Genomic DNA, 55,343 nt, shown 5'->3' on the forward strand with positions numbered 1-55,343 from the left:
CGGCGCGCGCGGCACCGGCGCGGGCCGCACCGTCACCAACCCCGCCGGCCGTACGAAGATCGAGCGCCGGAGCACCGCGTCCCCCTTGGCGTCGAGCTGGTAGACGTCGAGCCAGCACCATCCGTCGTAGGTGATCCAGTCGAGCACCCGGATCACCCGGCACCTGATCGGCCTGACGAACTGCACACTGGCCGCCCGGCCCACGTCCACCAGGTCACCCGCCTTCGGCAGCGGTGCCCTCACCGCCGCCCCCAGACGTGCCGGAACCTGCGCCATTCCCTGATCCGGTGCCGGGCGGCCTCCACCACCGGGCAGAACCCGGCCTCGGCGCACTTCCCGCACCGCCGGTGCCGGTGCTGGTCCAGGCAGTCCCAGGCGAGCCGGACCAGCAGCGGCACCTCGCGGCGGGCCGTCACGACGCCGCCCCGGGCGGGGCTGCGCGCTCGCAGGTGGCACACATCGGGTGTCCTTTCCGGAAATAGCGCCGCCCCGCCCGCGCGCTATTCGCAACGAGCGGGACAGCGGGCTATTGTCGACGCCTTTTCTCCACGCCCCAGATCACCGTCCGGCGATTCACACAGTGCGACACGACCGACACCTTGCGCAACACCTCACCCTCCCCCTAATGTCGGGTCGATTTGACGCGCGAGGAACGGAGGAGAGAAATGGCGGAGGGGAAACAATTGTTGTTGCACCAGGGGTGCGGTGATGTTGCATGACGGAGGAAACAAGCGGTTCCACCGTCCCCCGGCGGCAGCTCGGCCGGCTGCTCACCCAGCTCCGTGAGGACGCCTCGGTCTCCCTGGACAGCGCGGCCGAGGGGTTGGACTGCTCCCGGCAGAAGGTGTGGCGCATCGAGAAGGGTCTGGTGCCGGTGCGGGTGGTGGACGCCCGCGCCATGTGTGCGATGTACCGGGTGCCCGAGGAAATGACGTCCATCGTCGCCGGGCTCGCCCGGGAGACCCGCGCCAAGGGCTGGTGGCATTCCTACGGCGACGTGGTCCCGTCCTGGTTCTCGCTCTACGTCGGCCTCGAATCGTCGGCGTCGACGCTGCGTCAATACGATTCGGAACTGATCCCGGGCCTGCTCCAGACCCGCGAGTACGCGGCAGAACTGTTCCGTCGCAAGAATCCCACCATGAGTCCGGCCGAACGCGAAAAGCTCGTCGAGGTACGGATGCAGCGCCAGCACGTCCTGACCCGCCGGCTGCCCAGCGCGCCCACCCTCAAGGTGGTGCTGAGCGAGGCGGTGCTGCGGCGCACCCTGCCCGACCGGCAGGCGATGGCCGGGCAGTTACGGCACCTGCTCGACATGGCCACCCTGCCCAACGTGAGCCTGCGCGTCCTGCCGTTCACCGCCGGGCCGCCGCTGGCCAGCGAGACGGGCACCTTCGTCCTGCTGGACTTCCCGCAGGCGTTCGGGCGGGCATCGACGGAGCCGACTACCGTCTATCTGGAGAACATCACCGGCGCGCTCTATCTGGACAAGCCGGCGGAGGTCGCCGCCTACGACCGCGTCTGGGCCGACCTGGAGACGCTCGCGGCCGACGAGGCGGCAACAGAGAAAATCATCCGGGCGATCATCGAGGAGCGAGCATGACTGACCTGGCCGGGGCCGTCTGGCGCAAGAGCACCCGCAGCGGCGGGAGCGGCGGCAACTGCGTCGAGGTGGCCGACAACCTGCCCGGCCTGATCGGCGTACGGGACAGCAAGGACCAGGCCGGCCCGGCGTTACGGTTCGACCCGGCCGCCTGGTCCACCTTCGTCCGCGCGGTACCCCACGGACCGCGCTGAACCCCGGCGGGGCCGCCCGCCCGGGTGGGCGGCCCCGGCGTCGGCAGCACCTACGGCGCGGGGATGCCCGGAGAACGTCGGGGCCGCCCGCTACGGTGCTGCCCATGAGTGACACGGAAACCGCGAACCGCCTGCCCACGGCCGAGGAGGAGGCCCGGTTCTGGGCTCTGGTGGAGGCCGCCTGGGAGCGGCTCGGCCCCGAGCCGGCCGCGCTGCGCCGGGCGCTGCTCACCCGCGACCGGGCCGCCTCCGACGACGACGCGTACGCGTTCGACGGCTGGCGGGACGCCTTCCTCGACCAGTTGGGCCAGCTCTGCGCCGACCTGTCCAGCCCCGAGCTGACCGCCCTCGACCGGGTCGTCGAACGCAAGCTGTACGACATCGACCGGGCCGACGTGCACGCGGTGGTCGACGGCTCCGACGACGGTTTCCTCTACGCCCGGGGTCACGTGGTGGCGCTGGGTCGGGAGTTCTACCAGGCGGTCCGGGCCGACCCGACCCGGGCGGTGCCCGACGCCCACCTCCAGGGCATCTGCTACTTCTTCGCCCACCTGCACGACAGGCGGTTCGGCGACTGGCCCCACACCGGCTCCGGCATCTCCCGCGAGTCGTTCAACAACCCGGCCGGCTGGGTCGGCCAGTGAGCGGCCCGGCCGGGCCGCGCGAGCGCGACGTGCCACTGCCGGACGGCGGCACCCTGCACGTCTACGACACCGGCGACGACGGCACCGGTCGGCTGCCGGTGGTCTGGCACCACGGCACCCCCAACATCGGCGCACCGCCGGCCCCGCTGTTCGCCGCCGCCGACCGGCTCGGCCTGCGCTGGGTGTCCTACGACCGCCCCGGCTACGGCGGTTCCACCCGACGCCCCGGGCGGGACGTGGCCTCGGCCGCCGCCGACGTCGCCCGGCTCGCCGACGCGCTGGGCCTGGACCGGTACGCCACCGTGGGTCACTCCGGCGGTGCGCCGCACGCGCTGGCCAGCGGCGCGTTGCACCCCGACCGGGTGGTCGCCGTCGTCGCCGTCGCCGGGCTCGCCCCCTACGGCGCGGCCGGGCTCGACTGGTTCGCCGGGATGACGCCGTCCGGGCAGGCCTCGCTGCGGGCCGCCACGCAGGGCCGGGCGGTCAAGGAGCGGCACGCCGCGTCCGACACCGACTACGACCCGGAGTTCACCCCCGCCGACCTGGCCACCCTGGCCGGGCCGTGGGCCTGGCTCGACGAGGTGGTGGGTCCGGCGGTGCGGGGCGGCCCGGACGGCCTGGTCGACGACGACCTCGCCTACGTCACCCCGTGGGGCTTCGACCCGGCCGGGGTGACCGTCCCGGTGCTGCTGCTGCACGGCGGGCGGGACCGGGTGGTGCCGGCCAGCCACAGCCGCTGGCTGGCCGGGGTCTGCCCGGCGGCCGATCTGCGGATCACCGACGACGACGGGCACCTGTCGGTGCTCGGCGGCGCACCGGCCGCCCTGGAGTGGCTCCGCCGCTGACCGACGCCGAGTCATGCCCGACACGTTGACCGAACGCAACGCGACACGCCGCACACCAAAGGTTAACAGTTAGGGCAGCTCATGCTATTCTCCGGCTTCGATGCACCGCCGAGCAGACCCGGACGGGTCACCGCCCGAAGGACGCACTCCCCCCGATGTCGGCCCTACCCGCTCCGACCTCGTCACCGTCGTTACTGGAGCGGCCGGCCGGTGGCGCGCTCCAGCTCATCTTCACCACCCTGCCGGCGCTGCTGCGGTTGACCTGCGGGCTGTTCGGTGCGGTGACCGCGCTCGCGGTGCGTACCCCACCGGTGCGGGTGCCGCTGCTGCTGGCCGCCGTGGCCGCGCTCACCTGCTGGTCGCTGTGGTACGCGGCGCGGGCCCTGCGGGTCGGCATCGGCCCGGGGCTCGTCGCCGGGGACGTCACGGTCACCGTCGCGGCGAGCCTGCTGGCCCCGGTGCTGGTCGCCCCGGAGGTGCTGCCCGGCGAGGGTAGCTGGCTCGCCGTGCTGGCCAGCACCACCGTGATCAACGCGCAGGCCACCGCGCCGGCCCGCTGGTCGGTGCCGGCGGGCCTGCTGGTCACCGCCGGCTACGCGGTCGGCACCTCGGTCGCCGGCAACACCGTCGAGGCCGGCGCGCACGCGGCGACCCTGCTCATGCAGACGGCCTGCGCGGCGATGATGGCGGCGGTGATGCGCCGCTGGATCGGCCGGGCCGACACCGCCTTCGCCGACTTCCAGCGCCTGCGCCGGGACGTGGTGCTGGCCCGCACGGCCCGTGAGGTGGAACGGCGGCAGAACCGGGACCTGCACGACACCGTCCTGGCCACGCTCACCATGGTCGGGCTGGGCGCCCTGCCGGCCGGCTCGGCGGCGTTACGCGACCGGGCCGCCGCCGACCTGCGTACCCTGGTCCGCCTCGCGCACGCCCGGTCCGCCCCGGCGGGCGAGCCGGCCGACACCGGCCCGGTCGACGTCGACGCCGGCCTGCGCGCGCTGCTCGCCACCCACCCGCAGTTACGGGCGACGGCCACGCTGCCGCCCTGCGCCGCCCCGGCGGGGGTGACGGCCGCCCTGGTCGACGCCACCGCCGCCGCGCTGGCCAACGTGGCCCGGCACGCGCCGGACGCCGCCGTGACCGTGCGGCTCGGCCGCGACCACGGCGGCATCGCGGTCGAGGTGGTCGACGACGGTCCCGGTTTCGACCCGGCCGCCGTCCCCCTGCACCGGTACGGGGTACGCGAGTCGATCCGGGGCAGGATGGCCGAGGTCGGCGGCCGGGCGGTGGTGACTTCCGCCCCTGGCGTGGGCACCCGGATCAGGCTGGAGTGGCCGCATGTCGACTGACTTCAGCACGACTGGCCGCAGCGCGAACCGTCTCGGCGCGAACGGTCTCGACACCACCGGTCTCGGCGCGGCCGGTCTCGGCGCGACCGCGCCGGTCCGCGTACCCCGGCCGGTGCCCGGGACGGCGGACCCGGCGGCGGCCGACGGCCCGGCGGCGGACGTGGGCCGGGCCTCGGACCGGGGGGCCCGGATCGCGGCGGTGGCCATCGCCCTGGTGTGGCATCTCGCGATCGGGCTGCCGGCGGTGCTCGGCGCCTGGTCGACGCTGGCCGCCCCCACAGTGGTCGCGGCCGGCTGGCTGGCCGCCTGCGCCATCGGCGGGTACGCCGCACACCGGCTGCTGCACGGCCTGCCGCCACCGGCGCTGCCGCTGGCGGCGGCCCTGCTGGCGGTCGACGCGGCGGTCTTCGCGGCGGCCGGCCGGGAGCAGCTCTTCGCCGCCGCGAACTGGGCGTGGACGGGGCTGGCCTGGTTCCTCGTGGTGGTGCTGTGGGGTCGCCCGATCCGCTGGATGATCGTCCTGCTGGCCGGGCACGCGGCGATCGCGCTCGCCGCGCTGGTCGGCGACGGGGCGACCGCCCCCGCCGACCTGACCCGCTACGCGATGTACGTCTACGGCACCTCGTCGCTGCCGGTGGCGGTCTTCACCGGTGCGGCGGTGATCGCCACCCTCGCCCGGGAACGCGCCGCCACCGCCACGGCGACCCTCGCCGTCCGCGCCGAACGGGACGCCGCCGAACGGGCCTGGGCGGACCGGCGGGCCCGGCTGGCGCTGGTCGGCGGTGCCGCCGAGCAGGTGTTGGCGGAACTGGCCGACGGTCGTGCCGACCCGGGCGACCCGTTCGTGCAACGGCGGTGCGTGCTCGCCGCGACCCGGCTGCGTCGGCTGATCGCCGAGTCCGACGACGTGCCGGACCCGCTGCTGCACGAGTTGCGGGCCGCCGCCGACCTGGCCGAACGCAACGGGCTGCCGATCGAGCTGATCGCCATCGGCACGCCACCGCCCCTGCCGGTGGAGGTCCGTCGACGGCTGGCCGACCCGCTGGCCGCCGCCCTGGCCGATGCCACCGGTTGGGCCCGGCTGACCGTGGTGGCCGGCCCCGACGAGGTGGCGGTCAGTCTGGTCACCCCGGACGGACAGGGCCCGGGGGCGGCCGATCCGCCGACCACCCCGGCCGACGACGACCAGGTGGAACACGTACATGAGCGGGACGGGGAGATCAGGTGGACGCAGACCCGATGGCGCAGGCCATGAGCGGGGAGCGCCCGGTCGGTGTGTCGATCGTCGACGACCATCCGGTGGTGATCGACGGTGTGCGGGCCTGGCTGTCCACCGAGCCCCGGCTGCGGGTGCTCGCCACCGGCGACGACCCGGACCTGGTGCTACGCGCCGCCCCCGAGGCCGACGTGATCCTGCTGGATCTGCGGCTGCGCGGGCGGATGGTGCTGGACAAGCTGGCCGAGCTGAGCGCCGACGGCCGGCGGGTGGTGGTGTACTCCGAGCACACCGACCCGGCGACGATGCTCGCCGCGCTCGACGCGGGGGCGACCGCGTTCCTGGCCAAGCACGAGGGGCGGGAACACTGCGTGGCCACGGTGCTGGCCGCCGCCAGCGACCGCCCGTACGTGCCGCCGGCCCTGGCCGGGGCGATGGTGGGCGATCCGCGCCCGGACCGTCCGGCCCTGTCGGACAAGGAGCGGGAAGCGCTGCTGCTGTGGTTCCAGTCGATGTCGAAGGCGTCGGTGGCCCGCCGGATGCAGATCAGCGAGCACACCGTCAAACAATACGTGGACCGGGCCCGGATCAAGTACACCCGGGCGGGTAGACCGGCCGCCACGAAGGCGGCGTTACTGGCCCGGGCGATCGAGGACGGTCTCATCCGGCCGGAGGAGATCGGCATCTACCGGTCACAGGCGTCGAACGACCGGCCGACCCCCTAACGGGTGTCATGACAGCCCGTCACGACTCGGCGAGGCTGGGACGCCAGGAGACCACTGCGCGGGGGAGGTCGTCACGATGCGCGAGAACATGTCCCCGTTCTTCATCGCACCGCACCGGTTCGATGCGCCGGAGAACGATTCCGCTCCCGTGCTCGACAGGCGTTACGAACTCGTCCCGGAACCCGGCGAACGGGTGCTCGGCCGGTATCCGACGTCGGTGGCCGGTTGCCTGATCAGCCCGACCGGCGCCCGCCGGCACTGGGTGCTGCCCGGCCCCGCCTCGATCACCGTCACCGACCGCCGGCTCGCCTACGTCTGCCTCGCCGGTGACCTGGCCCTGGTCGCCGGGAAGATCGACGCGACGGGGGTCCGGCACCGGCGCAACGTCCGGCTGCCGCGCCTGGTCAGCGGGCAGGTCCGCTGGCAGTGGCCGTCCCGGCTGGAGCTGCGCGCCACCGGCCGGCCCACGGCACAGGGCACCGCCGAGGCGGAACTGCTGGTGGTCTGTGACGCGCTGCGGACGATCCAGCAGCCGGCCCTGGCGCTGGGCGGCGCGGTGGGCCCGGTGACCGAGCTGGCCCGGCTGATCCGCCGGACGGTGGCCTGCTTCCGGGTCACCCGCCCCGAGCTGGTGGAGCTGGCCCCGCCGGAGCGGGACGTGCTCATCCGCCGGGCGACCGCCCCGCCGCTGACCGGTGAGGCGCGGGTGACCCTGCCGGGGTCGCTGCCGGTGGAGTTCCTCTCCCGCGACGACTACTACCGGGTTCCCCAGCCCGCCGGTCAGGACGCGGTCGGTAGCTGACGGTCAGGATGCGGTCGAGCGGCGGGGCCGGCGGTCCAGTTCGGCGGCCTCCCGGAGGGTGGGCGCGGTGCCGCCCAGGTGCGCCGGCTGCCACCAGGAGTCGTCCGGGCCGGCCGGCTTGTCGGGGTACTCCTGCTGGGCCCGGTCGACGAGCGCGGTCAGCCGGGTCTTCAGCTCCGCCGTCATCGTGTTGGCGTCCGGGTATGCCGCCGGGTCCATCGGCTCGCCCAGCAGGATGGTGATCGGGGTGTGCCGCCGGGTCAGCGTCTTCGGCCGGCCCTTGGTCCAGAGCCGCTGCGTCCCCCACAGCGCCACCGGCACCAGCGGCACCTCCGCCGTCTGCGCCATCCGGGCCGCCCCGCTCTTCAGCTCCTTCACCGTGAACGAGCGGCTGATCGTCGCCTCGGGGAAGACGCCCACCACCTCGCCGCGCCGCAGCGCGTCCACGGCCGTGTTGTACGAGCCGACCCCCGCCGCCCGGTTCACCGGGATGTGCTTCATGCCGCGCATCAGCGGGCCGGACACCTTGTGCGCGAAGACGTCGTGCTTGGCCATGAACCGCACCAGCCGCCGGGACGGGTGCGCCCCGTACCCGCAGAAGATGAAATCGAGGTAGCTGACGTGGTTGCTGGCCAGCACGGCCCCGCCGGTACGCGGGACGTGGTGGTCACCGTCGACGGTCAGACGCAGGTCGAGGACCCGGAACAGCGTCTTGGCGGTGGCGATCACGGGCGGGTACACGAGTTCCGGCATCCGCGTACCTTACCCCGCACCGTCAGTCGGCCAGTTGGTGCAGATCGAGGCGGCCCCGGGCGAAGGCGTCCACCCGTCCCCAGCGACCCGGGATGTCCAACACCTCGATCCGTCCCATCCCGACCGGCAGCACCGGCTCCACCGCCAGGTGCCCCTCGTGCGGCTCCAACCCGAGCATGGTGCGCAGCAGCAGCAGCGGCGCCCCCGTCGACCAGGCCTGCGGGCTGCACGCCGTCGGGTACTCCACCGGGAACTTCGTCTGCTCCCGGGGATAGCCGCCGAACGCCTCGGGCAGCCGCCCGTCGAAGTACGTCGCCGCGTCGAGGATGCCGCTGGCGATGGTGGCGGCCTCCTCGGCGAAGCCGTACCGCCGCAGCCCCCAGGCGATGAACGAGTTGTCGAACGGCCAGATCGTGCCGTTGTGGTAGCCGATCGGGTTGTACCGCACCTCTCCCTCGGCGAGGGTGCGCACGCCCCAACCGGTGAACAGCCGGGGCCCGACCATGTGCCGGGCGATCTTCTCGGCCCGGTCGTGGTCGACGATCCCGCTCCACAGCAGGTGCCCGATGTTGGAGCTGAGCACGTCGCACTGCCGGCCGTCCGGGTCCAGGGCCAACGCGTAGAACTCCCCGTCGGCCACCCACCAGTCCCGGTTGAAGCGCTCCTTCAACGCCGCGGCCTCCTGCTCCAGCCGGTCGGCGAACGCCGGGTCACCCCAGAACTCCCGGGCCATCCGGGCCGCCCGCAGCTTGGCGTCGTAGGCGTACCCCTGCACCTCGCAGGTGGCCCGGGGGAACGGCGGCAGGCTGCCGTCGGCGTACGAGATGGAGTCCCAGGAGTCCTTCCAGCACTGGTTCTCCAGGCCGGTCTCGGTGTTGCGCCGCTCGTACCAGACGTAGCCGTTGCCGGCCAGGTCGGCGTAGTCGTCGATCCACCTCAACGCGGCCCGGCACTCCCGTTCCAACTCCTTGACCAGGGCGACGTCACCGCTCCACCGCTCGTACTCGTCGAGCAGCACCACGAACAGCGGGGTGGCGTCCACCGAGCCGTAGTACGGCGAGTGCGGCTGCTCCTCGAACGCGGCAGTCTCGCCGTAGCGCATCTCGTGCAGGATGCGGCCCGGGTCCTCGTCGCGGAAGTCGTCGAACCGGCTGCCCTGTAGCGACGCCAGGATGCGCAGCGTGGTCTTGGACAGCTCGGGGGCGAACGGCAACACCTGGAGGCAGGTCAGGATGCTGTCCCGGCCGAACATCGTCATGAACCAGGGCAGGCCGGCGGCGGGCAGGGTCTGGCCGCCGAGCGACAGTGGCGCGAACCGCAGCGCCGCCAGGTCGACCAGGCTGCGCCGGTAGGTGGCGGCCACCCGGTCGTGCTCGCTGTTGACCTTCGGGGCCTTCGCGATCCACTCCTGGAGGTCGTGCTGGAGGGCGAGCCGTTCGTTGCCGTGCGCCGTCACCCCGAGCCGCAGGTCACGCCCCCCGGGGCCGAGCGCGAAGGTCTGCACGTCGATCTCGGCGTCCCACTGCTCGTTGGGTTCCAGGTGCACCGAGTACGCGAACCCGTTGCGGTCGTAGCGGGCCGGCCGGGACGACGAGATGACCGTCTCCCGCACGAAGTTGCCCCGCCGGTAGCCCAGCCGCAGCCGGTCGGACTCGGCCTCGGCGTACAGCTCGCCCTTCTTGTTGAGGATCTCGTCCTTGACCTGGAAGAGGTCGGCGAAGTCGGCCCCGGCGTCCATCCGGATCTCCAGGTCGACCGCCTTCTCGTCGTGGTTGAGGATGGTCAGCTTCTCGCGGAAGCTGCCGCCGACCGCCCGCTCCCGGATGATCGACAGCTTGGCGTCGACGTAGTGGGTGGCCATCCCGGGCACCAGGAAGAACCGCGCCTCGTAGTACTGGAGGTCGTCGTAGGACAGCGCGTTGAGCCGTTCCCCGTTGACCGTGAGCACCCAGCGGGACAGGAACCGCATGTCCAGGGAGAACAGCCCGGTCGGCTCGGTCGGCGTGGCCTCGATGTCACCGGTCTCCTCCGAGACGACGAACGTGTTGCCGTCCAGGATCCGGATCGTGTTGCTCTGTCCCATCACCGCACCTCCCGATGGTGGAGCCGGCGCGGCCCCTGCGCGTCCGGGGAACCGGGGAAGATCCGTTCGATCTGCACCACCAGCCGGGCGTCACCGGTCACCGTCATGTCGCCGCGCAGCACCGCCGCCAGGCCGTTCTCCCGCCCCGCGGCCATCTCCTCGAACAGCGCCGGCGTGGTGCCGATGACCGTGTCGGCCTCCCGGTCCTCCTGGCTGACCGTGAGCCTGCCCCGGTCCACCCGCAGCAGCCAGTGGGTGGTCTGCGCCCCCTCGTGCAGATCGAAACGCACCGTCCCGGCCGCCTTGTCCAGCAGCGGTTCGTGATCCCGCCGGTTCAGGCTCTCGAAGAACCTCGTGGTCGCGTCCACCATCGGGCCCTCTCCCCCGTCGTCGCATCGACCTGCCGGTACCCGGCATCGACCTGCCGGTACCCGCACGGGGTCCCCGCCCCGCCCGGCGTCAACCTCGCCCGGATCGGGTGAGCCCGACCGGCACGCACGACGACGCCGGCCCCCGGACGGTTCCGGGGGCCGGCGTCGGTGCGACGGACGTCAGTTGTTGGGGTCGTCGGCGCTGATGTCGGCGAGCACCGACTGGGGTTCCCGTTCCACCGCGAGGTCACCCACCGACACCAGGCCCACCAGCCGACCGTCGTCGACCACCGGCAACCGGCGTACGGCGTAGGTGCGCATCAGGTCGGCGGCGGCGACCGCGTCGTCGTACTGGCTGACCGTGATCACGTCCCGGCTGATGATCTCCTGGAGCCGGGTGCGGTCCGGGTCGCGGTCCTCGGCGACCCCCCGCACGGTGATGTCCCGGTCCGTCACGATTCCGACGACGTCGTCGCCGTTGGTCACCACCACGTCGCCGATCGCGCTGTGCCGCATCTCCTGCGCGGCGGCGGCGAGGGTGTCGTTGCCGTCCATCGTCACCAACCGGGTCGTCATGAACTCTCCGACCGTTGTCATGGTGCTCCCCTCTCGGTGTCGGCACGGCGGTCTACCCGCCGACCCCGAGCAGGTAACACCCTGCTCAGCGCAGTTCGGCGGCGACCAGTTCGGCGAGCTGCACGGCGTTCAGCGCGGCGCCCTTGCGCAGGTTGTCGTTGGCGCAGAACAGCGCGAGGCCGTGCTCGACGGTCTCGTCGGCGCGCAGCCGGCCGACGTACGTCGGGTCCTGGCCGGCCGCCTGCAACGGCGTCGGGACGTCCGACAGCGCCACCCCCGGCGCGCCGTCGAGCAGTTCCCGGGCCCGCTGCGGGGTGATCGGCCTGGCGAACCGGGCGTTGATCTGCAACGAGTGGCCGGTGAACACGGGCACCCGTACGCAGGTGCCGGAGACCTTCAGCTCGGGGATCTCCAGGATCTTGCGGCTCTCGTTGCGCAGCTTCTGCTCCTCGTCGGTCTCGAACGAGCCGTCGTCGACGATCGAACCGGCCAGCGGGAGCACGTTGAAGGCGATCGGCCGGGCGAACGAGCGCGGCGCGGGGAACTCGACGGCCGACCCGTCGTGGGTCAGCGCGGTGGCCCCCTCGACGACCTTGCGGACCTGCTCGTCCAGCTCGGCGACCCCGGCCAGGCCGGCCCCGGACACCGCCTGGTAGGTGGCGACGACCAGGCTGACCAGGCCGGCCTCGTCGTGCAGCGGGCGCAGCACCGGCATCGCGGCCATCGTGGTGCAGTTCGGGTTGGCGACGATGCCCTTCGGCCGGTCGGCCAGGGCGTGCGGGTTGACCTCGGCGACGACCAGCGGCACCTGCGGGTCGGTGCGGAACGCCGACGAGTTGTCGATCACCACCGCGCCGGTCGCGGCGACCCGGGGGGCCAGCTCCTTCGCGGTGCCCTTGCCGGCGGAGAACAGCACGATGTCCAGCCCGGAGTAGTCGGCCGTGGCCGCGTCCTCCACGGTGACCTCGCCGTCCCGCCAGGGCAGGGCACGCCCGGCCGACCGGGCCGAGGCGAACAACCGCACCTGCTCCGCCGGGAACTCGCGTTCCGCCAACACCTGCCGCATGACCCCACCGACCTGGCCGGTGGCTCCCACAATGCCGATCCTCATGCCCGCGAGGCTACCCAGCCGCAGGCCCGGACCGGGAAGTCTTTCCCACCGCCCGGGTCGCCGCCCGCCCGTCCGGTCACCGCCGGTGCCGGTCGCCGTACCGGAAACCACCCGACGGTACGCCCCGACGCCCCGGAAGATCGGCCGTGACCGGGCCGTCCGGCCGCAGCATCCGCGCCGCCGGCCCGGCCCGGCGCTGACGGGGCGGCGCGACCGGAATCACACCGCCCCGGTCGCGCCGACGCCGGTCAGCCGACGTGGTCGGTCACCTCGCCGAGCCCGGAGGCGACCAGCTCGTCCCGGATCGCCGCCGCGTCGCCCTCGATGACCAGGGTCAACGCCTCCGGGTGCAGGTGGGTGGCGGCGGCCGCGGAGACCTGCGCGACGTCGGCGGCGAGCAGCGCCTCCCGCAGCCGGGCGTGGTAGTCGTCGGGCAGGTCGTGCACGACCAGGGTGGTCAACGCCGAGGCGATCGCCCGGGGGCTCTGCAACTCGACCGAGAGCTGCCCGGCCCGCCAGGACCGGGCCACCGCCAACTCGTCCTCGGTCACCCCGCCGGCCCGGGTACGGCTGATCTCGCCGACCGCCTCGACCAGGGCCGGCGCGGTCACCGCCGTCTGCACGCCGGAGCTGACCGCGAACCGGCCGAACCGGCGGGACGAGGCGAAGTCGCCCCGGATGCCGTACGTGTAGCCGCGTACCTCGCGGATCAGGTGGTTGAGCCGGGAGGTGAACGCCCCGCCCAGCACGGTGCCGGCGAGCGTCATCGGCACGTGGTCGGGGTGGGCGCGGTGCGGCGCCGGGTGCCCCAGCCGCAGCGTGGACTGCACCGAGCCGGGCCGGTCCACCAGGATGATCCGCCGACCGGCGGGCAGCGGCACCTCGATCGGGCCGCCCTGCTCGGCGGGGCCGCCGCCGGTGCCGGCGAACGCCGCCGCGCCCAGCGCGTCGAGGTCGAGGCGGTCCAGGTCACCGGCGACGATCAGGGTGCCGGGACGCAGGAACCACTCGGAGTGGAAGACGGTGACGTCCTCCACGTCGAGGCCGGCCACCGAGCCGGGGTCGCCGTAGAGCGGGCGGCCCCACCTGTTGTCCGCGCCGAACAGGTCGGCGCGCAGCACCGCGTCGGCGCGCGGGCCGGGGTTGGCCCAGTCCATCCGCAGCGCGGTCGCCTCGTCGTCGCGGACCCGGCGCACGTCGTCGGGGTCGAGCCGGGGCGTCCGCACCGCCTCGGCGAGCAGTTCCACCGCCGCGCCGAGCCGGTCCACCGGCACCTGGACGCTGACCTGGAAGCTGTCCCAGTCCAGCCCGGTGGCCAGTTCGGTGCCGAGGCCCTCGACGGCCAGCGCGAACGCGGTGGCGTCCCGCTGCGCGGTGCCCTCCTCCAGCGCCTTGGCCAGCACCGCGCCGAGGCCCTCCTTGCCTACCGGTTCCCGGCCGGCACCCGCGTCGAGCAGCAGCAGCGCGACGGCGAGGTTCTGGCCGGGCAGGTGCGCGGCGACCACCCGGCCACCGGCGACGTCCCGCCGGACCACGCTCGGGAACCGGTACGGGCGGGCGGTGCCCGGACCCGGCCGGGTGGTGATCAGCGTCATCGGGTCTCCTCCGGCAGGTAGGTCAGGGTCACCCGGTCGGCCGGGGTGAGCACGTCGGCGGCCAGCTCGGCGATCTGCCCGGCGGTCACCGACAGCCAGCCGGGCAGCCGGTCGGCGGTCCTCGCCGGGTCGCCGAACTGGGTGGCGTACCGGCCGAGCGCGTCGGCCCGGCCGTCCACCGTGGACATCTGCCGCCACCAGGCGGTGCTGAGCAGGGCCTTGGCCCGGTCGAGTTCGGTGGCGGTGACCGGCACGGTGGCGAGTTCGTCGACCACCTCGGCGACCCCGGCGGCGAGCCGTTCGGCGCTCACCCCGGGGCGGGCGGTGGCGGTGGCGATCACCGGTGCCGGTGCGTGCGCCAGGTCCACCCCGTACGCCCCGACGAGGTCGGGTTGGGCGAGCCGTTCGCCGTCGGCGAGCCGCTGGTAGAGCCGGCTGCCCCGGCCGCTGCCGAGCACGGTGGCGGCCACCGTGGCCACGTCGTAGCCGGTGCTGCCGAACGGGTGGGTGCGGTGTGCGACGTAGACCCGGGCGGCCGGCACGTCGGCGGTGACCGTCTCGACGGCGGGTCGACCGGTGCCGGCGACCGTGTGCCCGTCCGGCGCGGCCGGGATGTCACCGCGGGCCGGGATCGCCCCGAAGTACCGCTGCGCGAGCGTGAACACCTCGGCGGCGGTGGCGTCGCCGACCACGGTCAGCACGGCGTTGTCGGGCGCGTAGTAGGTCTGGTGGAACGCCTGGAAGGTGGCCAGGTCGGCGGCGTTCAGGTCGGCCATCGACCCGATCGTCGCGTGGTGGTAGGGGTGACCCGGCGGGTAGAGCAGCGGGAGCAGCCGCAGCCAGGCGTCGCCGTACGGGACGTTCTCGTAGCGTTGCCGCCGCTCGTTCTTGACCACGTCCCGCTGGTTGTCCAGGGTCTCCTGGGTGAGCGCGGGGACCAGCCCGCCCATCCGGTCGGCCTCCAGCCACAGGGCCAGTTCGAGGTGTTCGGCCGGGACGGTCTCGAAGTAGTTCGTCCGGTCCGGGTTGGTGGTGGCGTTGAGCGAGCCACCGGAACCCTGGATCAGTTTCATGTGTTCGGTCTTGGCGACGTTGACCGAGCCCTCGAACATCAGGTGCTCGAAGAGGTGGGCGAAGCCGGTCTGTCCCGTCGGCTCGTGCCGGGAGCCCACGTCGTACCAGAGGTTGACCGCGACCGCCGGGGCGGTGCGGTCCTCGCTCACCACCACGCGCAGGCCGTTGTCCAGTCGGGTCGTCTCGATGGGCCAGGGGTAACCGCTGTCGGGCATGACCCGACGCTATCCGATCTCCACGCCCCGGTGGCGACGTGTCAGCACCCGGCCACGCCGGGGGGTCGACCGCCCGGACGGGGAGGCCCGCCCCCCTGACCGGCCCGACGGTGCCGACGGTGCGGTGTCCGCCGGCGTCGACACCGCCGGGATGGGCGACATCGGGTCGGTCAGGGGGGCGGGCCAGCCGCCGGACGGGTCAGTCGGGGGGTTCGATCGGGGGGACGGTCTCTTCGGAGGTGCGGTGCTCCAGCACCGTGTCGGGGGCGGCCCCCTGGTCGGCCTCGCGGAGGTCCGACTCGGCGAGGATCGCCTCGGCCTGGGCCTGCGGGTCGTCGCTGCCGACCGCTGCCTCCTCGGGCAGCAGGTGGGCCCGCGACTCCACCCGGTCCTGATCGCTCTGCAACTGGGTCATGCGCACCCTGTTACCCAGTCGCCACGCCCGCCACGCCGGTGCACCCGCCACCCAGGTGCACGGCCCCCGCCCGCGCGCCGGCCCCGCCGGGGTCAGCGGAACGGTCCGCGCACCTCGTAGGTGATGCCACCTGCGGAGATCCCGGCCGTGCCGCGCTGGGAGGAGAAGTAGAGCCGGCTGCCGTCCGGGGAGAACGCCGGACCGGTGATCTCCGACGAGGACTGCCCGGTGATCCGCAGGAACGGCGTCACCACCCCGCTCGGGGTGATCATGTTGATCTCCATGTTGCCGCCGTCCTCGGCGACGTAGAGGTCACCGGAGCGGGTGCCGGTGATGTTGTCCACCCCGGTCAGCGGGGCGGTGCCGCCGGTCACCAGCGAGTCGTCGTACGCCAGGTCGATGCGCTGGCCGACCGCGTCGTACGCCCAGACCCGGTTGTCGCCCTTGGTGGTGAACCAGCAGGTGCCGTCGGCGTACCAGCAGCCCTCGCCGCCGGTGAACCGCTTCGCCCCGGCGACCTGGTCGCGGGTCGCCGTCGGCGAGCCGTCCGGGTCGGGCACCCGGGCCCAGCTCACCGCGCCGCTGGTGGCGGTGCCGGCGACCAGCACCTCCAGGGTGCCGGCGGAGAGGTCGCCCCAGACGGTGGGGCGGAACCGGTAGAAGCAGCCGTCGGTCTCGTCCTCGGTCAGGTAGACCACCTGGCGGACCGGGTCGGCGGCCGCCGCCTCGTGCTTGAACCGGCCCAGCGCCGGGCGCTGCACCGCGGCGGTGCCGCCCTGCGGGTAGGTCTCGTAGACGAAGCCCCGGCTGATCTCCTCGCAGGACAGCCAGGTGCCCCACGGCGTCGCGCCACCGGCGCAGTTCTGGTTGGTCCCGGACAGGATGCGGTACGCCGAGGTGACCGTGCCGTCGGCGGCGAACCGTACCGCCGACGCGCCGCCGCTCGGGGTGACCTCCGAGTTCGAGACGTAGATCCACCCGGTGCCGGCGGCGAAGCAGGCCCCGCCGTCGGGCGCGGGGTGCCAGGTGTACGAGGTGCCCGGCACCGTCTGCCGGGAGCGGGCGATCACCCGGCTGGTGAAGCCGGCGGGGAGTTGGATGCCGTTGCCGTCGGCGCCGCCGGGCGGCCCGTAGGGACCGGTGCCCGGTTGGGCCGGTGCGGCCGACGCGACGCCGGACCAGAGGCTGCCGGCGAAGGCGGCGGCCCCACCGGTGACGGCGGCGCGCAGGACGGTACGACGGTCCATCGGATACCTCCGGGGGATGCGAGCGGTGCCGCCGAAGTTACCGACGGTGGCAGTGACGGAGGTGAACGTCAGGCGAGGGTTGGCCGACGGGCGGATGAGTCCTTGCCTCCGCCTCGGGTACGCTTGTCGGCGTGACGCGTACGTATCCATGGTTTAGGCAGCCGGCTGCGGAGCCGGTGACCTCACCATGAGCTGACGTCACCGCGTTTCGAGCCGGCCGGGCAGGAGCCTTCGAGCTTCCTGCCCTTCTGTTTACGAGCAGCCGGCTCGACCCGGGCACCGGCCCCGGGCACGGTCGGCGGAAGGACTCCCACCGTGACGACCCCGGACAACGGGCCCACCCCGGACAACGGCGCGGTCATCGACCAACGGATCGACCGTGTCGTGCCGCTGACCACCCCCGCCCTGCTCCTGCACGAGCTGCCCCTGGACCCGCCGCTGGCCTCGGCCGTGCTGGCCGGCCGGCGCGACGTCGGCCGGGTGCTCGACCGCGCCGACGACCGCCTGCTGGTCGTGGTCGGCCCGTGCTCGGTGCACGACCCGGCGGCGGCGCTGGAGTACGCCCACCTGCTGCGTGAGGCCGCCGACCGGCACGCCGAGGACCTGCTGGTGGTGATGCGGGTCTACTTCGAGAAGCCGCGTTCCACGGTCGGCTGGAAGGGCCTGATCAACGACCCGGCGCTCGACGGTTCCGGCGACGTGAACACCGGCCTGCGCACCGCGCGGGCGCTGCTGCGCGACGTGGTCCGGTTGGGGCTCCCGGTGGGCTGCGAGTTCCTCGACCCGATCACCCCGCAGTACATCGCCGACACGGTGGCCTGGGGCGCGATCGGCGCCCGGACGGTGGAGAGCCAGGTGCACCGGCAGCTCGCCTCCGGCCTGTCCATGCCGATCGGCATGAAGAACCGCCCCGACGGCAGCATCGGCACCGCGGTGGACGCGATCCGGGCCGCCGAGGTGCCGCACGTCTTCCCCGGCATCGACGTCTCGGGCACCCCGGCGATCATGCACACCCGGGGCAACGCCGACGGGCACCTGGTGCTGCGCGGCGGCGGGGGCCGACCCAACTACGACGCGGCCTCGGTGGCCGGGGCGTTGGACCTGCTGCGGGCGGCCGGGCTGCCGGAGCGGCTGGTGGTCGACGCCAGCCACGCCAACAGCGGCAAGGACCACCGCAACCAGCCGAAGGTGGCCGCCGACGTGGCCGCCCAGCTCGCCGCCGGGCAGCGCGGCATCGTCGGCATCATGCTGGAGAGTTTCCTCCTGGAGGGCCGCCAGGACCTGGACCCGACCCGGGAGCTGACCTACGGCCGGTCGGTCACCGACGCCTGCATCGGCTGGGACACCACGGCCGAGGTGCTGGAGCAGCTCGCCGTCGCGGTGCGGGCCCGCCGGGCCGCCCTGCCCACCCCGGCCTGACGGGTTTGACCGTTTCGGCCCCGGGTAGCAGGGCGGGGTGACCGACGACGCCGCCACGCCCGACGACCTGCCCGGGACCGCCCAGCCGGACATCCGGCAGCTCGACGAGCTGCTGGACGAGATCTACCACGGCCAGGAACGGCTCAGCCAGGCCGACATCTACCGCTCGGCGGTCAGCGCGGACCTGCCGGCGGAGCTGCTCACCCGGGTCGCCGCCCTCCCCGAGGGGGAGTACGCGGTGGACGAGGTGGCCGACCTGCTGGGCGGGTCGGCGGGCTGACCGGCGACGCCGGCGAGAGGAGATCGAGATGTCCGACCAGACCGAGCACCACGAGCGGATGCCCGCCCTCGGCCAACCCCCCGAGGGGCGGGACACCCTGCCCGAACCGGACTTCGCCAACGAGCACGACCGGACCGCGGTCGACCGCGACGTGATCACCGGCGCGGACGCCGACGAGCGGGAGCCGGAGGCGTCGCGCGGCTGGGCGGGCGAGGACCACGGCACCACCCCCACCTGAGTGGGCGGCGACTGGTGACGGAAAGGGGCCGGCGGACACGATCCGCCGGCCCCTTCCGCGCGGTCACCGCTCGTCGTGCCGCCCACCCTCGGCGGCCTGCTGCGCCACCGCGTACCCCATCTGGAGGAAGTCGGACGCGGCGACGGCGGTCAGCGCGGTCGCCACCAGCCGGGTCAGCCGGGGGGCCAGCACCAGGCCGCCGGTGAGCCCGGTGGCCACCCAGACGGCCAGGCAGAACGGGCAGCTCAGCAGCTCACCGATCGCGTGCCGGGTGGAGCTGCCCTGGTCCCGGACCTGTTCCATCACCTCACCGCTGCCGATCGGGCGGTCGTAGCGGGTGAACGGGGCCCGCAGCGGGCTGGTCACCGCGTCCTTGGACAGCAGCCGGCTCAGCTTGTGGGTGGCGACGGCGAGCAGCACCACGTCACCCGGGGAGGGCCGTTCGGGCACCGGCCGGCCGGTGGCCTTCACCAGCGCCGCGATGGAGGCGGTCACCCCGGCGTACGTGCCCATCGCCGCCAGGTAGCCGCCCAGCGGTCGGTGCTCGTGCGGCGCGTACGCCTGGCGCAGCCGCGCCACCTTCTGCTTCAGACCACCGTCGGTCACCGGGTCTCCTCGTTCGTCGTCCGCACCGTCGCGTGCGGCGCGACGGTGTCGTCGGGATGGGCGGGTGGGGTCACCCCGCGGTCAGGTTCTCGGCGACCTCACGTTCGAGGTTGACAAGCGATTCGTCGGCCAGTCCGGCGTCCGCGCCGGCGGGCAGGTCCAGCCGGACCCGGGCCCCACCGGCGTCGGCCGGGGCGACCCGCAGCTCGGCCGTCCCGTCCGGGCCGTCCCAGCGGGCGTGCAGTTCGTCGTCGGAGCGGCTGCTCGGGGTCGGGCCGTCGGTCCGCAGCGCCCCGGGCAGCCAGGCGTCGATCCGTTCGGGGTCGGTGGCGGTGCTGAACACCACCTCCGGGGGCGCGGACATGCCGCGCTCGGCGCGGGTGCCCATCAGGCGTCCCGGAGCCGGTGCGGGTCCACCTCGCGGCCGGGGTGCCGGGCCAGGTACTCGGTCTCCAGCTCGGCGGTGCGGCGCAGGTGGTTGGCGAGCGCCGAGTCGGCGGCGTGCCGCAGCGTGTCGAGCCGGGTGCGGTGCAGGCTCTGCAACTCGCGGATCAGGTCGTCGTCGGCGAGGTCTGCCGGGTCCACCCCGAGCAGCTCGCCGTCGGTCTCGCTGACCACGGTGGCGGCCCGGTGGACGTGGTCACCGTCCCACTCCGGCATCCGCTGTTCGGTGCTGGAGTCGCCGGAGCGGTGTACTGATTCGGTCATGTCGCCCCCTCGGGTTCGACTGGGCTGGCTGACTAGACGGTTGCCCAGCCGGGCTGGCACCAAACCAGCGGCGCGGCGTCCGCGACCGCCCGGCGGCGCGGCGACTACGACGTCGCGTCGGAGACCGCCGGTCCTCCCGGTACCCTCGACGGCATGAAGCGGCTCTGGACACCGGCGTGGATCGCCCGCCACGTGGCCCTGGTCGTCCTGGTCACGGGATTCCTGGCGCTGGGTTGGTGGCAGATCAGCCGGGCCGCTTCCGGCAACACCCTGAGCTGGGCGTACGCGGTGGAGTGGCCGATCTTCGCCGGTTTCGTGGTCTTCGTCTGGTGGCGGGAGGTCCGGCACGCGCTGCGCTCCCCCGGCCCGCCGTCCCCGCCGGCCGGGGCGGCACCGGCCGAGCCGGCCGCACCCGCGCCGGGCACCCCGGCGGTACGGCGTCCGGTGCGGGTCGCCCGGGTGCCGGCGACACCTGTCGACGGCGCGGACGACGCCGACCTGGCCGCGTACAACCGCTACCTGACCTGGTTGAACGCCAATCCGGGCGCGAGGCCCGGCGACTATCCCGGCTGAGGCCGGTCGGAAGGACGGACGACGGTGGGCGGAGCCCTTACCCGGTACCGCGTGATCGCCTGGATCGTGGGCGTGGCGCTGGCCGTGCTGGTGCTGATCGGCATGCCACTGAAGTACGTGTTCGACGAGCCGATCGTGGTGGCCGTCGTCGGCACCGCGCACGGCTGGCTCTACCTGCTCTATCTGGCGGCCACCTTCGACCTGGGCCGGCGGGTGGACTGGCCGCTCAAGCGGATGCTGCTGGTGATGCTCGCCGGCACGGTGCCGTTCGTGTCGTTCGTCGCGGAGCGGAAGGTGACCCGCGAACTGGGGGCGACCGCGCCGACCCGGACGCCGGATCCGGTCGGCCGCTGACGGTCGGCGCGCGGACGGGCCTCAGCGCACCGGTCGGAAGTAACCGGCGGAGGTCGACGGGTCGTCGGCGTCGGGATAGCGGTGCTGCTCCCGGGCCTGGTGCAGGGCGTCGACCACCTGCTCGAACTGCTCCCGGTCGTCGCTGCTGAACAGCAGCAGCTCGGTGCCGTGGCAGTGGCCGTACAGCTCGTGGGGCGGTGGCCGCCAGCGGTCGCCGAGCAGCACCAGCAGCACGGGCAGCAGGCACACCACGCCCAGCGCCAGGTACGCCCCGGCGGTGAGCCGTTCCAACCCTCCGGTGAAGCCGAGCAGGACGCCGACGGTGCCCGCCCCGACGGCGGCGCAGGTGACCACCCGGGCGGCGAGCCGGTCGTGCGGCCCGCGGCCGGTACGCAGGTGGGTGAGGTCGGCGACGGCGTAGCTGCTGCGGCCGGCGGTGAACCGTTCGGTGGTCACCACGATGCCGGGCCGGGCGTAGAGCAGGGTGGTCGGTCGGGACCAGTGTGGCGGTCGGGTGCTGGCGCGGTCTGCCTGCACGGCGTCCTCCCGGGGCCGACGGGAGCCGGTCGCCCACCACCACGCCACCTGCGTACGGCGGGATTCCCGGCCGGGGCTCCATTCTGGTGCCGACCCGCCCGGGCCGCTCTCCGATTTCCGACACATCCGGCGAGCGCGACGTCACCGCGTCGTCGGCATCTGACCACCATTCCGGTTTTATCCGACTATTACTGCGCGATCCCCACCGGTATCCGCCTGGAACGACGAATCAGACCTTCCTCGCCTACCGCGCAGAACCCGGCCGTCGGCCGTCCGCCCCGCATCACCGGCTCCACCTGCCACAACGACCCGCCGGAGCGCTCGGCCAACATTCGCCGCTACTTTGTCTGCGCGTCACTCCCGCCACAGGTTAGGTTGATCGGGCCGGCTCGGTACACGGCCGTCCATCCGGACGGGCCCGGGCCGGTGTCGCCGGGGGCTCAGCATCCTCCGGTGACCGGTGGGAGAGGAGTCTTCCGCTCTTGTCGTCCTTACGGATGCTGCTGCGCACCCTGGCGGTCGCCGGCCTGTCGGCCGCGTTGATCGCCCCGTCGGCACCGGTCCGGGCCGAGCCCTCGGTCGCCGACCTCACCGCCCGGATCGAGCGGTCCTCGGCCGAGCTGGAACGGATCGTCGAGTCGTACAACAAGCTCAACGAGGAGATCAAGACGAACCAGGCCACCGCGGCCGGCCTGCACGCCAGGATCGGCCCGCTGGAGGCCCAGGCCGCCCAGAGCCGGGCGGCGGTGGGCGAGATCGCGGCCACCGCGTACAAGACCGGCGGGCTGCGGACGGCCGAGGCGATCCTCGACCCGGCCGGTGGCTCGCTGGTCGACCGGCTGGGCACCCTCGACCAGCTCACCCGGCAGCGGCAACAGCAGATCGACGGGTACACCGCCGACCAGCGGGCGCTGCTCGACCAGAAGACCAAGCTCGACGCCACCCTCGCCAGGCAGGCCGCCCAGTCGAAGGCGCTCACCAAGACCAAGAAGCGGATCGAGCAGGACCTGGCGGAGCTCTACGAGATGCGGCGGGCGGCGTACGGTCGGGCGACCGAGGCACCGGTGAAGAAGCCGAAGAGCGCCGCACCACCCGACACCCCCGACACGCCGGCCGTCCCCGGCGGTGCCGGGGCGGCCGTCCGGTACGCCTACGGGGCGATCGGCAAGCCGTACGTCTGGGGGGCCGAGGGCCCCGGCGGGTACGACTGCTCCGGCCTGACGCTCGCCGCCTGGCGGTCCGCCGGCAAGCGGCTGCCGCACAACGCGGCGATGCAGTGGAACGCCACCTCCCGGGTCAGCCGTAGCGAGCTGCGCCCCGGTGACCTGGTCTTCTATTCGGGGCTGGGGCACGTCGCGCTCTACGTCGGCAGCGGTCAGGTGATCGACGCGCCGAGTGCCGGGCGCAACGTGCTCAAGCGGAAGATGAACATGATGAGCATCGCCGGCTACGGCCGGGTCCGCTGACCGGCACGACAACGGCGAACGGCCGGCGTCCCCCTATCGGACGCCGGCCGTTCGCCGTCATTACTACCAGCTCAGACTGCTTGCAGGACCACCAGCTCAGGCCGCCTGGAGGCCCTCCGCGCGGGCCAGCTCACGCAGCCGGCCGAGCGCCTGGATCTCCAGCTGGCGGATCCGCTCCCGGGACAGCGAGAACCGGGACGCGACCTCGGTCAGCGAGTGCTCCCGCCCGTCCTCCAGGCCGTACCGGGCCCGCATGATGCCGGCGGACCGGTCGTCGAGGTGGTTGAGCAGGCCCTCGATGCGCTGCCGCTCCAACCCGGTGAGGACGATGTCCTCCGGGGACGGGGCGTCGCTGTCGGCCACCAGGTCACCGAGGTTGGTGTCGCCGTCGTCGCCGACCGGGGTGTCCAGCGACACCGTGTCCTGCGACCAGCGGACCAGCTCGTTGACCCGCTCGACGGTGACGCCGAGGGCCGCCGCGATCTGCTCCGGCTCCGGGTCGCCACCCAGCTCACGGGTGAGCTGCCGGGCCACGTTGCGCATCCGGTTGACGTCCTCGACCAGGTGCACGGGCAGCCGGACGGTGCGTTCCTGCTGCGCGATGGCCCGGCTGATCGCCTGCCGGATCCACCAGGTGGCGTAGGTGGAGAACTTGTAGCCCCGCTCGTAGTCGAACTTCTCGACCGCGCGCACCAGACCGGTGTTGCCCTCCTGGATCAGGTCCAGCATGGGCATCCCGGAGCGCACGTACCGGCGGGCGATCGACACGACCAGCCGCAGGTTGGCCCGGATGAAGAGATCCTTCGCCCGTTCCCCCTCGACGACCAGCCGCTCCAGGTCGTCCCGGTCGACACCGGCGGGGACGCGGTCCTCGCCGAGCAGGTGCTCGGCGTAGAGGCCGGCCTCGATCGCCTTGGAGAGATCGACCTCCTTGGCGGCGTCCAGCAGTGGCGTCCGGGAGATCTCGTGAAGGTAGACGCCGACCAGGTCACGCTCCTCGGCGACCTCGTCGGTTCGCATGCCGATGTTCTTGTCCACGGTGTCCACGGTCCCCTCGCTCGCGCCGGTTGCCCGGTTCCTTGCCATCCCCACGTCCATCAGCCCTCCCCCGTGCAACGCCCCTGCTGCCCGCCGGTGCTGACACCTGCACAACAGTCGAGACGGGTCGGGGATTCCATGTCGTGAGTCGAAAGTGTCACGAATGCCTGAGTACCAGCTGAAAGCCCGGTCCACGTTTGCTGTCAGCGGCCCCGTGGGGCCATCTGCCGGCTGCCCGATCGCCGCTGGTCGGCACGGGTGTCGACGGCTGCCCGTCGGGCCCCCGCCTCATTGCGGTGCCCCGGTAAACCGCGACCCTCGTCACCGTCCGGCTGCGATCGGAGTCACTGCCAGATACGGGCCGGTGGACCGGTCGGTTCACCAGGCGGTCCTGGATTACCCCACGCCCGGAACAACAATCCGTGGCGTGGCCGACGTCCCCCCAGCACGGTGTTCTGTGTCACCCCCGCAGGGTGACACCCCGGCGCACCCTCCCGCGGGTCGCCCCGGCGGGAGGGGACGGCTCAGGAGGCGAGCAGGGCGATGGCGCCCCGGACGTGGTGCGCGGTCCGGGCCAGCGCGGCGCGGGCCGCGTCGACCTCGACCCCGGACAGCAGCGAGACGAGGGCCGTCTTCAGGTCGCCGTCGGCCTCGTGCAGGGCCCGCCGGGAGACCTCCTCGGAGCAGCCGGTCGCCTCGATCAGGATGGAGATCATACGGCCGCGCAGCTTGGCGTTGGTGGCCACCATGTCGATCATGAGGTTGGAGTAGACCCGGCCCAGTCGCACCATCACCGCCGTGGAGAAGGTGTTCAACACCAGCTTCTGCGCGGTGCCCGCCTTCATCCGGGTCGAGCCGGTCACCACCTCGGGGCCGGTGTCGACCCCGATGACCACGTCGACCTCGGCCGCCGCCCGGACCTCCGGATTGGCGCAGAGCAGCACGGTCGAGGCCCCCCGCTGCCGGGCCGCGGCGAGTGCGCCCAGGACGTACGGGGTGCGTCCGCTGGCCGCCAGCCCGACCACCAGGTCCCCGGCGGTGACGCAGCCGGCGGCCTCGCCGGCCCCGCCGGCCAGGTCGTCCTCGGCGTCCTCCACGGCCTGCCACATCGCGTCCGGCCCGCCGGCCAGGTGGGCGCAGAACCAGCCGCGCGGGGAGTTGAAGGTGGGGGCCAGCTCGGCGGCGTCGATCACCCCGAGCCGGCCGGAGGTGCCGGCCCCGAAGTAGTGCACCCGGTGCCCACCGCGCAGCGCGGTCACCGCGAGGTCGACGGTCACCGCGATCTCGTCCAGGACGGCGGCCACCGCCGCCGGCACCCGGCGGTCCGCGTCGTTGATCACGGTGAGCACGTCCCGGGTCGACATCAGGTCGAGGTCGGTGCTGTGCGGGTTGCGCCGTTCGGTCGGAGCGCCGACCCGGACCATCGGCCGCAGGTCGACCATGCCCTCGCCGCCCCGCTGCCCCACCACGTCGTCCGGCCCGACCCGGCCGGTGGTCACGAGCGCCTCCGACTGCCGCCGACCCGGTGTGTTCGCACCGCCTCGGCGGTGACCTCCAGCGCCCGCCGGGCCCGGGCCCGGTTGCGGGCGGCCACCCCGACGAAGAGGCAGTCCACCACGGTGAGCTGGGCGAGCCGGCTGGCCATCGCCCCGGACCGGTACGTCGTCTCGCGGGCGGCGGTGGTGAGGACGAAGTCGGCCCGTTCGGTGATCGGCGAGCGGGGGAAGTTGGTCAGCGCGACGGTGACCGCCCCCCGGGAGCGGGCCTGTTCGAGCACCTCGATCACGTCGGAGGTGGTGCCGCTGTGCGAGATGCCGATCGCCACGTCGCCCTTGCCGAGCAGGGCGGCGGAGGTCAGCGCGGTGTGCACGTCGGGGAAGGAGAACGCGATCCGCCCGATGCGGTGCAGCTTCTGCTGGAAGTCCGAGGCGACGAACCCGCTCGCGCCGGCACCGTAGACCTCGATCCGGCCGGCGCTGACGATCGCCTCGACGACCTGCTCGCAGACGGCCGGGTCGAGCTGCTCGGCGGTCTCCTCGACGGCCCGCGCGTCGTTGAAGGAGATGGTGGCGATGATCTGGGCCAGGTCGGCGCCGGGCGGGATGTCCCCGCCGACCACCCGGGCGTCCGGCGGCTCGATCCGGCGGGCGGCCTCGGCGGCGAGCCGGATCCGCAACTGCGGGTAGCCGTCCATGCCGACGGACCGGCAGAACCGGATGACGGTGGCCTCGGAGGTCTCGGCGGCGGTGGCGAGGTCGGTGATGGTCCGTCGGGCGGCATCGGCCGGGTCGGCGACGACCAGTCGGGCGACCCGCTGCTCGGCGGGGGACAGCGACGGGAGCAGGCCACTGATGTGGACGATCAGTCCACCCGGCTCGTGACTCGCGGAAATCTTCGGACTTTTCGCCACGGATGAAACTTACTTTCATGAGCCGCGAGCGTCAACCACGACCGCGCGTATCCGACAGGAAGTATCCCCCGGTCCGGGGGCGTGCCGGCACAGACTCCCATTTGCGCAGCCTGACGCGCCTCGGCCGGTCCGGTGGAATCGGCTCGGTCTACGGGCGGGTCTGTGCGGCGACCGGCTCCCGGGGCCCGCCTTCGGCCTGCGGGGCGGACGGGCCGGTGTCGTCCGGCGGATCGTCGACGACCGGCCCGGCCTCCTCCGGCGGCAACCAGCGCGCCAGGTGCGCCCGGATCCGCCGGGACACCTCGTCGGGCCCGCCGCCGGCATCGACCACCACGAAGCCCGGGTACTCGGGCAACGACCGGTACGCCGCGTCGGCGGCGGTCAGCCACCCCATCGTCTCGTGGTCCTCCCCGCGCCGCTCGATCCGCCGGTACGCCTCGACCGGGTCGACGGCGAGCAGGAAGGTGACCTGCGGTGCGGGGAAGACCCGGTAGCCGGCCCGGGCCAGCCGCTCCCACCGCTGCCCACCGTGCGCCCGGATGCTGGCGTACTGGCAGGCGGAGTAGCGGTCCATCACGGCGGTACGGCCGGTCACCAGGCAACTGAGCAGCGCGGCGGCGATCGCCAGCCAGCGCAGGACGGACTCCACCGCGAGCATCCCGCCCCGGCCCACCAGCAGCTGGGCGTCGGCCCGGCCGAACCGGGCGGCGAGCCGGCCCAGCCAGCGCCGGCCGCCCGCGTTGCGGTGGTAGGTGGCGGGTCGGCCGGCCGCGGTGAGCGCGGCGGCGAGCCGGTACGCCTGGGTGGTCTTGCCCGAGCCGTCGATGCCGATCAGCGCGACGCGCCGCAGTCGGGTCCCACCGTCGGTCGTGCGCCGTGATCTGGCCACCCTGCACAGGATATCCGACCGGCGCATCTCCCCCGTCCGGTTGATGCCCGTCCGGGGCGCGATGACCGGGACCGGCACGCCGGGCAGGTGTGGGCCGGCGGACAGCCGGGTACGCAACGTCATTTCCCACCGACCATCCACGACGGGAGAGACCAGATGGCCGAGCGCGGGGACGTCAGCCTCCTGCACACCCTCAAGCGGGTCGCCGCCGTGCTCAAGCAGAACGAGATCCCCTTCGCCCTCGGCGGCAGCTTCGCCGTCTACGCCCACGGCGGCCACTCCAGCGAGCACGACGTGGACTTCCTGCTCCCCGAGGAGCATGTCGAGCGGGCGTTGGAGGCGCTGACCGACGAGGGCTTCACCGCCGAGCGCCCACCGGAGGACTGGCTGGTCAAGGTCTACGACGACGGTCGGATGGTGGACCTGATCCACCGGCCGGTGGAGACCCCGGTGACCCACGAGACCCTCGCCGACACCGTGGTCCGCCCGGTGGACGCCATCCACATGCCGGTGCTGTCGGCGACCCGGCTGATGGTGCACAAGCTGCTCAGCTTCTCCCAGCACTACTGCGACTTCGCCCGGGGCCTGCCGCTGGCCCGGTCGCTGCGCGAACAGATCGACTGGGAGCGGGTACGCAAGGAGACCCAGCACTCGCCGTACGCCGAAGCGTTCCTGATGCTGCTGGACCGGCTCGACGTCGTCCCGTACGGGGGCACGCCGGTGCCGTACGCCCGCATCCCCGAGGGAAGGGAGACCCCGTGACCGAGCACAGCGCCGGCCCGCCGGACGCCTACGTCGAGGCGGAGATCCAACGGCTGCTGACCGAGGACCCGGACGTCGCCGAGCAGGGCATCACCGTGGTCCACCGGGAAACCGGGCTGGTCCTCACCGGCGAGGTGGAGAGCCCGCAGCGGCGGGCGGAGATCCTGCGCCGGGTGGCCGAACGGTTCCCCGACGAGGCGATCACCAGCGACATCGGGGTGATCCGCACCCAGGCCCCGGTGCAGGTCGAGGAGCTGCCGTGAGGAGGACCCGATGATCCGGATCGCCGCGGTCGGCGACGTGCACCTCGACGCCGACGTGCTGGGCCGGTTCCGCCCGGCCCTGGAGGAGCTGCCCGACTGCGCCGACGTGCTGCTGCTCGCCGGCGACCTGACCCGGCACGGCACGGAGTCCGAGGCCCGCTGCGTCGCCGAGGAGTTCGGCGGCCTCGGGGTACCGGTGGTCACCGTGCTCGGCAACCACGACCACCAGTGCGACCAGGTGCCGCAGGTGGTCAAGGTGCTGGAGGATGCCGGGATCACCGTGCTGGAGGGGACCGGCACGGTGCTGGACTGCCCCGGCGGCCGGCTCGGGGTGGCCGGCGTCAAGGGCTTCGGCGGCGGGTTCGCCGGCCGGTGCGCCAGCGACTTCGGCGAGCCGGAGATGAAGTCCTTCGTGCGCACCAGCAACGAGAGCGCGGCGGCGTTGGGCGAGGCGCTGCGCGGGCTGGACTGCGACCTGCTCGTCGCGCTGACCCACTACGCCCCGGTACCGGACACGCTGGCCGGGGAGCCGCTGGAGATCTACCCGTTCCTCGGGTCGTACCAGCTCGGTCAGGCGATCGACTCGGCGCCGACGGCGCTCGCCCTGCACGGGCACGCGCACGCCGGCAGCGAACGCGGCGTCACCCCGGGCGGGGTACGCGTACGCAACGTCGCCCATCCAGTGATCAAACAGGCGTACAGCGTCTTCCACCTGGGCGGCGATCAGATCGACTGAGAACCAGGTTTTCGGAATCCGGACGCCGGGTATTCAGCAACCATGGAGCTGATTCTCTGGATTCTCGCAGTCGTACTCGTGGTCGCCGGCATCCTCGCGCTGTTCCGCCGGCAGATCCTGTGGGGCATCGTCCTCATCGTGGTCGGCCTTCTGGTCGGCCCGGGTGGTGTCAGCATCTTCAATTGACGCCGGTACCCGCACCTGACCCGCCGGGGTCGTCGCCCCCGGAAGCTCCGTCCTCCCAGACAGGAGCGTCCGGCACCGACGACCCCGGCGTCGTGCTGTCCGGTGGGCCGCAACCGGGTTTGGGCGGGCGTACCGGGGAAATATCTCGACCATGGAGATAATCCGGAGCGACCGGCGGACCGGCACGGCGCGGACCTGGTGGGTGCTGCTCGGCTTCGGCGCGGCCGTCGCGGTCGCCGCCGCGATCGGCGGGTTGGGGGTGTCCGGCACCCGCGACGAGTACGCCTCGCTCCAGCAGCCGGCCTGGGCCCCGCCGGGTTGGCTGTTCGGCCCGGTCTGGACCGTGCTGTACGCGCTGATCGCGGTCGCCGGCTGGCTGGCGTGGCGGCGGGTCGGCTTCGGCCCGGCGCTGTGGGCGTGGACGGTCCAGCTGGCGCTCAACGCGGTCTGGACCCCGCTGTTCTTCGGCGCGGGACGCTACGGCCTGGCCTTCGCCGAGATCGTGCTGATGTGGCTGGCGATCGCGGTGACGGTGGTCGCCTTCCGGCGGATCTCCCGGCCGGCGGCGGCCCTGCTGCTGCCCTACTGGGCCTGGGTCACCTTCGCCGCCGCGCTGAACCTCTCGATCTGGCGGCTCAACGGCTGACCGGGCACCGGGCCCGGCGGCCCGGTGCCCGCGGGCTCAGCAGCGGGGCACGTTGGGGATGTAGCCGTCGTGGCCGGTGTAGACGTAGGCGTCGGCGACGAACCGGTCGGAGCCGATCCGGTCCCAGATCGCGCTGGTGCCGAAGGTGCCGGTGACCGTGGTGCCGCTGGTCTGGCAGCCGATGGTGACCTTGGCGCCGTCGGCGACCGTGCCGACCGACGCGTAGCCGGTGCCCGGCCCGGAGCGCACGGTCAGCGGGGAGCCGGCGGTGTCGACCGTGCCCGACCCGGTGCCGCTGGAGCAGCCGTTTCCGCTGGTGTACGTCTTGGTGCCCCAGTACAGCGCGAGCGTGCCGTTGAACTTGACCTTGATGTCGTCGCCGTTGAGGCGCTGCTCGTAGTGCAGGTGCGGGCCGGTGGAGCCGCCGGTGCTGCCGACCCAGCCGATCACCTTGCCGTAGCCGACCTGCTGGCCGACCGAGACGTTGAAGCCGTTGAGGTGGGCGTAGTAGGTCGTGTAGCCGCCGCCGTGGTCGATCCGGACGTACTTGCCGTAGCTCGTGCCGCCGAGGTCGGTGACCCGGTCGACGGTGCCCGGGGCGCTGGCGACCACCGGGTCGCCGAGGTCGTCGGTGCGGTTGAAGTCGATCGCGTTCGCCGGGCTGTGGTCCGACCGGGTCTGGCCGGACCAGGACTGGTTGCAGGGGAAGGGCACCTTGAACGTGGGCGCGGCCCAGGCCGGACCGGCCGGGACCAGGGCCCCGGTGACCAGCAGGGCTGCCGCCAGCAGGCTCCACCGTCTGCGCACCGCACACCTCCGATGTCGAGATCCTTCAATACCTTGCCCCGAGGGTGGCAGATATCGCCATCGATGCCAACCCGCGCCGACCCCTGCCTACCCCTAGTCGGTGACCACGGGTGGGAGCGCATCCACCTGCGGTGAGGGGGTTTCGGGATTGTTACCGGGCCGTGTCCGGCAGGGGGTGGACCGATCGGGATGCAAGCGCTTACATGTGGGGACGACTCATCGGACCGGCGTCGGGTTTCCCCCACCTGTGGGCGCGCCGGCAAGGAAGGAGAACGGCATGGCGTTTGCCAGATCACGCCAGGCTCTCGCGATCGCCGGCGTGCTGGGGCTGGCGCTCGGCGCCGCCGCCTGTGGCACCGGCAACGACAAGAAGAGCAGCAACGCGGGTTCGGCCGAATGCGCCGCATACGAGAAGTACGGTGACAACGACGGCAAGAAGGTCACGATCTACTCGTCGATCCGGGACATCGAGGCCGACCGGCTGGCCCAGTCCTGGAAGCAGTTCGAGGACTGCACCGGCATCGAGATCGACCACGAGGGCTCCGGCGAGTTCGAGGCCCAGCTCCCCGTCCGGGTGCAGGGCGGCAACGCGCCCGACCTGGCCTTCATCCCGCAGCCGGGCCTGGTCAAGCGGTTCGTCGACGGCGGCAACCTCAAGCCCGTCTCCGCCGCCACCAAGACCGAGGCCGAGGCGAACTTCTCCCCCGACTGGCTGAAGTACACCACCATCAACGGCCAGTTCTACGGCGCCCCGCTGGGCTCGAACGTCAAGTCGTTCGTCTGGTACTCGCCGAAGACCTTCAAGGAGAAGGGCTGGACGGTCCCCACCACCTGGGACGAGCTGATCAAGCTCTCCGACACGATCGCGGCCAGCGGCACCAAGCCGTGGTGCGCGGGCATCGAGTCCGGTGACGCCACCGGCTGGCCGGCCACCGACTGGATCGAGGACGTGCTGCTGCGTACGGCCGGGCCCGAGGTCTACGACCAGTGGACCACCCACGGCATCCCGTTCAACAGCCCGCAGGTCGCCGACGCCCTCAACCGGGCCGGCACCATCCTCAAGAACGACAAGTACGTCAACGGCGGCTTCGGCGGCGTGAAGAGCATCGCCACCACCTCCTTCCAGGAGGCCGGCGTGCCGATCACCACCGGCAAGTGCGCCCTGCACCGGCAGGCGTCCTTCTACGCCAACCAGTGGCCCGAGGGCACCAAGGTGGCCGAGGACGGCGACGTCTTCGCGTTCTACTTCCCGTCGATCGACCCGGCCAAGGGCAAGCCGGTGCTGGGTGGCGGCGAGTTCGTCGCGGCCTTCACCGACCGTCCCGAGGTCCAGGCGGTGCAGACCTACCTCGCCTCCGGCGAGTACGCCAACAGCCGCGCCAAGATCGGTGACTGGGTGTCGGCGAACAAGAAGCTCGACCTGGCCAACGTCCCGAACCCGGTGGACAAGCTCTCCGTGGGCATCCTCCAGGACCCGAAGACCGTCTTCCGCTTCGACGGCTCCGACCTGATGCCGGCCGCGGTCGGCAACGGCACCTTCTGGAAGGGCATGGTCGAGTGGATCAACGGCAAGGACACCACCACGGTGCTGAACGGCATCGAGAACAGCTGGAAGTGATCTGAGACGGGTGGCCCGGTCCGCACGGTGCGGACCGGGCCACCCGTCGGATACGAACCCTTGAGAGGGAGGGTCGATGGAGTTCGACTTCGCTGAGGAACAGCCGAAGTTCCTCATGCTGATGTACGGGCTGATCGCTTTCGTCGCGGTGGTGGGCGGTCTGCTCCTGCTCCTCGACGTGGTGCCGGCCTGGTTCGCCCGCCGTCGGGAGGCGCAGCTCATCGCCGCCTCGACCGGTGGCGGCCCCCTGCCCCGCCGACGCAAGCCGAGGGAGGGTCTGTTCGCGCTCTTCTTCCTGCTGCCGACGCTGTTGCTGCTCTCCGTCGGGCTGGTGGTGCCGGCGCTGCGGACCGTGCTGCTCTCCTTCATGGACGCCGGCAGCGACAACTGGGTGGGACTGCGCAACTACGGCTGGATGTTCTCCGAGGACTCGATCGTCCGGGTGCTGCTCAACACCCTGATCTGGGTGCTGCTGGTGCCGCTGGTGGCCACCACGTTCGGCCTGCTCTACGCCGTGATGGTGGACAAGGCCCGGTTCGAGTCCGTCGCCAAGTCACTGATCTTCCTGCCGATGGCGATCTCGTTCGTCGGGGCCAGCATCATCTGGAAGTTCGTCTACGCCTACCGCAGCGAGGAGCAGGACCAGATCGGCCTGCTCAACCAGATCGTGGTCAGCCTCGGTGGCGAACCCCGGCAGTGGCTGCTCGACTCGCCGCTGAACACCTTCCTGCTCATCGTGATCATGGTGTGGATCCAGGCCGGTTTCGCCATGGTCGTGCTCTCCGCCGCGATCAAGGCGATCCCGGCGGACATCGTGGAGGCGGCCCGCCTCGACGGGGTCAGCCCGTGGCAGATGTTCTGGCAGATCACCATGCCGAGCATCCGGCCCGCGCTGATCGTGGTCGTGGTGACCCTGTCGATCGCCACGCTGAAGGTCTTCGACATCGTCCGGACCGCCACCAACGGCAACTACGACACCAGCGTGATCGCCAACGAGATGTACAACCAGGCGTTCCGGTACGGCGAGAACGGGCAGGGCTCCGCCCTGGCGGTCTTCCTCTTCATCCTGGTGATCCCGATCGTGATCTACCAGATCCGCAACCTGCGTCAACAGCGGGAGGGCTGAGATGACCACCGCCACGCCCACCGTCGGAGCCGGGGCCCAGGCCACCGGGAAGCCGACAAGCGCCGCCGGCCGGGTCCGTAGCCGGCTCAACAGCCGTACGGCCACCCTGGTCTCGATCGTCATCGCGCTGCTCTGGACGATCCCGACGTTCGGCCTGTTCGTCTCCTCGTTCCGGCCCGAGGCCGAGATCAAGTCCACCGGCTGGTGGACCGTCTTCACCGACCCGCAGTTCACCCTGGAGAACTACCAGGACGTGCTGTTCGGTGCCTCCTCGTCGTCGGGGCAGCTCGCCAGCTACTTCATCAACTCGCTGGCCATCACCATCCCGTCGGTGCTCTTCCCGCTGGCGTTCGCCTCGCTCGCCGCGTACGCGCTGGCCTGGATCAACTTCCGGGGACGGGACTGGCTCTACATCGCGATCTTCGCGATGCAGATCGTGCCGTTGCAGATGGCCCTGGTGCCGCTGCTGAAGTTCTTCTCCACCGGGGTCACCGTGGCCGGCATCCAGCTGCTGCCGGCCTGGAACCTGGTGGACGAGCAGAAGTTCGCCCAGGTGTGGTTCGCGCACACCTGCTTCGCCCTGCCCTTCGCGGTGTTCCTGCTGCACAACTTCATCTCGCAGCTCCCCCGGGACCTGATGGAGGCGGCCCGGGTCGACGGGGCCACCCACCCCAAGATCTTCCGCACCATCGTGCTGCCGCTGATCACCCCGGCGCTGGCGGCGTTCGGCATCTTCCAGTTCCTCTGGGTCTGGAACGACCTGCTGGTCGCGCTGATCTTCGCCGGTGGCGGCAACGAGACCGCCCCGCTCACCGTGCGCCTGGCCGAGATGGCCGGCACCCGGGGCAACGAGTGGCAGCGGCTCACCGCCGGCGCGTTCGTCTCGATCGTCGTACCGCTTGTCGTGTTCCTGTCCCTGCAGCGCTTCTTCGTGCGCGGCCTGCTCGCCGGGAGCGTCAAGGGTTGACGGCCGTCCGTCGCCGCCCGGTGCTGCCGGGCGGCGACGGGGGCCGGCGCGGAGCGGGGGAACGACAGCGTGACGAGGATCGACGACGTGGCCCGGCTGGCCGGGGTCTCCACGGCCACGGTCTCCCGGGCGTTGCGCGGCCTGCCGACGGTGTCGGCCGCGACCCGCCGCCGGGTGCTCGCCGCCGCCGAACAGCTCCAGTACGCGGTCTCGCCGAGCGCCTCCCGGCTGGCCGGCGGCCGGACCGGCACGGTCGCCGTGGTGGTGCCCCGGATCACCAGGTGGTTCTTCGGCACCGTCGTCGAGGCGGTCGAGGAGTTCCTCCACCACGCCGGCTACGACCTGCTGCTCTACAACCTCGGCGGACGCGAGCAGGTGCGGCAACGGGTGCTGCGCACCGCCAACCTGCACAAGCGGGTGGACGCGATCATGCTGGTCGCCACCCCGCTGCGCCCGGCCGACCTGACCGCCCTGGCCGAGCTGGACCTGCCCGGCATCACGATCAGCTCGGGCAGCACCGTCCCCGGCTGGCCCTGCGTGCGGATCGACGACGTGGCCGCGGCCCGGACGGCCACCCGGCACCTGCTCGACCTGGGCCACCGGCGGATCGCCCATATCTCCGGCGACCCCGACGACGAGTTGGCCTTCACCACCCACACCGACCGTCGCCGGGGCTACCAGGAGGCGCTGCGCCGCGCCGGGCTGCACCCCGACCCCCGCCTGGACATGGAGGCGCAGTTCACCATCCACGGCGGCAACCAGGCCACCGTCGAGCTGCTGGCCCGGGGCGAACCACCGACGGCGATCTTCGCCGCCTGCGACGAGATCGCGATGGGCGCGATGACCGCGCTGCGCGACGCGGGGCTGCGCGTCCCGCAGGACGTCAGCGTGATCGGCGTGGACGACCACGACCTGTCCGCCGTGCTCGGGTTGACCACCATCGCCCAACCCGCCGCCGAGCAGGGCCGGCTCGCCGCCCGGATGCTGCTCGACCCGCTGGGCGCCGCTGCCGCCGAGCCGGACGCCGGCCGGGTGCCGGCCCCGCGCGGAACCGGCGTGGACGCCCCCGCGCCGCACCCGCCGGTGATCCTGCCCACTCGCCTGGTGGTACGGGAATCGACCGGCCCGCCCCGGGCAAACTGAACGGATTCGACCGCACGGCTCGACCGGCTCGACACAGGGAGAAGGCTCTGAACACCGACGCGAGGCAGCAGGAACAGTCCGTGGGCGTGGCCCCCGGATGGTGGACCGAGGCCGTCATCTATCAGATCTATCCGCGTTCCTTCGCCGACTCCGACGGTGACGGCATCGGTGACCTGCCCGGCATCACCGCCCGACTCGGGCACCTGGCCGAGTTGGGTGTCGACGCCGTCTGGCTGTCGCCGTTCTACCCGTCGCCGCAGGCCGACGCGGGCTACGACGTCGCCGACTACCGCGACGTCGACCCCCTGTTCGGCAGCCTGGCCGACGCCGACAGGTTGATCGCCGAGGCCCGAGCGAAGGGCCTCAAGGTCATCGTCGACCTGGTGCCCAACCACACCTCGTCGGCGCACAGGTGGTTCCGGGCCGCCGTCGCCGCCGCCCCCGGCAGCCCCGAGCGGGCCCGGTACATCTTCCGCGACGGCCTCGGCCCGGACGGTGCCGAGCCGCCGAACGACTGGCAGAGCGTCTTCGGTGGCCCCGCCTGGACCCGGCTCGTCGAGCCGGACGGTCGGCCCGGCCAGTGGTACCTGCACCTGTTCGACACCGCCCAGCCGGACCTCAACTGGGACAACCCGGAGATCCGTGCCGAGTTCCTGGACGTGCTCCGGTTCTGGCTGGACCGGGGGGTCGACGGGTTTCGGGTGGACGTGGCGCACGGCCTGATCAAGCAGGCCGACCTGGCCAACTGGGAGGAACCGCAGGAGATCCTCTCCGGCAACGAGGCGGACAAGCCGCGCCCGCCGATGTGGGACCAGGACGGCGTCCACGAGGTCTACCGCGACTGGCGGCGGGTGCTGGACTCCTACGACGGCGACCGGATCCTCGTCGCCGAGGCGTGGGTGGAACCGGCCGAACGGATCGCCCGCTACGTCCGCCCCGACGAGATGCACCAGGCGTTCAACTTCGAGTACCTGCTCGCCGCCTGGACGGCTCCCGCCCAGTACGCGGTGATCACCCGCTCGCTGGAGGCCACCGACGCCGTCGGCGCCCCCACCACCTGGGTGCTGTCCAACCACGACGTCATCCGGCACGCCTCCCGGATGGGCCTGTCCGCCAAGGGCGGCCGACCCAACGGCATCGGCATCGGCGACCCGCAGCCGGACGCCGCGCTGGGCCTGCGCCGGGGCCGGGCGGCCACCCTGCTGATGCTCGCCCTGCCCGGCTCGGCCTACCTCTACCAGGGCGAGGAGTTGGGGCTGCCGGAGCACACCACGCTGCCCGACGAGTCCCGGCAGGACCCGACCTGGGAGCGCAGCGGTCACACCCAGCGCGGTCGGGACGGCTGCCGGGTGCCGATCCCGTGGGAGGCCGACGCCCCGTCGTACGGCTTCGGCCCCACCGACGCCAGTTGGCTGCCGCAGCCACCGCTGTGGGCCGAGTACGCCCTGGACCGGCAGCGGGGGGTGCCCGGCTCGACGTACGAGACGTACCGGACCGCGTTGCGGCTGCGCCGCGAGCACGCCCTCGGCCGGGGGACGCTGGAGTGGCTCTCCTCCGGCGACGAGGTGCTGAGTTTCCGCAACGGCGGGTTGACCGTGCTGACCAACTTCGGCGCGGCCGCGGTGCCGCCGCCGGCCGGGGAGCTGCTGCACAGCAGCGCCCCGCTGGACGCCGACGGCCGGGTTCCCACCGACGTCACGGTCTGGGTCCGGCACTCCTGACCCACTCCCGGCCCGAACTCCGGCCCCGGCGCTCAGCCGGTCCGGGGCCGGAGTTCGGACCCGGACCGGAGTGGGTTCGGACCCGGACCGGGCCGGGGTTGCCCTGGTGGCCCGGATCTGCCGGCGAGCCGTCTCCCCGGGGCGGTGGTTCGGTCGCCCCCCGATCCCGCCCCCGGCGGTGATTCGTTGGCGTCATCAGCTCGAAAGGACCCGACCGAGGTATCCATCCCCGACAGCGACCAGTTGCGCCGGACGGGGGCGGCGCAAGGATCCTGCGCGCAGGCGACAGGCGCTGACAGCACGGACGCCCGCATGACGACCGCCGACGCGGGAACGGACAGCCCGGGGCGGGGCCAGCACCAGCAGGTCAGTGGCGGTCGGCGCGGTCGTGCAGCAGGTCCCCCACCGCGGCGATGTCACCGGGCGACGTGCGGGAGGCCAGCCAGTACATCAGCCCGGTGGGGATGAAGAAGAGCTGGAACGCGGCCAGCCCGACGGCGTAGTTCAACGGCGGCGGGAAGGCCGCCCGCAGCGCGTGGAAGGCCGCGCCGACCAGCCCGTTGCCGGCGGCCCGGCCGACCCCGTTGACCAGGTTGCCCAGGCTGTAGACGGTGCCCCGGTGCTCAGGCGGGTTGACGTCGGCGATCAGGGCGAACCAGTTCGGCGAGTTCGCCGAGGTCAACGCCAGCGCGACGACGGCGGTGAGCAGGCTCAGCCCCACCGTCGGCTCGGTCACCACGCTGGCCAGCACCGCACCCACCACCGCGCCGGTGCCGCCGCCGTCGGGCACGTCGATCCGGATCGGCACGAAGAACAACACCAGGTAGAACGGCAGCGCCGCGAGCACGCCGACCGCCGCGACCAGGGCCCGCCCCCGGGGGGTACGCCGTTGCAGCGCGTCCCCGGCCAACCCGCCGACGATGGAGAACACCCCGCCGAGCTGGAACAGGGTGGCGAAGACGCTGCCCACCACGACCGCCGTCGCCGTCGAGTAGCCCTGCCCCTGCGCCCGCTCGGCGAACAGCACCGGCAGCCACACCAGCGACCCGAACGCCGCCTGCGCGGTGAGGCCCTGCAGGATCAGCCACCGGTTGGTCCGCCGACCCAGGATGCGCGGCAGGTCGGAGCGGGTGATCCGGTAGTCGTAGTCGACGCCGGCCTCGATCGCCGCGGCCAGCTCCGGTTCGCTCTGCCCGCGCCGGATGTCGTAGGTCAGCAGGTAGGCCACTGTGGCGGCCAGGCCGACCACGGTGAGCAGCAGGAACGGGCGTCGCCAGTCGGTCGCGCCGAGCAGCCCGCCGGTGAGCGTGCCGGCCAGGGTGCCGACCCCCTGGGACAGCCCCCAGAAGCTCATCACCAGCCCCCGGCGGCGCGGGGAGATCAGGTCGGTGACCACGGAGAACCCGACCGAGCCGACCGCGCCCAACCCGACCGCGGCGACCAGCTGCGCGGCGAGGAACGTCGGGAAGCCGGTGGCGAACGCGCTGCCACCGGTGCCGGCCGCCCAGACCAGCGTGCCGACCATCAGCAGCGGCTTACGGTTGGTCCGGTCGCCGACGTACGCCCAGGCCACCGCCGCGACCGCACTGACCAGGAAGCTCACCGCCGTGACCAGGCCGAGCATCCGCTGCGGCACGCCCAGCGCCCCGGAGATCGGCCCGTACAGCGGCGGCACCAAGCCGATCGCCACGTTGTCCAGGGAGGCGAGCACCACGAACACCACGACGCTGTAGAGGCGGTGCGCCGCGTTCCCGCGCCGGGAGGTCCTGCTGCCGGTCATGTCCGGCAGCCAACCAGGTGCGCCTACCGGGCCGACGGGCACCCCCGCCCGGACCGGCCCACCCGGGGCGGAACCGGTCGTCGGCCGGTGACCGGCCCCCCGTGCGCCGGTCACCAGCCGACGTCGTCGGTCGGGTGGGTCACTCCCCGGGCACGGCCACCCGGTCGAGGGTGTGGTCGCGGGCCTCGGCGTACCGCTGGCGGATGGCGGGGACGGGCTCCGCCGCGTACTCCTCGGTGTCCTTCGGTGCCCAGTCCGGTGGCGTCGCGCCACCCAGGGCGACCCAGGCGGCCTGGCGGGCCGCGCCGTCGGCGACGTACTCCCCGGGCGGCGGCACCACCACGGGACGGCCGAAGACCTGCGGCGCGATCCGGCGGACCGCCGCCGAGCGGGCCCCGCCGCCGACCAGGATCACCCGCTCGACCGTCGCGCCCTGGGCGACCAGCGCGTCGAGGCCGTCGGCAAGTGCGCAGAGCATCCCCTCCACCGCCGCCCGGGCCAGGTGCGCCGGGGTGGCGGTGCGCAGGGTGAGGCCGTGCACCGCGCCGGTGGCGGTGGGGCGGTCCGGGGTCCGCTCCCCCTCCAGGTAGGGCACCATGACCAGGCCGTCGGCCCCGGGTGGGGCGCTCAACGCCAGGTCGGACAGGGTGTCGAGGTCGACCCCGAGCAGGGTCGCCGCCGAGTCGAGCACCCGGGCGGCGTTGAGCGTGCAGACCAGCGGCAGGAACCGGCCGGTCGCGTCGGCGAACCCGGCCACCGCGCCACCGGCGTCGGCGGCCGGCGTGTCCGCCACCGCGAAGACCGTGCCCGAGGTGCCGATCGAGACGACCACGTCGCCCGGACCGGCACCGACCCCCAGCGCGGCGGCGGCATTGTCCCCGGTGCCGGGGCCGAGCAGGACGTCCCCGCCCGGCACCGCCCGGCCGTCGCCGAGCACGGCCGGGTCGAGCACGCCGGCCTGCGCGGCCGGACCGAGCACCGTGGGCACCTCGACGACCCGGCCGAACGCCTTCTCCAGCAGGTCGGGGCGGTACTGCCCGGTCACCGGCGACCAGTAGCCGGTGCCGCTGGCGTCACCCCGGTCGGTGCGCAGCGCCGCCAGGCCGGGGGCGCCAGCCAACCGCCAGGTCAGCCAGTCGTGCGGCAGGCAGACGGCGGCGACCCGGGCGGCCCGCTCCGGCTCGTGCCGGGCCAGCCAGCGCAGCTTGGTGGCGGTGAAGCTGGCCACCGGGACCAGCCCCACCGCGTCGGCCCAGAACCGGCGGCCGGTCTCCCCGCCGCCGGCCTCGGCGATCAGGTCCCGGGCCGCGTCGGCGGACCGGGTGTCGTTCCACAGCAGCGCCGGCCGGACGACCTCGCCCGCCTCGTCGAGGCAGACCATGCCGTGCTGCTGACCGGCGACCGACACGGCCGCCACGTCGGCCAGCCCGCCGGCCGCCTCGACGGCGGCCAGCAGGGCATCCCACCAGGCCCGTGGGTCGACCTCGGTGCCGTCCGGGTGCGGCGCGCGGCCCTCCCGGACCAGCGCGCCGGTCTCCGCGTCCCGGACGACCACCTTGCAGGACTGGGTGGACGAGTCCACCCCGGCGACGAGCGGCATGCCGGGCCGCCTCAGCGCGCGCCGAGCAGGTGCTCGACGGCGAGCTGGTTGAGCCGCACGAAGGCGAAGCCCTTCGCGGCCGTCGCGTCCACGTCGAACTCCTCGAACGCGGACCGGTCGGCGAGCAGCCCGGCGTAGCCCTCGCCGTCGCCCAGCGTCGGGCTGGCCAGTTCGCCGACCTTGCTGGCGGCGAGCGCCTCGACCACCTCCGGGTCGGCCCGGAACGCCGCCGCCCGCTCCTTGAGCAGCAGGTAGGTCGCCATGTTGGCCTCGGCCGACGCCCACACCCCGGCGATGTCCTCGGTGCGGGAGGGCTTGTAGTCGAAGTGGCGCGGGCCGTCGTACGCCGGGCCGCCGTTGGGGCCGCCGTTCTCCAGCAGGTCGACCAGGGCGAACGCGTTCATCAGGTCGCCGTGGCCGAAGACCAGGTCCTGGTCGTACTTGATGCCGCGCTGGCCGTTGAGGTCGAGGTGGAACAGCTTGCCCTGCCAGAGCGCCTGGGCGATGCCGTGGGCGTAGTTGAGGCCGGCCATCTGCTCGTGCCCGACCTCGGGGTTGAGGCCGACCATCTCGGGGCGGGCCAGCTCGGAGATGAACGCCAGCGCGTGCCCGACGGTGGGGAGCAGGATGTCGCCGCGCGGCTCGTTCGGCTTGGGCTCGATGGCGAACCGCAGGTCGTAGCCCTGGTCGACGACGTACTGGCAGAGCACGTCGACGGCCTCGCGGTAGCGGTCCAGCGCGGCCCGGATGTCCTTGGCGACGTCGTACTCGGAGCCCTCCCGGCCGCCCCACATGACGAAGGTCTTGGCGCCCAGCTCGGCGGCGAGGTCGACGTTGCGCAGCACCTTGCGCAGCGCGTAGCGGCGGACGTCGCGGTCGTTGCTGGTGAACCCGCCGTCCTTGAACACCGGGTGGGTGAACAGGTTGGTGGTGACCATCGGCACGACCAGACCGGTCTCGTCGAGGGCCTTGCGGAACCGGGCGAGCTGGGCCTCCCGGGCGGCGTTGTCGGCACCGAACGGGATCAGGTCGTCGTCGTGGAACGTGATGCCGTACGCGCCCAGTTCGGCGAGCCGGTGCACGGCCTCGACGGCGTCCAGCTCGGGGCGGGTGGCGTCGCCGAACGGGTCACGGGCCTGCCAGCCCACCGTCCAGAGCCCGAAGGAGAACTTGTCGGCAGGGGTGGGACGGGGTGCCATGGCGGACCTCCGGTGGGGATGATGGTGGCGGTGGGGTGGGTCACCCGCAATTTGTTCAGTGGTTGAATTAAATGGCCGTGCTGTGGCACTGTCAAGGGGTGACCGACACCCGGACCGCCGGCGCGGTCCGCCAGGGCAGCCTGCGCGAACTCAACCTCGCCGTGGTGCTGCGGCGGATCGCCGCGACCGACCGGCCGCCCTCCCGGGCCGAGATCGCCGCCGACACCGGCCTGACCCGGGCCACCGTGTCGGCCGTCGTCGACGACCTGATCGCCGGCCGGCTGGTCACCGAGGCCGACCCCGCGCCCCGCACCGGCGCCGGCCGCCCCGCCCGGGGACTGCTGCTCGGCGACACCGGGCCGGCCGGGCTCGGCCTGGAGGTCAACGTCGACTACCTCGCCGCCTGCGTGGTCGACCTCACCGGCGCGGTCCGGCACCACGAGGTACGCCGGGTCGACCTGCGCCCGCTCTCCCCCGCCGACGCGCTCACCGACCTGGTCGCCCTGGCCCGACGGGCGCGGACCGCCGCCGACGACGCCGGCCTCGGCCTGGCCGGGGCGGCCCTGGCCGTGCCGGGGCTGGTCGACGCGCGCGGCCTGGTCCGGCTCGCCCCCAACCTGGGCTGGCGGGACGTCGACGTGCCGGCCCTGCTCGCCGGCCACCCCGCCCTCACCGACCCGGTCGACGGGGTGCCGCCGCTGGTGGTGGAGAACGAGGCGAACCTCGCCGCGCTGGGCGAGCTGCACGCCCGTCCCGGGGGCCCGCAGAGCTTCCTGCACGTCTCCGGCGAGATCGGCATCGGCGCGGGGATCGTGCTCGACGGGGCGCTGTTCCGGGGTTCCCGGGGGTGGAGCGGGGAACTGGGCCACGTACCCGTCGATCCGGGCGGCCCCACCTGCCGCTGCGGGGCGCGCGGCTGCCTGGAGACGTACGCCGGGCAGGAGGCCGTGCTGGCCGCGGCCGGGCTGGCCGGGGTGGACCTGCCAGCCGACACCGCCGCCCGCCGGCTGGCCGACCTGGCCTGCTCCGGCGACCCGGCCGCGCTCGACGCGCTGCACGCCGCCGGCACCGCGCTCGGGGTGGCCGTCTCCGGGGTGGTGAACCTGCTCGACCTGGACACCGTCGTGCTCGGCGGCGGGTACGCGACCCTGGCGCAGTGGCTGTGCCCGCCGGTGCTGGCCGAACTCGACGCCCGGGTGCTCACCAGCGGGTGGTCCCCGGTGACCGTCCGGCCGGCGGCGCTCGGGGCCGAGTCGGCGGCCGTCGGCGGGGCCGGTGCGGTGGTACGCCGGATCATCGCCCGGCCGTCCGGCTGGCTGTCCCGGCCGGGGTGACCCCCGCTTCCTCGCTGGCCGATCGCCGGCCCACCTCGGTACGCTTTCCCTGCGGCAACCAAATTTCCTACCGAGGAGAGCACTCCCAGCATGCGCAGAGGTCGACAGACCGACGCGCCCGGCGACCGGCGGTGACGACGACCCACCGGGACGGGCACGCCGGCCCGGTGAGCGGGGGCGGACAGGTCTCCCCCGCACCGGCCCACCCGTCGCCGGACGGCCCGCTGCCGGCCGACCCGCAGCTCGCCCGGGAACTGCTCGACGGGCTCGCCGAGGCGGTGGTCACCACCGACCGCGCCGGGCGGGTCACCCTGGTCAACGCCATGGCCGGGCAGCTCCTGCCCGAGCTGACCCCCGGCACCGACCTGACCCGGGGAACCGTGCCGGCGCTGACCCGCGCGGTCACCGGCGACACCGCGACGTTCGACGCCGAGCACCGGGGACGCCGGCTGCGCGGGGTCTGCCGTCCCCTGGCCGGCGGGGGCTGCGCCTGGTACGTGCGGGACGTCACCGACGAACACGCCCGCACCGACGCGTTGCTCGCCGAGCGTTCCCGCACCGCGTTCCTGGCCCGGGCCGGCAGCCGGCTCGGGCTCTCGCTGCACCGCGAGCAGACCCTGCGCAGCGCCGTCACCCTGCCCGTGCCCTACCTGGCCGACGCGGCGCTGGTCGTGCACCGGCCGCCGCAGCCCGGCGAGGACGTCCCGCACTGGCTCCGGTACGCCGACGGCGACCCCGCCCCGGTCGGTGGGATCGCCGACCCGGAGCTGACCGGCGCGGTCCCCGGGCTCGTCGAGGCGCTCAGCGGCGCTACCACCGACCCCAGTCCCTGGCTCGACGCCGAACTGGCCGACCTGGACGCCGTGCTGCCGCCGGAGTTCGGCCGCCCCGGCACCGTGCTGACCAGCCCGATGCCCAGCGCCGGCGGACCGGCCGGCGCGCTGATCCTGGTCCGGCGGGTCGGCCGGCCCGGCTTCGACCAGCGCGACATCGAGCTGGCCCGGGAGTTCGCCGCCCGCGCCGGCTCCGCGGTCGCCGCCGCCGAACTCTACGGCGAGCAGGCCCACCTGGCCCGGGTGCTCCAGCACAGCCTGCTCCCCCCGGAACTGCCCCCGGTGCCCGGCGTCACCCTCGCCGGCGGTTACCGCTCCGCCGGGGACAGCCTGCGCATCGGCGGCGACTTCTACGAGGTCTTCCGCACCGCCACCGGGGCCCTGTTCGCCCTCGGCGACGTCTGCGGCAAGGGGGTCGGCGCGGCCGTGCTCACCGGCCGGGTACGCCAGTCGTTGCAGACCCTGCGGCTGGTCGAGCAGCGTCCCCGGGAGCTCGTCACCCTGCTCAACCGGGCGCTGTTCGACTCCCCCGACGCCGCCCGGCGCAGCCAGTTCACCACCCTGCTGCTGGGCACCACCGAACCGGGGGACGACGGCGGCCTGCGGGTCCGTATCGCCGGCGGCGGGCACCCGTCCCCGCTGGTGGTACGCGCCGACGGCAGCATCGTCGAGGCCCGGGTGGGCGGGATGCCGATCGGCGCGTTCGCCTCGGCGACCTTCGTCGAGGTGGAGATCCGCCTCGCCCCGGGTGAGCTGCTGCTGGCGTACACCGACGGGGTGACCGAGGCACGCGGCGGCGCGGCGGCCGTCGAGATGTTCGGTGAGCAGCGGCTGCGGCAGGCCCTCGCCGCCGTGGCCGGCCTGCCGCCCGCCGCCGTGATCGACTGGCTGCTCCAACTCGTCGACGAGTGGCTGGACGGAGAGAGCCACGACGACATCGCGATGCTGGCCGTCCGCGCGGCGGACCCGGCGTGAGCCGACCGGACGGGCCGACCGCCGCGGCCCCCGGCCCGCCGGCCGTCCCCGGGCCGGCCGTGGTGGGCCCGGAGGTCGTCGCGGCGTACCTCGACTGTCTGGACCGGGCCGACCTGCCCGCCGCCACCCGGATCGCGACCGGGCTGCTGGACGCCGGCTCGTCGGTGGCCGACGTCCTGGTGGACCTGGTCGCCGTGACCCAGCGCGAGGTGGGGCTGCGCTGGTTGACCGGCAGGTGGAGCGTCGCCCAGGAACACGCCGCCACCCACGTCAGCGAGCGGGTGGTCGAGGCGGTCGCCGCCCGCAGCGGCCCGACGGGCGACCGGGGGCACGTGGTGATGGCCTGCGTCGAGGGCGAGTGGCACGCGCTGGCCGCCCGGATCGTCGTCGAGGTGGTCCGCGCCGCCGGCTGGCGGGTCACCTTCCTCGGTGCCAGCGTGCCGGTCCGGCACCTGGTCTCCTACCTGCACCAGACCGGCCCGGACGCGGTGCTGCTGAGCTGCGTGCAGCCGAGCCGGTTGATCCGGGCGGGGCGGATGATCGAGGCGTGCCGGGCGGCCGGGGTGCCGGTGGTGGCCGGTGGCCCGGGTTTCGGCCCGGACGGCCGCTGGGCCGCCGCCGTCGGTGCCGTCGCCTGGGGGGCGACCGCCCGGGACGCGGCCCGGCTGCTGGCCGGCCCGCTGTGCCCGACGACGCCCACCGGGCCCGTCCCGGCGGCCGGCACCGACGAGTACGTCGCGGTGCTGCGCCGCCGCCGTGACCTCGTGCAGCTCGTGCTCCGCGAGGTGGCCCCGGAGCCCGACCGGGTCGAGGACGTCGCCGGCGCGGTCGCCCAGCTGGTCGACGCGCTGGCCGCGGCGATCCGGGTCGGCGACCCGGGGCTGCTCGTCGAGTTCGTCCGCTGGCAGACGGAGGTGCCCGACGCCCGGGACGGCTCCCCACTGCTGGACACCATGCTCCGGGTGTGCGCCACCGCGCTGACCGAGCACCCGCACGCCGGGAACTACCTGCGTCAGGCCCGGACCCTGCTGACCACGACCCCGTGACCGCCGGATCAGGCCGAACGGGCCGCCGGGGCGCCGTCGCCGGGGCGGGCCCTCGGCGGGGGCGGCGCGGACGGTAACTCGACCACCGGACCGCCCTCCCCCTCCCGGGCCCGCGCCACCCGGTCGAACTCCACCAGCCCGCGCAGCAACGCCCCCCGGCCCTCGCCGCTCATCCCGGCCAGCACGGCGGCGAGCCGCTGCCGGCGGTCCCGGCGCAGCTCGGCCAGGAGGCGGGTCGCCTCCGGGGTCAGGTGCAGGGCGATCTCCCGCCGGTCCGACCGGCCCGGCTCCCGCTCCAGCATGCCGGCGGCGACCAGCCGGTCGCAGAGCCGGCTCGCCGAGGAGAGCAGCATGTTGAGCAGGGTGGCGAGCCGGCGCAGGTTGATCCCGTCGTGCCGTTCGACCACCATGACGGCACGTAACTGCGCGCTGGACAGCCGGCTGGTGGTGCTCTCCCGGGCCGCCTCCCACACGGAGAGCAGGGCCCCTGTCGCGGCGTCCAGCTCGGCGGCCATACTCACGTCTGGTCCGCTAGGACCGCTTTCTTCGGCCATGGTGGGCCCGAGACTACCCCCCGTACCAGGGGATCTGCCCTGTCAGGAGGCGTGCATGACCAGCGGACCCGAGTGCCGGGCCCGACGGGTGCTGACCGAGTCACCCGCGGACCTGCTGCTGGAACGGCTCGCCGACGAGCTGGGGCGGTCCTACCGGATCACCGACGTGGATCTGTTCCAGGTCGACTACCGGCTGTCGGTGCTGCTGCCACTGGGTGGCGGCGACCCGCTGACCGGGCCCGGTCACCCGGCCTGGCGCTGCTACGACCACCAGCAGCCGGTGCTCGCCGACGGGGCCGGCTGGTTCCCCGTCGGCATGCGGGGTGAGCGGCGTGGGGTGCTGCGGCTGGCCCCCGTGCCCGAGGACCGGACGGCGGTCGACGAGCTGACCCGCATCGCCACCGCCCTGGGGCACGAGTTGGCCGCGGTCACCGCCGGCACCGACGTCTACCGGGCCTCCCGCCGGGCCCGGCGGCTCACCCTCGCCGCCGAGATGCAGTGGGAACTGCTGCCCGGGCGCAGCCGGGACCGGCCCTCGTTCCGCCTCGCCGGCCAGCTCGAACCGGCGTACGCGGTGCGCGGGGACAGTTTCGACTGGTCCGACGACGGCACCAGGCTGTGGCTGTCGGCCATCAACGGCACCGGTGAGGGGGTGGCCGCCTCGATGCTCACCGCGCTGGCCACCCACGCGTTGCGCAACGCGCGCCGGGGCGGCCTGGCCCTCGCCGACCAGGTAGCCCTCGCCGACCAGGCGGTCTACGCCCTGCACCGGGGCGAGCAGCACCTGTCCGCCCTGGTGATGGAGCTGGACCTGGCCACCGGGGTGCTGACGGCGGTGGACGCCGGGTCGCCCCGGCTGGTGCTGCTGCGCGACGGCGAGGTCAGCGAGCAGGTGCTCGACAAGCAGTTCCCGCTGGGCATGTTCGAGGGCACCGACTACCAGCACCAGAGCTTCGAGCTGCGCCGTGGCGACCGGCTGTTCGTGCTCAGCGACGGCGTGATCGACGCGACCGGGCAGCACGTCCGGTACGGCGAGACGGCGCTGGACCGGTTCCTGCGGCGTACCGGACCGATGACGCCGATGGACGCGGTCCGTTCGCTCATCGGGGACCTGCGCGCCTTCGTCGCCGGTGACCTGGTCGACGACGCGGTGGTGGTCTGCCTGGACTGGACCGGTCCGCAGGAGTGAGACCGGCCGGCCCGGCGGGTACGCCGCCGGGCCGGCGGTCAGTAGGCTCCGCGTCCGCGCAGCACCGCGCCGAAGGTCTTCCACAGGATGGTCAGGTCGGCGGCGAGCGACCAGTTCTCCACGTAGTAGAGGTCCAGCCGGATGCCGTCCTCCCAGCTCAGGTCGGACCGGCCGCTGACCTGCCAGAGTCCGGTCATGCCCGGCTTGACCAGCAGCCGGCGGGCCACGTCACCGTCGTAGCGGGCCACCTCGGACGGCAACGGCGGGCGGGGGCCGACCAGGCTCATCTGGCCGAGCAGCACGTTGACCAGCTGGGGTAGTTCGTCGAGCGACCACTTGCGCAGCAGCCGCCCGATCCGGGTGACCCGGGGGTCGTCGCGCATTTTGAACATCAGCCCGTTGGTCTCGTTGCGGGCGACCAGCTCGGCCAGCAGCGCGTCGGCGTTGACCACCATGGTGCGGAACTTCAGCACCCCGAACTCCCGGCCGCCCTGCCCGACCCGGGTCTGCCGGAACAGCACCGGCCCCCGGCTGTCCAGCCGGACGGCCAGCGCGATCAGCGCCACCAGGGGCAGCAGCAGTGCCAGCGCCACCGCGGCGGCGGACCGGTCGACGAACTCCTTGACCAGCTTGCGGGCCCCCCGGAACTCCGGTGCCTCGACGTGGATCAGCGGCAGGCCGGCCACCGGGCGGGTGTGGATGCGCGGGCCGGCGACGTCGGTGAGGGCGGGGGCGACGACCAGGTCGATCCCGGTGCCCTCCAACTGCCAGCCCAGCCGGCGCAGCCGGGTCGCGGTCAGCTCGCCGGACGCGGTGACCGCGACGGTGTCCGCGCCGATCGCGGCGGCCGCCTCGGGGATGCCCCGCAGCGAACCCACCACCGGCACGTCGCTGAGCCGCTGCGGCACGGGGGCGAGCAGCGCGTCGGGGATGCACGCGCCGACCACGTGGTAGCCGGCGTACGGCTCCCGGCGCAGGGTGTGCACCAGCTCCAGCACGTGCGCGGTGTCCCCGACGACGAGCACCCGGCGGGACCAGCCGTCGCCCCGGCAGCGGGCCCGGTGCAGTGCCTTGCGGGCGGCGAACCGGGTGGCCACCAGCCCGACGGTGCCGACGGCGAAGGAGATGCCGAGGAAGCCCCGGGACACCCCGACGTCGAAGATGTAGCCGGCGATCGCGATCCCACCGGCCAGGCGCAGGCTCGCCCCGCTGACCCGCCGGTACTCGTCCGCGCCGTAGCCGAGCACCCGGTCGTCGTAGCAGCGCAGCGCCTTGAGCGAGACCAGCCAGACCAGCACGAGGGCCGGCGCCACCACCACGTACGGGATCTCCGACCCGCGCGGCACGGCGTCACCGAAGCGGGTGGCGTAGCCGGCCAGGACCGCCAGCGACAGCACGGCGGTGTCCAGCACCACGAGCGTCCGCACGTAGCCCCGCTGGCTGGACCGGGATCGGGTACCCGCCGGCCGGGCACCGGGTGCCGACGGCGAGGTACGGACGGGCGTGGACAGTGTCGCCGAGGTCACCCAACCTCCCCCACATCACACTTGTCGGCTCCGGCACCGGCGGTCATCCCCGTGGGCCGGCCGCGGAGCACTCCCGACATCCTGCCCCACAATGATGCTCACCTATTGCTTCGGACGCATTACTGTCAGTTTTCCCTTGCCGCCGAGGCGGAGAAATCCCACCACCACACCATTTCTCACCGAATGCAGTGGCCCATGTGCACTGTGCGAGGGCTCAGCGCGGTGCGTTCGGACGCAACGCGATGGCCTTCAGGAAGATGTCACCGATCTTGGACGGGTCCTCGGTGACGAAGGCGCCGCCACCGGTGACGTTGGTGATGGACTGGAGTTCGGCCTTGGAGACCTCGCTGCCGATGCCGATGATGACCACCTGCACCGGGCGCTCCGGGTCGTTGAGCTGCTTGAGCCGGCTGATCAGCGCGCTCTGCGAGATGCCGTTCTTGTCCTCGTTCTTGCCGTCGGTGAACAGCACCACCGAGTTGACCCGGCCGGGTTCCCAACCGTCCTGGACGGTCTTGTACGCCGCCAGCATGGTGTCGTACAGGCCGGTGTCGCCGCTGGACGGGCGGATGCCGGCGAGCCCCTGCTCCAGCTTGCCCCGGTTGCCGGACAGCGGGCTGATCGGCTCGATCTCCCGCCAGTCCCGCGAGCCGACCAGCTCGGTGGAGAAGGTCCACAGCCCGATCGACCAGGAGTCGTCGAAGAGGTTCAGGCCCCGGCTGGCCGCCGCCACGGTCACCTGCTCCCGGCTGGCGTTGTTGGCCGACGGGACGGGGGCCTTCATCGAGCCGGAGACGTCGATGACGCAGAGCATCCGCCCGGACTGGGTGGCGATCGACCAGCCGGAGACCGCACGGTCTATGGCCACCGGGTCCAGGCCACCGGCGGCGGTCCCCCCGGACGGGGGCACGGCCGTACCGCCGCCGGCCGGGCTCGGCGCGCCCTGCGGCGCCTTGAAGCCCTCGCCCCAGTTGCCGTCCGGCGCGCGCAGCGACTGCACGGCCAGCCGGTTCTTGAAGCCCTGCGTGGTGAGCAGCTCGAAGAGCACCTTCGCGGCCGACGCCTTGGCCTGGTCGATCCCGGGGAGCACCGCGTACGGGTAGTCCAGCGGCATCGGCGACGGCTCCAGGTAGAGCGCGGCCAGCGGGATCGGCGGCTTGGTGTTGTTGTAGGCGATGACATCCTCCTCCGACAGCGCGGCGGCACCGAGCGCGCTGGCGATGGAGGTCGGGTCGTTGGAGCGCGGGAACCGGGCCAGCAGGTCCTGCCGCAGCGCCGAGCGGCCGGTGGCCAGCGCCCGCAGGGCGGCAGTGGTCGCCTGCTGCGCGTCGCCGCCCCCGCCGCTGGCCGCGGCGGTCAGGGAGAGCAGGCCGGAGAGCCCGGCGGCGTCCTGGGTCGGCTCGACGATGCCGGCCCGCAGCGGCTTGTCGCCGCGTACGGCGCGCAGCATGTCGTTCCAGGTGAGCTTCTTCTCCGGCCAGCCGAACTTGGTGCTGGCCACCGGCTGCGGCATGGCCACCACGATGGGACTGCGGGCGATCGAGGCGCCGTTGCCGGGGGCGAACGCGGTGGCGCCGCCGCTCTTGAGGCGCAGCAGCCAGGTCGACGAGTCCGGAATCCACACGTCGGGGGTGACCGCGGTGCCGCTGGCCTGTCCCACCCCGGCGAGGCTGGCCCCGTGCTTGCTGGCCACCGCGGCGGCCACCTCCACCGGTTCGGAGGCGGTGACGTTCACCTTGATGCAGGTGCCACCGACCGCCGCCCCGTCCGTCGTCCACTGGGCCGCCGCCGCCTCGACGGCCGGCGCGACCTCGGGCGCGGCGGCCACGGCGAGCTGGATCTCCCCCGAGCAGGACGGTCCGGCCAACTGCTGGTAACCGACCCAGGAGCCGCCGACCACGACGACGAGCGCGGTCGCCGCCAGGGCGGCGCCCGCTCCACGGATACTTGAACGCATGCGATGGCGGCCAGACACGCTGACCATCTTGCGTATCTCGTTCGCTTTCTGCCATGACCGTTCGGACGAAAGTTACGCAGGAGAAACAGTTGATCACTATTTCGGTACCCTGAGTAACTAAATCGTCTCGTGACGTGGCACCGATCCACCCCGGACGGACGTGTGTCAGGGCAGTACGCAGGTCGGACTGCCGGTGGGCACCGGCTCGCCCACCGGCGACGGCACGCCCGACTCGGGGTCGACCCAAAACACCCGGATCATGTCGGCCCGCTCGTCGGCGACGTACAGGTGCCGGCCGGCGAACGCGAAGTGCCGGGGCCACTCCCCGCCGGTGTCGACCTCGTCGACCAGCCGGGGCAACTCCCCGTCGAGGGCGAAGACCGCCACCGTGCCGACCCCCCGGTTGCCCAGGTAGAGGAAGCGGCCGTCCGGGCCCACCGTGATCTCCGACGGCTGGACGTGACCGGCCCGCCCGCTGGCGTCCACCCGGCCCCGCTGGTGCAGCGCCCCGTCGGCGGTCAGCTCGTAGGCGGTCACCGTCGCGTCCAGCTCACCGGCGAGCCAGCACCGCCGCCCGTCGGGATGCCGGGCCAGGTGCCGGGGGCCGGTGCCCGCGACCGCGTGCACCCGGGGCGCTCGGGGGGTCAGCCGGCCGGTCGCGGCGTCCAGGTCGTACCGGTAGACCGAGTCGGTGCCCAGGTCGACGGCGAGCAGCGGGCCGGTGCCGGGATCGGGCGACACCATGTGACAGTGCGCCTGCTCCTGCCGCTGCGGGTCCGGACCGTGCCCCTGGTGGACCACCAGGTCGGTACGTTCCCCGGGCACCCCCTGCCCGTCCAGCGGCAGCACGGCGACGCTGCCCCCGCCGTAGTTGGCCACGAAGAGGTGCCCACCGTCCGGGGCGACCGCCAGGTGCGCCGGCTCGGCACCGCCGGTCGACCGGACCCCCAGCGGGGTCAGCCCGCCGTCGGGACCGACCGCGAACGCGCTCACCTGCCCCTCGGGCAGCTCGTTGACCGCGTAGAGCACCGGCCGGGACGGGTGCCGGACGAGGAAGGACGGCGCCGGGGTCACCGCGACCGTGCCGAGCGGGGTCAGTTCCCCCGACTCCGGGTCCCGCCGGGCGGCGACGATGCCCTCCCCGCGCCCGCCCGTGTCCGCCGTGTAACCGCCGATGTGGACGATCGTCCCCGTCACCGAACCACCCCTCCGCCGAATCCCGCCGTCGCTCCCAGGCTTCCCCCGATCCGCCGCCGGCATCCCCGGTTTCCCGGTTTTCCTCGGCCCGGCAGGGGTGCGGGCCGGTCAGCCTACCGGGACCGGTTCGCCGCGCTGCCGGGCCACGTGCTCGACCAGCGAGATCAGCACCAGCTTGCCGGACTGCCGGTCCCGGGCGTCGCAGAGCATCACCGGCACCTCCGGCTCGATGTCCAACGCCTGCCGCACCGCGTCGACGCCGAACCGGCGGGTGTCCTCGAAACAGTTGACCCCCACCACGAACGGGATGCCACGCTGCTCGAAGTAGTCGATCGACGGGAAGCAGTCGGCCAGCCGGCGGGTGTCGGCCAGCACCACCGCGCCGAGCGCGCCGAAGGCCAACTCGTCCCAGAGGAACCAGAACCGGTCCTGCCCGGGGGTGCCGAACAGGTAGACCTGGAGATCGTCGGTGATGGTGATCCGGCCGAAGTCCATCGCCACCGTGGTGGTCGACTTCCCCTCCACCCCGGACAGGTCGTCGGTGCCGACGCCGGCGTCGGTCAGCACCTCCTCGGTCTGCAACGGGCGGACCTCGCTGAGCGCGCTCACCAACGTCGTCTTGCCGGCGCCGAAGCCACCGGCAATGAGGATCTTGAGAGCCAGCGGCAGCCGGTCCGCTGAGGAGTCGCGATCAGAGCGCACGTAGTCCACTGACCACCGCCTTGAGAATGTCGTCGTCGGGAAGGCCGGCGGCGGCCGGCGGTTCGTGCACGGTGACCAGCCCACGGGCGAGCAGGTCACCGAGGAGCACCTGGACCACCCCGAGGGCGAGATCCAGGTCGGCGGCGAGATCCACCACCGCCACCGGCTGCCGGGCGCACTCCACCAGCCGACGGTGCTCGGGTTGCAGCCCCGGCTGGCCGTACGGGTCGACGCCCGCCGTGGCCAGCACGTAGGCCACCAGGTCGAAGCCGCCGACGGCCGGCCGCACCCGGCCACCGGTCAGGGTGTACGGGCGCACCACCGGACCGGCCGCGCCGTCCAACCACTCGTGCTGGTGACCCGGCTGCTCAGCCCGCATCGGCGATCCCCGCCGCCGCCCTGGCCGGCGCGGTCAGGTTCTCGCCGACCCGGACGACCAGCATCGCCATCTCGTAGGCCACCAGGCCGATGTCGGCGTCCGCCGCGCAGGCCACCGCCAGGCAGGCGCCCTGCCCGGCGGCGGTAACGAAGAGGTACGCCTCCTCCATCTCCACCACCGTCTGCCGGACGCCACCGGCGGCCAACTGCCGGCTGGCCCCCTTGGCCAGGCTGGAGAAGCCCGAGGCCAGCGCGCAGAGGTGTTCGGCGTCGGCCCGGTCCAGCCCGGCGGAGGCACCGAGCAGCAGGCCGTCGGCGGAGAGGACCACCGCCTGCTGGGCCGCCGGCACCCGCTCCACCAGTTCGTCGAGCAACCAGCCGAGATCGGCGTTCTGCCGTGTCGTGTGCACCACTAGGCGTCCCTCTCAGTCGCGGTCGGATCGGGCGTCGCCACCGGGCCGGCCGGCGACGGGGATGTCCCGGCGTCGGACCGCCCCGGGTCGCCGCCCGCGGTCGGGGCGGGTCGGGCCGGCGGGACCGGATGGACGCCGCTGCTGTCCAGCCGCCCCCGGGCGGTGCCGGCCTGCAGGGCCGACATCTGCCGCCGCACCTCCTCGGGGGAGCGGGTGGTGGACGTGTCGGGGCCGGCCGGCGGGCGCGGGGGGCGGGCCACCGGGCCCCGGCGGCGGACCCGGCGGGGCAGGCCGTCGCCGTCGGCGGCGGCCTCCACCGACGAGGTACGGGCCGGCGCGAACGGCAGCACCGTCTGGTCCGGTCGCTCCCGGGTGGTCCGGGTGTTCCGCGGCCGGGGCAGGGTGGTCAGCCGGGTCACCGACGCCGCCGGACGGTCCCGGGTGGGCGGGGCGATCGGCGGCTCCTCGGTGATCAGGTCGGCAGGGAGGCTCACCAGCGCGGTGAGCCCGACCGGCGTCCCGGCCCGCAGGGTGACCCGGACACCGTGCCGGGCGGCCAGCCGGGAGACCACGAACAGGCCGAGCCGGGCGCTGTCGGCCGGGTCGAACTCGGGCGGGGTGGCCAGCCGCCGGTTGGCGTCCTCCACCGCCTGCGGCGTCATCCCGAGCCCGTGGTCGGTGATCTCGACGAGGTAGCCGTCGACGACCGGCGCTCCGGTCACCTCGACCCGGCGCTCCGGCGGGGAGAAGGCGGTCGCGTTCTCGATCAGCTCGGCGAGCAGGTGGATGACGTCGGCGACGGCCCGGCCGAGCAGCCCGGCCGGCTCGACCCGGCCGATGTCCACCCGGTCGTACGCCTCGACCTCGGAGATCGCGCCGCGCAGCACGTCCAGCAGGGCGACCGGCTGCCGCCAGCCCCGGCCCGGCGCCGCCCCGGCCAGGATGACCAGGTCCTCGGCGTGCCGGCGCAGCCGGGTCGCCAGGTGGTCGACGCGGAACAGCTCGGCCAGCTCGTCCGGGTCCTCGGCGCGGCGCTCCATCCGGTCGAGCACGGCGAGCTGCCGGTGCACCAGGCCCTGGCTGCGCCGGGCGAGGTTGAGGAAGACCTCGTTCAACCCCCGACGCAGCGTCACCTCGTCGATCGCCGAGCGCACCGCCACCCGGCTGACCTCGGTGAACGCCCGGCCGACGTCACCGATCTCGTCCGCGCCGTAGGACAGCGGCGGGGCCTCCCGGGCCACGTCGACCTGCTCGCCCCGGCGCAGCCGGGCCACCACGTCGGGCAGCCGGTGCCCGGCCAGTTCCAGCGCCGCGTTGCGGACGGCGGACAACCGGCGGGCCAGCGTCCGCCC

At 73.5% G+C, this 55,343-nt stretch carries 59 protein-coding genes (1 of these 59 running past the window's edge); 28 read left to right on the forward strand and 31 right to left on the reverse strand.

What is annotated here, in order from left to right; genetic code table 11:
- The coding region (locus B5D80_RS05585) for a hypothetical protein (protein WP_144081596.1) at positions 1-276 on the reverse strand (276 nt) is incomplete at its 3' end.
- Positions 240-458 (reverse strand): hypothetical protein, encoded by a 219-nt coding sequence (locus tag B5D80_RS05590; RefSeq protein ID WP_088642700.1) that lies wholly within the window; start codon positions 456-458, stop codon positions 240-242. The genes B5D80_RS05585 and B5D80_RS05590, both read right to left, overlap by 37 nt.
- A 257-nt stretch (positions 459-715) precedes the next feature.
- Here B5D80_RS05590 and B5D80_RS05595 point away from each other — a divergent pair, with 257 nt between their 5' ends.
- The 8 genes from B5D80_RS05595 to B5D80_RS05630 all read left to right on the forward strand — a co-directional run bounded on the left by B5D80_RS05595 (position 716) and on the right by B5D80_RS05630 (position 7,375).
- On the forward strand, positions 716-1,600 hold the full coding sequence (locus B5D80_RS05595; RefSeq protein WP_088642701.1) for a helix-turn-helix domain-containing protein: 885 nt from the start codon (positions 716-718) through the stop codon (positions 1,598-1,600).
- The gene (locus tag B5D80_RS05600) at positions 1,597-1,794 is read left to right on the forward strand and encodes a DUF397 domain-containing protein (RefSeq protein ID WP_088642702.1); all 198 of its coding nucleotides are present in this window, start codon (positions 1,597-1,599) and stop codon (positions 1,792-1,794) included. The genes B5D80_RS05595 and B5D80_RS05600 overlap by 4 nt, the downstream gene beginning before the upstream one ends.
- Before the next feature lie 104 nt (positions 1,795-1,898).
- Entirely contained in the window at positions 1,899-2,438 is a 540-nt protein-coding gene (locus B5D80_RS05605) for a DUF4240 domain-containing protein (protein ID WP_088642703.1), read from the forward strand.
- A complete protein-coding gene (locus B5D80_RS05610) occupies positions 2,435-3,283 on the forward strand; it encodes an alpha/beta fold hydrolase (protein WP_211291409.1) in 849 nt (282 codons plus the stop codon). The genes B5D80_RS05605 and B5D80_RS05610 overlap by 4 nt, the downstream gene beginning before the upstream one ends.
- A gap of 155 nt (positions 3,284-3,438) precedes the next feature.
- Entirely contained in the window at positions 3,439-4,632 is a 1,194-nt protein-coding gene (locus B5D80_RS05615) for a sensor histidine kinase (RefSeq protein ID WP_088642704.1), read from the forward strand.
- Positions 4,622-5,887 (forward strand): hypothetical protein, encoded by a 1,266-nt coding sequence (locus tag B5D80_RS05620; protein ID WP_245854267.1) that lies wholly within the window; start codon positions 4,622-4,624, stop codon positions 5,885-5,887. The genes B5D80_RS05615 and B5D80_RS05620 overlap by 11 nt, the downstream gene beginning before the upstream one ends.
- Positions 5,857-6,573 carry a response regulator gene (locus B5D80_RS05625; RefSeq protein WP_088642705.1) on the forward strand — a complete coding sequence of 239 codons (717 nt, stop codon included), beginning with the start codon at positions 5,857-5,859 and terminating at the stop codon, positions 6,571-6,573. Before B5D80_RS05620 ends, B5D80_RS05625 begins: the two co-directional genes overlap by 31 nt.
- Before the next feature lie 76 nt (positions 6,574-6,649).
- A complete protein-coding gene (locus B5D80_RS05630) occupies positions 6,650-7,375 on the forward strand; it encodes a hypothetical protein (RefSeq protein WP_088642706.1) in 726 nt (241 codons plus the stop codon).
- Between the two features lie 3 nt (positions 7,376-7,378).
- Here B5D80_RS05630 and B5D80_RS05635 read toward each other — a convergent pair whose 3' ends face one another.
- The 9 genes from B5D80_RS05635 to B5D80_RS05675 all read right to left on the reverse strand — a co-directional run bounded on the left by B5D80_RS05635 (position 7,379) and on the right by B5D80_RS05675 (position 16,815).
- Entirely contained in the window at positions 7,379-8,128 is a 750-nt protein-coding gene (locus B5D80_RS05635; protein ID WP_088642707.1) for a lysophospholipid acyltransferase family protein, read from the reverse strand.
- Positions 8,129-8,150: 22 nt separating this feature from the next.
- A complete protein-coding gene (locus B5D80_RS05640; protein WP_088642708.1) occupies positions 8,151-10,211 on the reverse strand; it encodes an amylo-alpha-1,6-glucosidase in 2,061 nt (686 codons plus the stop codon).
- The gene (locus tag B5D80_RS05645) at positions 10,211-10,582 is read right to left on the reverse strand and encodes an SCP2 sterol-binding domain-containing protein (protein ID WP_088642709.1); all 372 of its coding nucleotides are present in this window, start codon (positions 10,580-10,582) and stop codon (positions 10,211-10,213) included. Before B5D80_RS05645 ends, B5D80_RS05640 begins: the two co-directional genes overlap by 1 nt.
- 180 nt (positions 10,583-10,762) lie before the next feature.
- On the reverse strand, positions 10,763-11,179 hold the full coding sequence (locus B5D80_RS05650) for a CBS domain-containing protein (protein WP_088642710.1): 417 nt from the start codon (positions 11,177-11,179) through the stop codon (positions 10,763-10,765).
- Positions 11,180-11,243: 64 nt separating this feature from the next.
- On the reverse strand, positions 11,244-12,269 hold the full coding sequence (locus tag B5D80_RS05655) for an aspartate-semialdehyde dehydrogenase (RefSeq protein WP_088642711.1): 1,026 nt from the start codon (positions 12,267-12,269) through the stop codon (positions 11,244-11,246).
- A gap of 248 nt (positions 12,270-12,517) precedes the next feature.
- Entirely contained in the window at positions 12,518-13,864 is a 1,347-nt protein-coding gene (locus tag B5D80_RS05660) for a M16 family metallopeptidase (protein WP_088642712.1), read from the reverse strand.
- A complete protein-coding gene (locus tag B5D80_RS05665; RefSeq protein WP_088642713.1) occupies positions 13,861-15,153 on the reverse strand; it encodes a M16 family metallopeptidase in 1,293 nt (430 codons plus the stop codon). Before B5D80_RS05665 ends, B5D80_RS05660 begins: the two co-directional genes overlap by 4 nt.
- Before the next feature lie 199 nt (positions 15,154-15,352).
- The gene (locus tag B5D80_RS05670) at positions 15,353-15,568 is read right to left on the reverse strand and encodes a hypothetical protein (protein WP_088642714.1); all 216 of its coding nucleotides are present in this window, start codon (positions 15,566-15,568) and stop codon (positions 15,353-15,355) included.
- Between the two features lie 92 nt (positions 15,569-15,660).
- Complete coding sequence (locus B5D80_RS05675; RefSeq protein ID WP_088642715.1) at positions 15,661-16,815, reverse strand: alkaline phosphatase PhoX; 1,155 nt, start codon at positions 16,813-16,815, stop codon at positions 15,661-15,663.
- 315 nt (positions 16,816-17,130) lie between these two features.
- Here B5D80_RS05675 and B5D80_RS05680 point away from each other — a divergent pair, with 315 nt between their 5' ends.
- Genes B5D80_RS05680 through B5D80_RS05690 form a run of 3 tightly spaced genes read left to right on the forward strand, consistent with a single transcriptional unit; the run spans position 17,131 to position 18,752 of the window.
- Positions 17,131-18,234, forward strand: a complete 1,104-nt coding sequence (locus B5D80_RS05680) for a 3-deoxy-7-phosphoheptulonate synthase (RefSeq protein WP_088642716.1) — start codon at positions 17,131-17,133, stop codon at positions 18,232-18,234.
- 37 nt (positions 18,235-18,271) lie between these two features.
- Positions 18,272-18,514 carry a hypothetical protein gene (locus B5D80_RS05685; RefSeq protein WP_088642717.1) on the forward strand — a complete coding sequence of 81 codons (243 nt, stop codon included), beginning with the start codon at positions 18,272-18,274 and terminating at the stop codon, positions 18,512-18,514.
- Between the two features lie 28 nt (positions 18,515-18,542).
- Positions 18,543-18,752, forward strand: a complete 210-nt coding sequence (locus B5D80_RS05690) for a hypothetical protein (RefSeq protein ID WP_088642718.1) — start codon at positions 18,543-18,545, stop codon at positions 18,750-18,752.
- Between the two features lie 63 nt (positions 18,753-18,815).
- Here the strand turns inward: B5D80_RS05690 and B5D80_RS05695 are convergent, their stop codons facing one another.
- The 3 genes from B5D80_RS05695 to B5D80_RS05705 all read right to left on the reverse strand — a co-directional run bounded on the left by B5D80_RS05695 (position 18,816) and on the right by B5D80_RS05705 (position 20,066).
- Positions 18,816-19,358 (reverse strand): DUF1360 domain-containing protein, encoded by a 543-nt coding sequence (locus B5D80_RS05695; protein WP_088642719.1) that lies wholly within the window; start codon positions 19,356-19,358, stop codon positions 18,816-18,818.
- Positions 19,359-19,428: 70 nt separating this feature from the next.
- Positions 19,429-19,746, reverse strand: coding sequence for an SRPBCC family protein (locus tag B5D80_RS05700; RefSeq protein ID WP_088642720.1), 318 nt, complete (start codon positions 19,744-19,746; stop codon positions 19,429-19,431).
- Positions 19,746-20,066: a DUF6158 family protein gene (locus tag B5D80_RS05705; protein ID WP_088642721.1), complete on the reverse strand. Its 321-nt coding sequence runs from the start codon at positions 20,064-20,066 to the stop codon at positions 19,746-19,748. Before B5D80_RS05705 ends, B5D80_RS05700 begins: the two co-directional genes overlap by 1 nt.
- Before the next feature lie 153 nt (positions 20,067-20,219).
- On the opposite strand from B5D80_RS05705, the gene B5D80_RS05710 reads away from it, so the two are divergent.
- Positions 20,220-20,639 (forward strand): hypothetical protein, encoded by a 420-nt coding sequence (locus tag B5D80_RS05710; protein ID WP_088642722.1) that lies wholly within the window; start codon positions 20,220-20,222, stop codon positions 20,637-20,639.
- Between the two features lie 24 nt (positions 20,640-20,663).
- The gene (locus B5D80_RS05715; protein WP_088642723.1) at positions 20,664-20,993 is read left to right on the forward strand and encodes a DUF3817 domain-containing protein; all 330 of its coding nucleotides are present in this window, start codon (positions 20,664-20,666) and stop codon (positions 20,991-20,993) included.
- 21 nt (positions 20,994-21,014) lie between these two features.
- Here B5D80_RS05715 and B5D80_RS05720 read toward each other — a convergent pair whose 3' ends face one another.
- The gene (locus B5D80_RS05720) at positions 21,015-21,530 is read right to left on the reverse strand and encodes a DUF6232 family protein (RefSeq protein ID WP_088642839.1); all 516 of its coding nucleotides are present in this window, start codon (positions 21,528-21,530) and stop codon (positions 21,015-21,017) included.
- A 482-nt stretch (positions 21,531-22,012) separates the two neighbouring features.
- Between B5D80_RS05720 and B5D80_RS05725 the strand changes: the two genes are divergently transcribed.
- On the forward strand, positions 22,013-22,996 hold the full coding sequence (locus B5D80_RS05725) for a C40 family peptidase (protein ID WP_088642724.1): 984 nt from the start codon (positions 22,013-22,015) through the stop codon (positions 22,994-22,996).
- A 96-nt stretch (positions 22,997-23,092) separates the two neighbouring features.
- Here the strand turns inward: B5D80_RS05725 and B5D80_RS05730 are convergent, their stop codons facing one another.
- From B5D80_RS05730 to B5D80_RS05745, 4 genes are all read right to left on the reverse strand, one after another.
- Positions 23,093-24,082 (reverse strand): sigma-70 family RNA polymerase sigma factor, encoded by a 990-nt coding sequence (locus tag B5D80_RS05730; RefSeq protein WP_211291410.1) that lies wholly within the window; start codon positions 24,080-24,082, stop codon positions 23,093-23,095.
- 476 nt (positions 24,083-24,558) lie between these two features.
- Complete coding sequence (murQ, locus tag B5D80_RS05735; protein ID WP_425437165.1) at positions 24,559-25,533, reverse strand: N-acetylmuramic acid 6-phosphate etherase; 975 nt, start codon at positions 25,531-25,533, stop codon at positions 24,559-24,561.
- Positions 25,530-26,444, reverse strand: a complete 915-nt coding sequence (locus B5D80_RS05740) for a MurR/RpiR family transcriptional regulator (protein ID WP_088642726.1) — start codon at positions 26,442-26,444, stop codon at positions 25,530-25,532. The genes murQ and B5D80_RS05740 overlap by 4 nt, the downstream gene beginning before the upstream one ends.
- A 148-nt stretch (positions 26,445-26,592) precedes the next feature.
- Entirely contained in the window at positions 26,593-27,333 is a 741-nt protein-coding gene (locus B5D80_RS05745) for a dTMP kinase (RefSeq protein ID WP_088642841.1), read from the reverse strand.
- Between the two features lie 156 nt (positions 27,334-27,489).
- On the opposite strand from B5D80_RS05745, the gene B5D80_RS05750 reads away from it, so the two are divergent.
- From B5D80_RS05750 to B5D80_RS05765, 5 genes are all read left to right on the forward strand, one after another.
- The gene (locus B5D80_RS05750; RefSeq protein WP_088642727.1) at positions 27,490-28,095 is read left to right on the forward strand and encodes a nucleotidyltransferase; all 606 of its coding nucleotides are present in this window, start codon (positions 27,490-27,492) and stop codon (positions 28,093-28,095) included.
- A complete protein-coding gene (locus tag B5D80_RS05755; protein ID WP_088642728.1) occupies positions 28,092-28,358 on the forward strand; it encodes a hypothetical protein in 267 nt (88 codons plus the stop codon). Before B5D80_RS05750 ends, B5D80_RS05755 begins: the two co-directional genes overlap by 4 nt.
- A gap of 10 nt (positions 28,359-28,368) precedes the next feature.
- Positions 28,369-29,094 carry a metallophosphoesterase family protein gene (locus B5D80_RS05760; RefSeq protein WP_088642729.1) on the forward strand — a complete coding sequence of 242 codons (726 nt, stop codon included), beginning with the start codon at positions 28,369-28,371 and terminating at the stop codon, positions 29,092-29,094.
- A 42-nt stretch (positions 29,095-29,136) separates the two neighbouring features.
- Positions 29,137-29,280 (forward strand): GPGG-motif small membrane protein, encoded by a 144-nt coding sequence (locus B5D80_RS33630; RefSeq protein ID WP_007464364.1) that lies wholly within the window; start codon positions 29,137-29,139, stop codon positions 29,278-29,280.
- A 151-nt stretch (positions 29,281-29,431) separates the two neighbouring features.
- The gene (locus tag B5D80_RS05765; protein ID WP_088642730.1) at positions 29,432-29,926 is read left to right on the forward strand and encodes a TspO/MBR family protein; all 495 of its coding nucleotides are present in this window, start codon (positions 29,432-29,434) and stop codon (positions 29,924-29,926) included.
- A gap of 36 nt (positions 29,927-29,962) precedes the next feature.
- Here the strand turns inward: B5D80_RS05765 and B5D80_RS05770 are convergent, their stop codons facing one another.
- Entirely contained in the window at positions 29,963-30,733 is a 771-nt protein-coding gene (locus B5D80_RS05770; RefSeq protein ID WP_088642731.1) for a M23 family metallopeptidase, read from the reverse strand.
- A 277-nt stretch (positions 30,734-31,010) separates the two neighbouring features.
- On the opposite strand from B5D80_RS05770, the gene B5D80_RS05775 reads away from it, so the two are divergent.
- The 5 genes from B5D80_RS05775 (at position 31,011) to B5D80_RS05795 (ending at position 37,308) form a co-directional block, all read left to right on the forward strand.
- On the forward strand, positions 31,011-32,351 hold the full coding sequence (locus tag B5D80_RS05775) for an ABC transporter substrate-binding protein (protein WP_088642732.1): 1,341 nt from the start codon (positions 31,011-31,013) through the stop codon (positions 32,349-32,351).
- A gap of 76 nt (positions 32,352-32,427) precedes the next feature.
- The gene (locus B5D80_RS05780) at positions 32,428-33,477 is read left to right on the forward strand and encodes a carbohydrate ABC transporter permease (RefSeq protein ID WP_088642733.1); all 1,050 of its coding nucleotides are present in this window, start codon (positions 32,428-32,430) and stop codon (positions 33,475-33,477) included.
- Position 33,478: 1 nt separating this feature from the next.
- The gene (locus B5D80_RS05785) at positions 33,479-34,444 is read left to right on the forward strand and encodes a carbohydrate ABC transporter permease (RefSeq protein ID WP_088642734.1); all 966 of its coding nucleotides are present in this window, start codon (positions 33,479-33,481) and stop codon (positions 34,442-34,444) included.
- A 69-nt stretch (positions 34,445-34,513) separates the two neighbouring features.
- Complete coding sequence (locus B5D80_RS05790) at positions 34,514-35,587, forward strand: LacI family DNA-binding transcriptional regulator (RefSeq protein WP_088642735.1); 1,074 nt, start codon at positions 34,514-34,516, stop codon at positions 35,585-35,587.
- A gap of 47 nt (positions 35,588-35,634) precedes the next feature.
- Complete coding sequence (locus B5D80_RS05795; protein WP_425437168.1) at positions 35,635-37,308, forward strand: glycoside hydrolase family 13 protein; 1,674 nt, start codon at positions 35,635-35,637, stop codon at positions 37,306-37,308.
- A gap of 367 nt (positions 37,309-37,675) precedes the next feature.
- On the opposite strand, the gene B5D80_RS05800 is transcribed toward B5D80_RS05795, so the two are convergent.
- From B5D80_RS05800 to xylA, 3 genes are all read right to left on the reverse strand, one after another.
- The gene (locus tag B5D80_RS05800) at positions 37,676-39,088 is read right to left on the reverse strand and encodes an MFS transporter (RefSeq protein ID WP_088642843.1); all 1,413 of its coding nucleotides are present in this window, start codon (positions 39,086-39,088) and stop codon (positions 37,676-37,678) included.
- A gap of 139 nt (positions 39,089-39,227) precedes the next feature.
- Positions 39,228-40,688 carry a xylulokinase gene (xylB, locus tag B5D80_RS05805; protein WP_088642736.1) on the reverse strand — a complete coding sequence of 487 codons (1,461 nt, stop codon included), beginning with the start codon at positions 40,686-40,688 and terminating at the stop codon, positions 39,228-39,230.
- A gap of 11 nt (positions 40,689-40,699) precedes the next feature.
- Positions 40,700-41,887 carry a xylose isomerase gene (gene xylA / locus B5D80_RS05810; protein WP_088642737.1) on the reverse strand — a complete coding sequence of 396 codons (1,188 nt, stop codon included), beginning with the start codon at positions 41,885-41,887 and terminating at the stop codon, positions 40,700-40,702.
- 71 nt (positions 41,888-41,958) lie between these two features.
- On the opposite strand from xylA, the gene B5D80_RS05815 reads away from it, so the two are divergent.
- From B5D80_RS05815 to B5D80_RS05825, 3 genes are all read left to right on the forward strand, one after another.
- Positions 41,959-43,221: an ROK family protein gene (locus B5D80_RS05815; RefSeq protein ID WP_088642738.1), complete on the forward strand. Its 1,263-nt coding sequence runs from the start codon at positions 41,959-41,961 to the stop codon at positions 43,219-43,221.
- Positions 43,222-43,352: 131 nt separating this feature from the next.
- A complete protein-coding gene (locus B5D80_RS05820) occupies positions 43,353-45,029 on the forward strand; it encodes a PP2C family protein-serine/threonine phosphatase (RefSeq protein ID WP_211291411.1) in 1,677 nt (558 codons plus the stop codon).
- The gene (locus tag B5D80_RS05825) at positions 45,026-46,075 is read left to right on the forward strand and encodes a cobalamin B12-binding domain-containing protein (RefSeq protein ID WP_245854270.1); all 1,050 of its coding nucleotides are present in this window, start codon (positions 45,026-45,028) and stop codon (positions 46,073-46,075) included. The genes B5D80_RS05820 and B5D80_RS05825 overlap by 4 nt, the downstream gene beginning before the upstream one ends.
- A gap of 8 nt (positions 46,076-46,083) precedes the next feature.
- Here the strand turns inward: B5D80_RS05825 and B5D80_RS05830 are convergent, their stop codons facing one another.
- A complete protein-coding gene (locus B5D80_RS05830) occupies positions 46,084-46,590 on the reverse strand; it encodes a MarR family transcriptional regulator (protein WP_088642739.1) in 507 nt (168 codons plus the stop codon).
- A 94-nt stretch (positions 46,591-46,684) separates the two neighbouring features.
- Here B5D80_RS05830 and B5D80_RS05835 point away from each other — a divergent pair, with 94 nt between their 5' ends.
- A complete protein-coding gene (locus B5D80_RS05835; RefSeq protein WP_088642740.1) occupies positions 46,685-47,818 on the forward strand; it encodes a PP2C family protein-serine/threonine phosphatase in 1,134 nt (377 codons plus the stop codon).
- A 38-nt stretch (positions 47,819-47,856) separates the two neighbouring features.
- On the opposite strand, the gene B5D80_RS05840 is transcribed toward B5D80_RS05835, so the two are convergent.
- From B5D80_RS05840 to B5D80_RS05870, 7 genes are all read right to left on the reverse strand, one after another.
- Positions 47,857-49,344 carry a sugar transferase gene (locus B5D80_RS05840; RefSeq protein ID WP_088642741.1) on the reverse strand — a complete coding sequence of 496 codons (1,488 nt, stop codon included), beginning with the start codon at positions 49,342-49,344 and terminating at the stop codon, positions 47,857-47,859.
- A 214-nt stretch (positions 49,345-49,558) separates the two neighbouring features.
- Positions 49,559-51,301 carry a substrate-binding domain-containing protein gene (locus B5D80_RS05845; RefSeq protein WP_088642742.1) on the reverse strand — a complete coding sequence of 581 codons (1,743 nt, stop codon included), beginning with the start codon at positions 51,299-51,301 and terminating at the stop codon, positions 49,559-49,561.
- Positions 51,302-51,466: 165 nt separating this feature from the next.
- On the reverse strand, positions 51,467-52,561 hold the full coding sequence (locus tag B5D80_RS05850) for a lactonase family protein (RefSeq protein ID WP_088642743.1): 1,095 nt from the start codon (positions 52,559-52,561) through the stop codon (positions 51,467-51,469).
- Positions 52,562-52,606: 45 nt separating this feature from the next.
- Entirely contained in the window at positions 52,607-53,209 is a 603-nt protein-coding gene (locus B5D80_RS05855) for a GTP-binding protein (RefSeq protein WP_088642744.1), read from the reverse strand.
- Positions 53,190-53,579, reverse strand: coding sequence for a DUF742 domain-containing protein (locus tag B5D80_RS05860; RefSeq protein WP_088642745.1), 390 nt, complete (start codon positions 53,577-53,579; stop codon positions 53,190-53,192). The genes B5D80_RS05855 and B5D80_RS05860 overlap by 20 nt, the downstream gene beginning before the upstream one ends.
- Entirely contained in the window at positions 53,569-53,991 is a 423-nt protein-coding gene (locus tag B5D80_RS05865; protein ID WP_088642746.1) for a roadblock/LC7 domain-containing protein, read from the reverse strand. Before B5D80_RS05865 ends, B5D80_RS05860 begins: the two co-directional genes overlap by 11 nt.
- Positions 53,991-55,343, reverse strand: the 3' portion of a protein-coding gene (locus B5D80_RS05870) for a sensor histidine kinase (RefSeq protein ID WP_088642747.1). Its footprint extends 990 nt past the window's final position; the window shows 1,353 of its 2,343 coding nt (coding positions 991-2,343); its start codon lies beyond the right edge, outside the window — the gene reads right to left on this strand; its stop codon occupies positions 53,991-53,993. Before B5D80_RS05870 ends, B5D80_RS05865 begins: the two co-directional genes overlap by 1 nt.

Source organism: Micromonospora wenchangensis, from assembly GCF_002210435.1.
Taxonomy (GTDB): domain Bacteria; phylum Actinomycetota; class Actinomycetes; order Mycobacteriales; family Micromonosporaceae; genus Micromonospora; species Micromonospora wenchangensis.

What these genes read in the sequence shown, in the direction of transcription:
- B5D80_RS05595 (WP_088642701.1), top strand. Translation starts at nt 716, where the DNA reads ATGACGGAGGAAACAAGCGGTTCCACCGTCCCCCGGCGGCAGCTCGGC.
- B5D80_RS05600 (WP_088642702.1), top strand. Translation starts at nt 1,597, where the DNA reads ATGACTGACCTGGCCGGGGCCGTCTGGCGCAAGAGCACCCGCAGCGGC.
- B5D80_RS05605 (WP_088642703.1), top strand. Translation starts at nt 1,899, where the DNA reads ATGAGTGACACGGAAACCGCGAACCGCCTGCCCACGGCCGAGGAGGAG.
- B5D80_RS05615 (WP_088642704.1), top strand. Translation starts at nt 3,439, where the DNA reads ATGTCGGCCCTACCCGCTCCGACCTCGTCACCGTCGTTACTGGAGCGG.
- B5D80_RS05620 (WP_245854267.1), top strand. Translation starts at nt 4,622, where the DNA reads ATGTCGACTGACTTCAGCACGACTGGCCGCAGCGCGAACCGTCTCGGC.
- B5D80_RS05630 (WP_088642706.1), top strand. Translation starts at nt 6,650, where the DNA reads ATGCGCGAGAACATGTCCCCGTTCTTCATCGCACCGCACCGGTTCGAT.
- B5D80_RS05635 (WP_088642707.1), bottom strand. Translation starts at nt 8,128, where the DNA reads ATGCCGGAACTCGTGTACCCGCCCGTGATCGCCACCGCCAAGACGCTG.
- B5D80_RS05640 (WP_088642708.1), bottom strand. Translation starts at nt 10,211, where the DNA reads ATGGGACAGAGCAACACGATCCGGATCCTGGACGGCAACACGTTCGTC.
- B5D80_RS05645 (WP_088642709.1), bottom strand. Translation starts at nt 10,582, where the DNA reads ATGGTGGACGCGACCACGAGGTTCTTCGAGAGCCTGAACCGGCGGGAT.
- B5D80_RS05650 (WP_088642710.1), bottom strand. Translation starts at nt 11,179, where the DNA reads ATGACAACGGTCGGAGAGTTCATGACGACCCGGTTGGTGACGATGGAC.
- B5D80_RS05655 (WP_088642711.1), bottom strand. Translation starts at nt 12,269, where the DNA reads ATGAGGATCGGCATTGTGGGAGCCACCGGCCAGGTCGGTGGGGTCATG.
- B5D80_RS05660 (WP_088642712.1), bottom strand. Translation starts at nt 13,864, where the DNA reads ATGACGCTGATCACCACCCGGCCGGGTCCGGGCACCGCCCGCCCGTAC.
- B5D80_RS05665 (WP_088642713.1), bottom strand. Translation starts at nt 15,153, where the DNA reads ATGCCCGACAGCGGTTACCCCTGGCCCATCGAGACGACCCGACTGGAC.
- B5D80_RS05670 (WP_088642714.1), bottom strand. Translation starts at nt 15,568, where the DNA reads ATGACCCAGTTGCAGAGCGATCAGGACCGGGTGGAGTCGCGGGCCCAC.
- B5D80_RS05675 (WP_088642715.1), bottom strand. Translation starts at nt 16,815, where the DNA reads ATGGACCGTCGTACCGTCCTGCGCGCCGCCGTCACCGGTGGGGCCGCC.
- B5D80_RS05690 (WP_088642718.1), top strand. Translation starts at nt 18,543, where the DNA reads ATGTCCGACCAGACCGAGCACCACGAGCGGATGCCCGCCCTCGGCCAA.
- B5D80_RS05700 (WP_088642720.1), bottom strand. Translation starts at nt 19,746, where the DNA reads ATGGGCACCCGCGCCGAGCGCGGCATGTCCGCGCCCCCGGAGGTGGTG.
- B5D80_RS05705 (WP_088642721.1), bottom strand. Translation starts at nt 20,066, where the DNA reads ATGACCGAATCAGTACACCGCTCCGGCGACTCCAGCACCGAACAGCGG.
- B5D80_RS05710 (WP_088642722.1), top strand. Translation starts at nt 20,220, where the DNA reads ATGAAGCGGCTCTGGACACCGGCGTGGATCGCCCGCCACGTGGCCCTG.
- B5D80_RS05730 (WP_211291410.1), bottom strand. Translation starts at nt 24,082, where the DNA reads ATGGCAAGGAACCGGGCAACCGGCGCGAGCGAGGGGACCGTGGACACC.
- B5D80_RS05750 (WP_088642727.1), top strand. Translation starts at nt 27,490, where the DNA reads ATGGCCGAGCGCGGGGACGTCAGCCTCCTGCACACCCTCAAGCGGGTC.
- B5D80_RS05760 (WP_088642729.1), top strand. Translation starts at nt 28,369, where the DNA reads ATGATCCGGATCGCCGCGGTCGGCGACGTGCACCTCGACGCCGACGTG.
- B5D80_RS33630 (WP_007464364.1), top strand. Translation starts at nt 29,137, where the DNA reads ATGGAGCTGATTCTCTGGATTCTCGCAGTCGTACTCGTGGTCGCCGGC.
- B5D80_RS05765 (WP_088642730.1), top strand. Translation starts at nt 29,432, where the DNA reads ATGGAGATAATCCGGAGCGACCGGCGGACCGGCACGGCGCGGACCTGG.
- B5D80_RS05775 (WP_088642732.1), top strand. Translation starts at nt 31,011, where the DNA reads ATGGCGTTTGCCAGATCACGCCAGGCTCTCGCGATCGCCGGCGTGCTG.
- B5D80_RS05780 (WP_088642733.1), top strand. Translation starts at nt 32,428, where the DNA reads ATGGAGTTCGACTTCGCTGAGGAACAGCCGAAGTTCCTCATGCTGATG.
- B5D80_RS05785 (WP_088642734.1), top strand. Translation starts at nt 33,479, where the DNA reads ATGACCACCGCCACGCCCACCGTCGGAGCCGGGGCCCAGGCCACCGGG.
- B5D80_RS05800 (WP_088642843.1), bottom strand. Translation starts at nt 39,088, where the DNA reads ATGACCGGCAGCAGGACCTCCCGGCGCGGGAACGCGGCGCACCGCCTC.
- xylB (WP_088642736.1), bottom strand. Translation starts at nt 40,688, where the DNA reads ATGCCGCTCGTCGCCGGGGTGGACTCGTCCACCCAGTCCTGCAAGGTG.
- xylA (WP_088642737.1), bottom strand. Translation starts at nt 41,887, where the DNA reads ATGGCACCCCGTCCCACCCCTGCCGACAAGTTCTCCTTCGGGCTCTGG.
- B5D80_RS05815 (WP_088642738.1), top strand. Translation starts at nt 41,959, where the DNA reads ATGGCCGTGCTGTGGCACTGTCAAGGGGTGACCGACACCCGGACCGCC.
- B5D80_RS05830 (WP_088642739.1), bottom strand. Translation starts at nt 46,590, where the DNA reads ATGGCCGCCGAGCTGGACGCCGCGACAGGGGCCCTGCTCTCCGTGTGG.
- B5D80_RS05835 (WP_088642740.1), top strand. Translation starts at nt 46,685, where the DNA reads ATGACCAGCGGACCCGAGTGCCGGGCCCGACGGGTGCTGACCGAGTCA.
- B5D80_RS05845 (WP_088642742.1), bottom strand. Translation starts at nt 51,301, where the DNA reads ATGCGTTCAAGTATCCGTGGAGCGGGCGCCGCCCTGGCGGCGACCGCG.
- B5D80_RS05850 (WP_088642743.1), bottom strand. Translation starts at nt 52,561, where the DNA reads ATGCCGGCGGCGGATCGGGGGAAGCCTGGGAGCGACGGCGGGATTCGG.
- B5D80_RS05860 (WP_088642745.1), bottom strand. Translation starts at nt 53,579, where the DNA reads ATGCGGGCTGAGCAGCCGGGTCACCAGCACGAGTGGTTGGACGGCGCG.